The organism is Saccharopolyspora elongata (genome assembly GCF_004348985.1).
Lineage (GTDB): Bacteria > Actinomycetota > Actinomycetes > Mycobacteriales > Pseudonocardiaceae > Saccharopolyspora > Saccharopolyspora elongata.
The window spans coordinates 1-57458 of the sequence record NZ_SMKW01000058.1; the positions used below are offsets into that span (position 1 = coordinate 1).

Annotated in this window: 53 protein-coding genes (1 of these 53 running past the window's edge); 29 read left to right on the forward strand and 24 right to left on the reverse strand. The window is 70.4% G+C overall.

Going from position 1 to position 57458, the window contains the following annotated elements:
- Positions 1–28 precede the first annotated feature (28 nt).
- On the reverse strand, positions 29–1420 hold the full coding sequence (locus E1288_RS32415) for an IS1380 family transposase (protein ID WP_132492063.1): 1392 nt from the start codon (positions 1418–1420) through the stop codon (positions 29–31).
- A 163-nt stretch (positions 1421–1583) separates the two neighbouring features.
- Here E1288_RS32415 and E1288_RS32420 point away from each other — a divergent pair, with 163 nt between their 5' ends.
- The 4 genes from E1288_RS32420 to E1288_RS50165 are packed head-to-tail and all read left to right on the forward strand — an operon-like array spanning position 1584 to position 5262.
- Complete coding sequence (locus tag E1288_RS32420; RefSeq protein ID WP_132492065.1) at positions 1584–2021, forward strand: SRPBCC family protein; 438 nt, start codon at positions 1584–1586, stop codon at positions 2019–2021.
- Positions 2022–2071: 50 nt separating this feature from the next.
- A complete protein-coding gene (locus E1288_RS32425) occupies positions 2072–3025 on the forward strand; it encodes an NAD-dependent epimerase/dehydratase family protein (RefSeq protein ID WP_165968379.1) in 954 nt (317 codons plus the stop codon).
- The gene (locus E1288_RS50160; protein WP_328592515.1) at positions 3022–4443 is read left to right on the forward strand and encodes a phospholipid carrier-dependent glycosyltransferase; all 1422 of its coding nucleotides are present in this window, start codon (positions 3022–3024) and stop codon (positions 4441–4443) included. Before E1288_RS32425 ends, E1288_RS50160 begins: the two co-directional genes overlap by 4 nt.
- 3 nt (positions 4444–4446) lie before the next feature.
- Positions 4447–5262, forward strand: coding sequence for a glycosyltransferase family 2 protein (locus tag E1288_RS50165; protein ID WP_328592516.1), 816 nt, complete (start codon positions 4447–4449; stop codon positions 5260–5262).
- On the opposite strand, the gene E1288_RS32435 is transcribed toward E1288_RS50165, so the two are convergent.
- Positions 5169–5636 carry a GtrA family protein gene (locus E1288_RS32435; RefSeq protein ID WP_132492067.1) on the reverse strand — a complete coding sequence of 156 codons (468 nt, stop codon included), beginning with the start codon at positions 5634–5636 and terminating at the stop codon, positions 5169–5171. The genes E1288_RS50165 and E1288_RS32435 overlap by 94 nt on opposite strands.
- 165 nt (positions 5637–5801) lie before the next feature.
- Here E1288_RS32435 and E1288_RS32440 point away from each other — a divergent pair, with 165 nt between their 5' ends.
- Positions 5802–6971, forward strand: a complete 1170-nt coding sequence (locus E1288_RS32440; protein WP_132492069.1) for an NAD-dependent epimerase/dehydratase family protein — start codon at positions 5802–5804, stop codon at positions 6969–6971.
- Between the two features lie 275 nt (positions 6972–7246).
- On the opposite strand, the gene E1288_RS32445 is transcribed toward E1288_RS32440, so the two are convergent.
- Positions 7247–8152, reverse strand: coding sequence for a sulfite exporter TauE/SafE family protein (locus E1288_RS32445; RefSeq protein ID WP_132492071.1), 906 nt, complete (start codon positions 8150–8152; stop codon positions 7247–7249).
- A 759-nt stretch (positions 8153–8911) separates the two neighbouring features.
- Between E1288_RS32445 and E1288_RS32450 the strand changes: the two genes are divergently transcribed.
- Positions 8912–9676, forward strand: coding sequence for a M23 family metallopeptidase (locus E1288_RS32450; protein WP_132492073.1), 765 nt, complete (start codon positions 8912–8914; stop codon positions 9674–9676).
- 74 nt (positions 9677–9750) lie between these two features.
- On the opposite strand, the gene E1288_RS32455 is transcribed toward E1288_RS32450, so the two are convergent.
- The 4 genes from E1288_RS32455 to E1288_RS32470 form a co-directional block, all read right to left on the reverse strand.
- Positions 9751–10569: a SigB/SigF/SigG family RNA polymerase sigma factor gene (locus E1288_RS32455; protein WP_132492075.1), complete on the reverse strand. Its 819-nt coding sequence runs from the start codon at positions 10567–10569 to the stop codon at positions 9751–9753.
- A complete protein-coding gene (locus E1288_RS32460; RefSeq protein ID WP_132492077.1) occupies positions 10566–11006 on the reverse strand; it encodes an ATP-binding protein in 441 nt (146 codons plus the stop codon). The genes E1288_RS32455 and E1288_RS32460 overlap by 4 nt, the downstream gene beginning before the upstream one ends.
- A 94-nt stretch (positions 11007–11100) precedes the next feature.
- Positions 11101–11727 carry a vitamin K epoxide reductase family protein gene (locus tag E1288_RS32465; protein ID WP_132492079.1) on the reverse strand — a complete coding sequence of 209 codons (627 nt, stop codon included), beginning with the start codon at positions 11725–11727 and terminating at the stop codon, positions 11101–11103.
- Complete coding sequence (locus tag E1288_RS32470; protein WP_132492081.1) at positions 11724–12470, reverse strand: DsbA family protein; 747 nt, start codon at positions 12468–12470, stop codon at positions 11724–11726. Before E1288_RS32470 ends, E1288_RS32465 begins: the two co-directional genes overlap by 4 nt.
- 178 nt (positions 12471–12648) lie before the next feature.
- Between E1288_RS32470 and ligD the strand changes: the two genes are divergently transcribed.
- The gene (gene ligD / locus E1288_RS32475; RefSeq protein WP_132492083.1) at positions 12649–13644 is read left to right on the forward strand and encodes a non-homologous end-joining DNA ligase; all 996 of its coding nucleotides are present in this window, start codon (positions 12649–12651) and stop codon (positions 13642–13644) included.
- A gap of 247 nt (positions 13645–13891) precedes the next feature.
- Here the strand turns inward: ligD and E1288_RS32480 are convergent, their stop codons facing one another.
- Positions 13892–14611: a GntR family transcriptional regulator gene (locus E1288_RS32480; RefSeq protein ID WP_235883953.1), complete on the reverse strand. Its 720-nt coding sequence runs from the start codon at positions 14609–14611 to the stop codon at positions 13892–13894.
- A 98-nt stretch (positions 14612–14709) separates the two neighbouring features.
- Between E1288_RS32480 and E1288_RS32485 the strand changes: the two genes are divergently transcribed.
- Together E1288_RS32485 and E1288_RS32490 are read left to right on the forward strand one after the other, a co-directional pair.
- Positions 14710–15558: an acyl-CoA thioesterase gene (locus E1288_RS32485; RefSeq protein ID WP_132492087.1), complete on the forward strand. Its 849-nt coding sequence runs from the start codon at positions 14710–14712 to the stop codon at positions 15556–15558.
- Positions 15559–15593: 35 nt separating this feature from the next.
- On the forward strand, positions 15594–16802 hold the full coding sequence (locus E1288_RS32490) for a PucR family transcriptional regulator (RefSeq protein ID WP_132492089.1): 1209 nt from the start codon (positions 15594–15596) through the stop codon (positions 16800–16802).
- Here the strand turns inward: E1288_RS32490 and E1288_RS32495 are convergent.
- Entirely contained in the window at positions 16799–17833 is a 1035-nt protein-coding gene (locus E1288_RS32495; RefSeq protein WP_132492091.1) for an Lrp/AsnC family transcriptional regulator, read from the reverse strand. The genes E1288_RS32490 and E1288_RS32495 overlap by 4 nt on opposite strands.
- Before the next feature lie 115 nt (positions 17834–17948).
- Here E1288_RS32495 and E1288_RS32500 point away from each other — a divergent pair, with 115 nt between their 5' ends.
- The 6 genes from E1288_RS32500 to E1288_RS32525 all read left to right on the forward strand — a co-directional run bounded on the left by E1288_RS32500 (position 17949) and on the right by E1288_RS32525 (position 25667).
- A complete protein-coding gene (locus E1288_RS32500) occupies positions 17949–19238 on the forward strand; it encodes an MFS transporter (protein WP_132492159.1) in 1290 nt (429 codons plus the stop codon).
- Positions 19235–20458: a M20 metallopeptidase family protein gene (locus tag E1288_RS32505; protein ID WP_132492093.1), complete on the forward strand. Its 1224-nt coding sequence runs from the start codon at positions 19235–19237 to the stop codon at positions 20456–20458. Before E1288_RS32500 ends, E1288_RS32505 begins: the two co-directional genes overlap by 4 nt.
- Before the next feature lie 326 nt (positions 20459–20784).
- A complete protein-coding gene (gene lpdA / locus E1288_RS32510) occupies positions 20785–22245 on the forward strand; it encodes a dihydrolipoyl dehydrogenase (protein ID WP_132492095.1) in 1461 nt (486 codons plus the stop codon).
- Positions 22246–22267: 22 nt separating this feature from the next.
- The gene (gene pdhA, locus E1288_RS32515; protein ID WP_132492097.1) at positions 22268–23368 is read left to right on the forward strand and encodes a pyruvate dehydrogenase (acetyl-transferring) E1 component subunit alpha; all 1101 of its coding nucleotides are present in this window, start codon (positions 22268–22270) and stop codon (positions 23366–23368) included.
- Positions 23369–23479: 111 nt separating this feature from the next.
- Complete coding sequence (locus E1288_RS32520; protein WP_132492099.1) at positions 23480–24478, forward strand: alpha-ketoacid dehydrogenase subunit beta; 999 nt, start codon at positions 23480–23482, stop codon at positions 24476–24478.
- 25 nt (positions 24479–24503) lie between these two features.
- The gene (locus E1288_RS32525) at positions 24504–25667 is read left to right on the forward strand and encodes a dihydrolipoamide acetyltransferase family protein (RefSeq protein WP_235883954.1); all 1164 of its coding nucleotides are present in this window, start codon (positions 24504–24506) and stop codon (positions 25665–25667) included.
- A 117-nt stretch (positions 25668–25784) separates the two neighbouring features.
- Here the strand turns inward: E1288_RS32525 and E1288_RS32530 are convergent, their stop codons facing one another.
- Positions 25785–27176 carry an aspartate aminotransferase family protein gene (locus tag E1288_RS32530; RefSeq protein ID WP_132492101.1) on the reverse strand — a complete coding sequence of 464 codons (1392 nt, stop codon included), beginning with the start codon at positions 27174–27176 and terminating at the stop codon, positions 25785–25787.
- Between the two features lie 134 nt (positions 27177–27310).
- On the opposite strand from E1288_RS32530, the gene E1288_RS32535 reads away from it, so the two are divergent.
- A complete protein-coding gene (locus tag E1288_RS32535; RefSeq protein WP_132492103.1) occupies positions 27311–28741 on the forward strand; it encodes a gamma-aminobutyraldehyde dehydrogenase in 1431 nt (476 codons plus the stop codon).
- A 4-nt stretch (positions 28742–28745) separates the two neighbouring features.
- On the opposite strand, the gene E1288_RS32540 is transcribed toward E1288_RS32535, so the two are convergent.
- The gene (locus E1288_RS32540) at positions 28746–29240 is read right to left on the reverse strand and encodes an Lrp/AsnC family transcriptional regulator (protein ID WP_132492105.1); all 495 of its coding nucleotides are present in this window, start codon (positions 29238–29240) and stop codon (positions 28746–28748) included.
- 49 nt (positions 29241–29289) lie between these two features.
- Positions 29290–30318 (reverse strand): iron-siderophore ABC transporter substrate-binding protein, encoded by a 1029-nt coding sequence (locus E1288_RS32545; RefSeq protein ID WP_132492107.1) that lies wholly within the window; start codon positions 30316–30318, stop codon positions 29290–29292.
- Positions 30319–30523: 205 nt separating this feature from the next.
- Here E1288_RS32545 and E1288_RS32550 point away from each other — a divergent pair, with 205 nt between their 5' ends.
- From E1288_RS32550 to E1288_RS32575, 6 genes are all read left to right on the forward strand, one after another.
- Entirely contained in the window at positions 30524–30742 is a 219-nt protein-coding gene (locus E1288_RS32550) for a hypothetical protein (RefSeq protein WP_132492109.1), read from the forward strand.
- 79 nt (positions 30743–30821) lie between these two features.
- On the forward strand, positions 30822–31589 hold the full coding sequence (locus E1288_RS32555) for an EI24 domain-containing protein (RefSeq protein ID WP_132492111.1): 768 nt from the start codon (positions 30822–30824) through the stop codon (positions 31587–31589).
- A gap of 36 nt (positions 31590–31625) precedes the next feature.
- Positions 31626–32939, forward strand: coding sequence for a M20 family metallopeptidase (locus tag E1288_RS32560; protein ID WP_207954681.1), 1314 nt, complete (start codon positions 31626–31628; stop codon positions 32937–32939).
- A gap of 161 nt (positions 32940–33100) precedes the next feature.
- Positions 33101–34078, forward strand: a complete 978-nt coding sequence (locus tag E1288_RS32565) for a LacI family DNA-binding transcriptional regulator (RefSeq protein WP_132492113.1) — start codon at positions 33101–33103, stop codon at positions 34076–34078.
- Between the two features lie 49 nt (positions 34079–34127).
- Positions 34128–34835, forward strand: a complete 708-nt coding sequence (locus E1288_RS32570; RefSeq protein WP_132492115.1) for a M50 family metallopeptidase — start codon at positions 34128–34130, stop codon at positions 34833–34835.
- 90 nt (positions 34836–34925) lie between these two features.
- The gene (locus tag E1288_RS32575) at positions 34926–35828 is read left to right on the forward strand and encodes an oxidoreductase (protein WP_132492117.1); all 903 of its coding nucleotides are present in this window, start codon (positions 34926–34928) and stop codon (positions 35826–35828) included.
- A 3-nt stretch (positions 35829–35831) separates the two neighbouring features.
- On the opposite strand, the gene E1288_RS32580 is transcribed toward E1288_RS32575, so the two are convergent.
- Positions 35832–36785, reverse strand: coding sequence for a GlxA family transcriptional regulator (locus E1288_RS32580; RefSeq protein WP_132492119.1), 954 nt, complete (start codon positions 36783–36785; stop codon positions 35832–35834).
- A gap of 71 nt (positions 36786–36856) precedes the next feature.
- Here E1288_RS32580 and E1288_RS32585 point away from each other — a divergent pair, with 71 nt between their 5' ends.
- The 3 genes from E1288_RS32585 to E1288_RS32595 all read left to right on the forward strand — a co-directional run bounded on the left by E1288_RS32585 (position 36857) and on the right by E1288_RS32595 (position 40747).
- Complete coding sequence (locus tag E1288_RS32585; RefSeq protein WP_132492121.1) at positions 36857–37555, forward strand: DJ-1/PfpI family protein; 699 nt, start codon at positions 36857–36859, stop codon at positions 37553–37555.
- A 133-nt stretch (positions 37556–37688) separates the two neighbouring features.
- Positions 37689–38498, forward strand: a complete 810-nt coding sequence (locus E1288_RS32590; protein WP_132492123.1) for an SAM-dependent methyltransferase — start codon at positions 37689–37691, stop codon at positions 38496–38498.
- 89 nt (positions 38499–38587) lie between these two features.
- Positions 38588–40747: a putative bifunctional diguanylate cyclase/phosphodiesterase gene (locus tag E1288_RS32595; RefSeq protein WP_235883955.1), complete on the forward strand. Its 2160-nt coding sequence runs from the start codon at positions 38588–38590 to the stop codon at positions 40745–40747.
- Positions 40748–40907: 160 nt separating this feature from the next.
- Here the strand turns inward: E1288_RS32595 and E1288_RS32600 are convergent, their stop codons facing one another.
- The gene (locus tag E1288_RS32600) at positions 40908–42353 is read right to left on the reverse strand and encodes an LVIVD repeat-containing protein (protein WP_132492125.1); all 1446 of its coding nucleotides are present in this window, start codon (positions 42351–42353) and stop codon (positions 40908–40910) included.
- A gap of 143 nt (positions 42354–42496) precedes the next feature.
- On the opposite strand from E1288_RS32600, the gene E1288_RS32605 reads away from it, so the two are divergent.
- The 3 genes from E1288_RS32605 to E1288_RS32615 all read left to right on the forward strand — a co-directional run bounded on the left by E1288_RS32605 (position 42497) and on the right by E1288_RS32615 (position 46366).
- Positions 42497–43126 (forward strand): DUF305 domain-containing protein, encoded by a 630-nt coding sequence (locus E1288_RS32605; protein WP_132492127.1) that lies wholly within the window; start codon positions 42497–42499, stop codon positions 43124–43126.
- 189 nt (positions 43127–43315) lie between these two features.
- Positions 43316–45463 (forward strand): WD40 repeat domain-containing serine/threonine protein kinase, encoded by a 2148-nt coding sequence (locus tag E1288_RS32610; protein ID WP_132492129.1) that lies wholly within the window; start codon positions 43316–43318, stop codon positions 45461–45463.
- Between the two features lie 63 nt (positions 45464–45526).
- Complete coding sequence (locus tag E1288_RS32615) at positions 45527–46366, forward strand: maleylpyruvate isomerase family mycothiol-dependent enzyme (RefSeq protein ID WP_132492131.1); 840 nt, start codon at positions 45527–45529, stop codon at positions 46364–46366.
- A 44-nt stretch (positions 46367–46410) separates the two neighbouring features.
- Here E1288_RS32615 and E1288_RS32620 read toward each other — a convergent pair whose 3' ends face one another.
- The 10 genes from E1288_RS32620 to E1288_RS32665 all read right to left on the reverse strand — a co-directional run bounded on the left by E1288_RS32620 (position 46411) and on the right by E1288_RS32665 (position 55861).
- Entirely contained in the window at positions 46411–47613 is a 1203-nt protein-coding gene (locus E1288_RS32620; protein ID WP_132492133.1) for a cytochrome P450, read from the reverse strand.
- 244 nt (positions 47614–47857) lie between these two features.
- Positions 47858–49057 carry a cytochrome P450 gene (locus tag E1288_RS32625; RefSeq protein ID WP_235883956.1) on the reverse strand — a complete coding sequence of 400 codons (1200 nt, stop codon included), beginning with the start codon at positions 49055–49057 and terminating at the stop codon, positions 47858–47860.
- Between the two features lie 153 nt (positions 49058–49210).
- A complete protein-coding gene (locus tag E1288_RS32630; protein ID WP_132492135.1) occupies positions 49211–49567 on the reverse strand; it encodes a GntR family transcriptional regulator in 357 nt (118 codons plus the stop codon).
- Between the two features lie 54 nt (positions 49568–49621).
- Positions 49622–50623, reverse strand: a complete 1002-nt coding sequence (gene meaB / locus E1288_RS32635) for a methylmalonyl Co-A mutase-associated GTPase MeaB (protein WP_132492137.1) — start codon at positions 50621–50623, stop codon at positions 49622–49624.
- 2 nt (positions 50624–50625) lie between these two features.
- On the reverse strand, positions 50626–52830 hold the full coding sequence (gene scpA / locus E1288_RS32640; protein ID WP_132492139.1) for a methylmalonyl-CoA mutase: 2205 nt from the start codon (positions 52828–52830) through the stop codon (positions 50626–50628).
- Positions 52827–54692 (reverse strand): methylmalonyl-CoA mutase family protein, encoded by a 1866-nt coding sequence (locus E1288_RS32645; RefSeq protein WP_132492141.1) that lies wholly within the window; start codon positions 54690–54692, stop codon positions 52827–52829. Before E1288_RS32645 ends, scpA begins: the two co-directional genes overlap by 4 nt.
- A gap of 120 nt (positions 54693–54812) precedes the next feature.
- The gene (locus E1288_RS32650; protein WP_132492143.1) at positions 54813–55010 is read right to left on the reverse strand and encodes a hypothetical protein; all 198 of its coding nucleotides are present in this window, start codon (positions 55008–55010) and stop codon (positions 54813–54815) included.
- Positions 55011–55078: 68 nt separating this feature from the next.
- A complete protein-coding gene (locus tag E1288_RS32655; RefSeq protein ID WP_093261291.1) occupies positions 55079–55339 on the reverse strand; it encodes a type II toxin-antitoxin system RelE family toxin in 261 nt (86 codons plus the stop codon).
- Positions 55336–55617 (reverse strand): type II toxin-antitoxin system Phd/YefM family antitoxin, encoded by a 282-nt coding sequence (locus tag E1288_RS32660; protein WP_132492145.1) that lies wholly within the window; start codon positions 55615–55617, stop codon positions 55336–55338. The genes E1288_RS32655 and E1288_RS32660 overlap by 4 nt, the downstream gene beginning before the upstream one ends.
- Positions 55618–55663: 46 nt before the next feature.
- Positions 55664–55861, reverse strand: coding sequence for a hypothetical protein (locus tag E1288_RS32665; protein WP_132492169.1), 198 nt, complete (start codon positions 55859–55861; stop codon positions 55664–55666).
- A 145-nt stretch (positions 55862–56006) separates the two neighbouring features.
- Between E1288_RS32665 and E1288_RS32670 the strand changes: the two genes are divergently transcribed.
- Positions 56007–57458 carry the 5' portion of a DEAD/DEAH box helicase gene (locus tag E1288_RS32670; protein WP_132492147.1) on the forward strand. The gene runs 1062 nt beyond the window's last position, so only the first 1452 of its 2514 coding nucleotides appear in the window; the start codon lies at positions 56007–56009; the stop codon falls past the right edge of the window.

The window sequence follows — 57458 nt, forward strand, 5'->3', positions numbered from 1 at the left end:
GGGCCCGTGTGGGCGGTGTTGGTGCTGGTCAGGCTGCTGTTGGTGGTGATGAGGCGGCGGCGTGCAGGGTGGTGAAGTGCTGGGCCCAGGGCCAGTGGGCGGGCAGGTGTAGGACGGGTTTGCCTTGAGGGCGGGCCAGCCGGGCGGGAACTGTGATCAGGTGCCGGCGGAGGGTGGACCCTCGGGCTTTGGCGTGGAACCGGCTGGTCAGACAGCCTGCGGCACGGAGCAGGTTGTGGGTGATCGCAGCACAGATGGCCCAGGCGGCGTTGGCGTTGAAACACCCGGATGGCAGGTGGGCCAGGGGGCCGTCGATGAGGTCGGCGAAAGTGGTTTCGATGATCGCGTGCTGCCGGTGTGTCACATCGGCGTCCACTGTGGATAGTGTGGTGTTGGTGAGGAACGCGTGGTGCCGCCAGACCGGAAACAGTGCGTCAGCATGGTTTTTGTCCTTCACGCGCCGGACGATCAGTCGGGCGGTGATCTCGTGTTGGGTGCCGGCGAAGGCGGTGTAGGTGGTTTCGGCGACCTCGGCATCGGAGATCCATTCACCGGTGTCGGGATCCTGGACGGCATCGGGATACTCAACTGGGGTCCAGGCGTCGGCGTCGATGGTGGCGATCGCGGCCCGGATCGCCGCGTTGTTGACCACGGTGATGGAGAACCAGGCCCCGGCGGTGCACGCGGCGGTGACCACCGCACCGGCGTAGTAGGCCGAATCCGCCCGCACCCACAGCCTCCCCGTGGCCCCGGCCGCCTTCGCGGTGGTCAACGCTTGGGTCAGCAGGCTGGCCGCGCCCCGGCCCGAGCCCGCCGACCCGGACCGGAGCCGCATCCCGGCGATCACCGGCGCGGCGATCGGCGTGGACAGCGTGGCCACCAGCGGCGACAGTCCACGCAGTCGCACCGGGTAGCCACCGACCTTGGTGTGCCCGAACCGCGCACCCTGTTTCTTCTTGCCATACACCCGACGCAGCAGCGAATCAATGTCCACAAAGGTCAGCGCGTCCGCGCCATCCAGTATCGGTGTCCGCTCGGCGAGACTGACCAGCAAACGGCGTGCCGCCGAGGCCAACTGCAGGGCGTGACCGTGGGTGAACGCCCGCAGGAACGATCCCAGCGTCGACGGCGCATACACCCCGTCGAACAGGCGCTTCATCCCGCCGTGGCGGATCACGTCAAGATCGTCGATGCTGTCCGCGCCCGCGGCCATCCCCGCGATAACCGAGGCGATCTTGCCCGCAGGATTTACTCCGGTCGACGCGATCGGCGGGTCCGTGATCTTCACCGCGTCGCTGACCAGGTCCGATAACCCGGCCTGCTCGGCCAGCGCCATCACCGGCACCAGCCCCGAGCACGACACGAGATTCTCATCATCGAACCGGGCCGCCGCCCGCGACCACCTGTGCGACAATCTCACCGAAAGTGCCTCCCGATCCATGCGACATCAGTGCTTCAGCAACTCTGATCATCGCAGGTCAGGAGGCACCTTCACTCATTAAACGTTGCTATCCAAGAACAATTCCTCGGTGCATCCAGGCTAAGCGGCTGCGCCGCTTACAAACAAGGACTGGGAGGATCTGGTGGCGAAGTCCTACACGAGCGCGGTGGTCGAGGCGTCTGCCGAGCAGGTGTGGCAGGTGGTGCGCGACTTCGACGGCTTGCCGCAGTGGCACCCCGCGATCGAACGCAGCGAGATCGAGGGCGGCGGCGTCGCCGACGCGGTGGGTTGCGTCCGGCACCTGACGCTCCCCGACGGCGGCGTGGTCCGGGAACGGCTGGTGTCGCTGGACGACGTCGAGCGCAGCTACACCTACGACTTCGTGGAAAGCCCGTTCCCGGTGCGCAGCTACCGCTCCACGATCCGGGTCGCGCCGATCACCGACACCGGGCACAGCTTCGTCGAGTGGTATTCGCACTGGGACGCCGACGCCGCCGACGAGGAGCAGATGGACAAGACCTTCGCGCACGGCGTCTACCGGACCGGGCTGAACGGGCTCCGGGAATTCCTGGCCCAGTAGTGGGAAGGGTGTGAACCGGGGCGAATTCGGCGGCGGTTAGAGTCGGGCGCGTGCCAAGCAGCGCCACTACTCCCGAAGCAGACACTGCCCAGGCCGATCGCGTCGTCGTGACCGGTGGCACCGGTTTCGTCGGTAGAGCCGTGGTTCGTGCCTTCCTGGAGCGCGGCACGCCGGTCACCACCGTCGGCCTGCAGGACCCACCCGCCGAGTTGCGCAGCGAGCTGCTGACCCACGTCGACGGCGATCTGCGGGATCCGGCGGTGCGGGAGGCGGCGGTCCCGGCCGGCACGGCGGGGATCGTCCACCTGGCCGCGATCACCTCGGTGCTCCGCTCGGTGGACCAGCCCGCCGAGACCTACGCCAGCAACGTCGCGGTCACCCAGGAACTCCTGGAACTGGCGCGGATTCGCGGCATCGGGCGGTTCCTGCTCGCCTCCACCAACGCGGTGGTCGGCGACATCGGCCACGGCACCATCTCCGAGGCGCTGCCGCTGCGCCCGCTCACGCCCTACGGCGCCACCAAGGCGGCGTGCGAGATGCTCCTCTCCGGCTACGCCGGGGCGTACGGGCTGGCCACCTGCGCGCTGCGCTTCACCAACATCTACGGGCCGGGCATGGGGCACAAGGACAGCTTCATCCCACGGCTGATGCGCGCGGCCGCCGCCGGCAATGGCGTCGAGGTGTACGGCGACGGCTCGCAGTCGCGGGACTTCGTGCACGTCGACGACGTCGTGCAGGGCGTGCTCGCCGCGTGGGACAAGCAGTACACCGGCACCGTGGTGATCGGCTCGGGTCGCTCGATCTCGGTGCTGGAGCTCATCGACGCGGTCCGCACGGCCACCGGCGAGGACGTGCCGGTCACCCACGTGCCGGCCAAGAACGGCGAGATGCCCGCGGTGATCGTGGACGTGTCCAAGGCGCAGCGGGAGCTCGGCTACCGCCCGAGCGTCGAGCTCACCGAGGGTCTGCGCACGGTCTGGGCGGACTTCCGCGGGGCGCGATGAGCGCGGCGCTCGCGCGCGCCCTCCGCCGGCACTGGTTGCTGGCGCTGTTCCTGCTCGCCGGGCTGACCCTGCGCATCGTCGTGCAGCTGGCCTACCGGCCCGCGCTGCTCTACATCGACTCGTTCCGCTACCTCGACGACGTCGGGGCGTTCTTCCCGGGCGGCATCAACCCGATCGGTTACGAGCTGTTCCTCTGGCCGCTGCTGGCGATCGGCGGCCTGACCTGCGTGGTCGTGGTGCAGCACCTGCTCGGCCTCGGGCTCGGCCTCGGGATCTACGCGCTGCTGCGGCGTTTCGGGGCCCGGACGTGGCTCGCGGCGCTGGCCGCCGCGCCCGTGCTGCTGGACGCCTACCAGCTGCAGATCGAGCAGAACATCATGTCCGATCTGCTGTTCCAGGTGCTGCTGCTGGTCGCGATCTACGTGCTGACCTGGTGGGGCGCGCCCGGACCGAGGCTCGCAGCGCTGGCCGGGATCGTGCTCGCCGCGGCGGTGATGGTGCGCGTCGTGGGCGTGACGCTGGTGGTTCCCGCCGCGGTGTTCGTGCTGCTGGCCACCGGTCGGCGGCCGCGGGAGGGCTGGCCGCGGCGGCTGATCGCGGCTGGCGCGCTCGTCGGCGGGTTCGCGGCCGGCGTGTTCGGCTACTCGCTGTACCACCTGACGTGGACGGGTTCGCTGGGCCTCGGCGGCTCCGGGGGCGGTGCGCTGTACGGCCGTGCCGCGGCGGTCGCCGAGTGCGAGGACCTGGACCTGACGGTCGAGGAGAAGCTCGTCTGCCCGAACGAGCCGCTGGAACGCCGCGCCGCCAACGGGATCGACTTCTACATCCACTTCTGGAACGTCCCGGAGAACGTCGAGAAGTTCCTGCCTGCGGACATGGACGTCGCCGCCGCGCAGGGCTCGCTCACCCGCAAGGTCCTGCTGCACCAGCCGCTGGACGTGCTCGGCGGGATGGCCGGCGACTTCCTCAAGGGATTCGCCCCGACCCGCACCCAGACCCCCGGTGACGTGCCGCTGGACCGCTGGCAGTTCCAGCCGGTCTACCCGATGTACGCCCCCGACTGGTACGTCGCGGAGTGGACGGAGCTCTACGGCGACGGCACGTACTCGGTCGACCCGGCGCTGGCCGGATTCCTGCGCGCCTACCAGCTCGGCGGCGGTTACACGCCGGGCATCGTGCTGGGCGGCGCGCTGGTGGTCGCGGCGCTCGCGGTGCTCGGCGTCGGCCGGGCCCGCGGCTCCGGGCTGCGGGCGGTGTGCCTGCTGCCCGCCGGATTGGCGATCACCGTGCTGGGCACCGCCGCGGCGATGGAGTTCTCCTGGCGCTACCAGTTGCCCGGCTTGATCCTGATCCCGCTCGCGGGTGCGCTCGGCGTGACCGCCCTGATCGCGCGCCCCGAACCCCCGAAGGAGAGTTGACCAATGCCCACGACCTTCCCGAGCGAGGTGGACCGGGCGGCGCTGGAGGACTACGCCGCGCGCTACGGCGACCAGCCGTTAGCGCCGGTGGTCGTGCTGATCGCCGCCTACAACGAGGAGGAGTCCCTCGGCGAGGTGCTCGACGGGATCCCGGCCTACAGCTGCGACCTGGACGTGGACAAGCTGGTGGTGGTCGACGGCGCGACCGACGACACCGCCAAGATCGCGCTGAAGCACGGCGCGCAGACCTGCGTCGTCCCCACCAACCGCGGGCAGGGCGCCGCGCTGCGGCTCGGCTACCACCTGGCGGCCGAGCGCGGGGCGCGCTACATCGTCACCACCGACGCCGACGGCCAGTACGACATCGCGGAGCTGCCCAAGCTGCTGCGCCCGCTGATCGACGACCGCGCCGACTTCGTCACGGGATCCCGCCGGCTGGGCAGCAACGAGCGGCCGGCGCTGGTCCGCCGCGTCGGCACCTACGTGTTCGCCTGGCTGGTCACCGCGCTGACCGGGCAGCACATCACGGACACGTCGTTCGGGTTCCGCGGCATGCGGGCCGAGGTGCCCAACTCGGTGACCCTGGAGCAGCCGCAGTACCAGTCGTCCGAGCTGCTCGTCGGCGTGCTGAGCCGCGGCTACCGGGTGCTGGAGCAGCCGATGCGGATGTTGCCGCGCACGGCCGGAGTGAGCAAGAAGGGCGGCAGCTTCCGCTACGGCTACCGCTACGCGCGGGTCGTGCTCGGCACCTGGTGGCGGGAACGCCGGAACACCAACCGGTCGATCAGGAAGAACTTGACCACGAACATCACCGCGTAGGTCGCGACGAACGCGCCCCACACGACGGCGACCTGCCCGGCCCGAGCGTCCGGGAACAGCACGGTCGCCAGCGACTCGGCGTTGTGCGTGGCGAGCGCGGCCAGCAGCGCCGTGCCCACCGAGATCGCGCCGTAGCGCAGGATCTCGCCGCGCAGCGCGGCCCGCCCGCCGCCGCCCCAGGTCCGCCGGTTGAGCACGAAGTTCGGGATCGCGCCGGACAGCCAGGCCAGCACGGTCGACACCACCGGCGTGGCGCCGAGCGAGTAGGACAGCAGGAAGACCAGTTGGCTGATCCCGGTGGCCACCACCGACGCGGCCGCGAAGCGGCTGAGCAGCCGCCAGTACCGGCTCCTGGTGCTGGTCTGCTGCGCCATGCGGTCTCCGTTCCGGTGCGATTCGGCCAGGTCGCACCATACCGAGTCCGGTCGCAGCGGATTCTCAGTGCGGGGCAAGGAAAAGGGGAGTCGGTCATGGAATGGTCACGAGATGAGACCATGCCCGGTGTTTGTATCCAACGGGTGAACTGGAGGAGTTAAGGCGTGCGAATCCTCGTCCTCGGAGGGGACGGCTACCTCGGTTGGCCGACCGCTCTGCACTTGTCCGACCGCGGTCACGAGGTCGCGGTCGCGGACAACTACGCCCGCCGGGGCTACGACCACGAGCTGGGCGTGGACAGCCTCGTGCCGATCGAGCCCATGCAGGTCCGCCTCGATGCCTGGCGCGAGGTCTCCGGGAAGTCGATCAAGTCCTACTACGGGGACCTGGTCGACGGCGAGTTCACCGAGGCGATGATCGCGGACTTCCGGCCGGACGCCGTCGTGCACTTCGCCGAACAGCGGGCCGCGCCGTACTCGATGATCGACCGCAGGCACGCGGTCTACACCCAGCAGAACAACGTGATCGGCAACCTCAACGTGCTGTTCGCGATCCAGCAGGTCGACCCGGACATCCACCTGGTCAAGCTGGGCACGATGGGCGAGTACGGCACGCCGAACATCGACATCGAGGAAGGCTGGCTGGAGGTCACCCACAACGGGCGGACCGACCGGATGCTGTACCCGAAGAAGCCCGGCTCGTTCTACCACCTGAGCAAGGTGCACGACAGCCACAACATCGAGTTCGCGTGCCGGGTCTGGGGCCTGCGCGCCACCGATCTCAACCAGGGTGTCGTCTACGGCCAGGAGACGCCGCAGACCGCGCGCGACGCCCGGCTGGCGACCAGGTTCGACTACGACGCGATCTTCGGCACGGTGCTCAACCGGTTCGTCATCCAGGCCGTGCTCGGCCACCCGCTGACGGTGTACGGCACCGGCGGCCAGACCCGCGGCCTGATCGACATCCGCGACACCGTCGAATGCATCCGGCTGGCCGCGGAGAACCCGGCCGACCGCGGTGAGTTCCGGGTGTTCAACCAGATGACCGAGAAGTACTCGGTGGGGGAGATCGCCAAGATCGTGGCCAACGGCTACGAGGGGCCGGTCGAGATCGAGTACCTGGACAACCCGCGGGTCGAGCAGGGCGAGCACCACTACAACGTCCGGCACACCGGCCTGGTCGAGCTGGGGCTGGAGCCGCACCTGCTGTCGAACACGCTCATCGAGTCGCTGTTCCGGGTGGCGGACAAGCACAAGGAGCGGGTCGACGTCGCCGCCATGCGGCCGACCGTCAACTGGCGCCACGCCGCGAATCCGCTGCGTGCGGATCGCTGAACGAAGGGTGCTGCAACTGCGCCCACGACTGCGCCGCGTGGCGGCTGGAATATACCAACGGGGCCGGGCAGACTTGGGCACTAACGCCGCGGTCGCCGCCGTCGATCGCGGCCGGTAACGGGGAGCGGTGCCCCGGGCGCGGAGCGTGACTTCGCACCCGGGGCGCCTACCGTGTGTCGGGGGGCTTCCACACGGTCTACCGAACAGTAACTCGTTCGGTTGATCTCGGCGATACGGCACGTGGGTAAACCTTCACCGTCCGAAGGTGGATCGGGTCAGTGCCCGACCGGCTCGGCCGCCTGCTCGTCAACCTCGATCGTCGACCGCCGCTCCGCCCGGATCACGCGGACCGTGTACGCCAGCGCCGCGACCCAGGCCACGACGATCACCGCGTAGATGATGGTCGGCGACGGGGCGGGCAGCTCGAAGTTCTTGATCAGCGTCCGGGCGTTGGTCAGCACGATCAGCCCGCCGGCGCCGACCCCGATCAGCCGCATCGGCACGATGCGCACCAGGTAGGCCGCCAGCGGCGCGGCGAGCACGCCGCCCAGCAGCAGCGCGCCGACCGTGGTCCAGGACAGCTCCTGGTGCGACAGCGAGGTCAGGAAGCCCAGGCTCGCCGCGGCGGCGATGAGGAACTCGCTGGTGTCGACGGAACCGATCACCTTGCGCGGCTCGACCTTGCCGGTGCTCAGCAGCGTCGGCGTCGCCACCGGGCCCCAGCCGCCGCCACCGGTGGCGTCCACGAACCCGGCCACCAGGCCGAGCGGGGCCAGCAGCTTCGGGCTGACGCCGGTGAGCTGGCGGCGCCGCAGCGGGCGGATCGCGAACCGCAGCAGCACGTAGAGGCCGAGCGCGAGCAGGATCGTGGACATCCACGGCTCGGCGGCTTCGGTGGAGAGGTTGCTCAGCGCGGTGGCGCCGAGGAACGCGCCGATGGCTCCCGGCACGCCGAGGGTGAGCACCACCTTCCAGTCCACGTTGCCGAACTTCCAGTGCGCCAGGCCGGAGGCGACCGAGGTGCCGAGCTCGGCGAGGTGCACCGATGCCGACGCCAGGGCCGGCGTCAGGCCGGCGGTGAGCAAGATCGTCGTGGACGTCACCCCGTAGGCCATGCCGAGTGAGCCGTCGACCAGCTGCGCGACGAAACCGCCGATGGCGAAGATCAGGAATGCTTGCACGATGTCTCCGTAGGTGCGTGCGTGAGTACCGGGGTGGGCGCGCGACGGGCCGCGATGCGGCGCTGCGCAGCCGGGTGAGATCCGGTTCGGGGTGGGGCGATGAGGCGGCGGGCGGGTCTACCGCGCGCACCGACACCCTGCGGAGGTGACGCGGAGCAGGTCGACGTGGAGGCGCTGCACGAGCAGCCGCCACTGATCACCGGGCGTCATGCGGGACAGTGAAACAGATCCCGCGATCGAGCGGCACTGCTCTCAAACTGCGGGAAGGTTGCGGCGCGGTTTCGCGCTTCGTGTGCCGAAGGCCACTTTCGGGGCCGATTGATCTTGTCGATCGGGTGATCGCGGCAGTTCAGGTGCCGGCGCGGCACGGTGTCCTTTGTGGACTCGGTGGGGCGGGTGCCGGGGTGGTGTTGCGGTCAGCCGGGCATGATCGTTTCATTCTGGACCAGCGGAAACGATCGGCGTCTTGATCGTTTCGAGTGGAGCGCCCGGCGGACTCGGCCGAACTGGTGATCTCCGGGTCGGCCGTTATCGGATGGTCATCTTCATGAACCACTCAGAGTTACTGATCGGGTGGGGTTAGTGCCGGTATTTACCGCCAAAAGGGTCAACGGTTGCGCCTCTTGATAACCCTCAGCTACGTTCGCGGCTCGTACGTCACGGTTCGGTCACAGGGCATGCCTCATCCCCCGAAGAGGCGGCCACCCCGCAATCCCCCGGCGGGGCAGCGACCGGATCCCCCCGAGACGGAAGGTGAAGATGGGCAAGCACCGCAAGGAGGACGGCCATCCCCCGAAGGCCGCCCTCCCGGTTCGCAACAAGGTCGTCGCGGCCGTCGTCGCCGGCGGTGCCTTCGCCGCGGTGGGGCAGCCGCTGGCCGCCAACGCCGATTCCGAGGTCGACCAACCCGTGCAGCGGCTCGTCGGTTCGAAGAACCTGAGCCTCGCGGTCACCGGGACCACCGAGAGCCCCGCCGCGGTCCGGCTGCTCGCCGCCGAGTCCCCGATCGACTCGGCCGAGGAGGGCGAGAAGATCGACAAGAGCGAGGCGATCGAGCAGGAGCGCGAGGCCGCCCGCGCGGAGGCCGAGCGGGTCGCCGCCGAGGCCAAGCGAGCCGAGGAGGAGCGGCAGCGGAAGGCGCGCAGCTTCGTCAAGCCGGCCGAAGGCACCTTCACCTCCGGCTTCGGCGCCCGCTGGGGCACCAGCCACCGGGGCATCGACATCGCCAACAGCATCGGCACCCCGATCCGCTCGGTGGCCGCGGGCAAGGTCATCGAGGCCGGCCCGGCCAGCGGCTTCGGCCAGTGGATCCGGGTGCAGCACAACGACGGCACGATCACCGTCTACGGGCACATCAACACCATCGACGTCAGCGTCGGCGAGCAGGTCGATGCCGGTGACAAGATCGCCACGATGGGCAACCGCGGCCAGTCCACCGGCCCGCACCTGCACTTCGAGGTCCACGAGGACGGCACCAAGATCAACCCGCTGCCCTGGCTCAAAGAGCGCGGCATCTCGCTGTAAAGCGACCCTGAGCAGCCGCCCGGGACCCGAATCCCCCGACGGGTCCCGGGCGGCTTTCCCATTTCCGGGCCCGGCTACTGCTCGGCGGCGGTTTCGGCCGGTTGGTCTTCCTCCAGGCGTTGCCGGAGGAAGCCGAGCGTTCGCGCCAGCAGGCGGGAGACGTGCATCTGCGAGATGCCGATCTGCTCGGCGATCTGCGTCTGGGTCATGCCGCGGAAGAAGCGCATCACCAGGATGCGGCGCTCCCGGTCCGGTAGGTCCTGCAGGAGCGGCCGGACCATCTCGCGGTTCTCCACCTCGGCCAGTTCGGCGTCGTCGGAGCCGATGGCGTCGCCGAGCGGGATCTCGTCGGTGTCGGTCAGCAGCTCGTCGAGCGAGGCGCTGCGGTAGGCGTTGCCCGCCTCCAGGCCGCGGTAGACGTCGTCGGTGCCGATCCCGAGGTGCTTCGCCAGCTCGCTCGGCGTCGGCGCGCGGCCCAGCTCCTGCGACAGCCGGGCGATCGCCGCCGACACCGACAGGTGCAGCTCCTGCAGCCGGCGCGGCATCCGCACCGCCCAGCCGGTGTCCCGGAAGTGCCTGCGCACCTCGCCCATGATCGTCGGCACCGCGTAGGACAGGAAGTCCACGCCGCGCTCCGGGTCGAAGCGGTCCACCGCGTTGATCAGTCCCAGCGTGGCTACCTGGGTGAGGTCCTCCTGCGACTCGCCGCGATGACTGAAGCGGCGGGCGATGTGCTCGGCCACCGGCAGGTGCTCGGTCACCAGCGTTTCGCGGAGCGCGCTACGGCGCGGGTCCTCCTTGTCCAGCTTCGCGAGCTCGCGGAACAGCGGCGCCAGCCGGTCGTAGCGCTCGTTGCGCGAGTGTGCCGTCGGCTTGGAGTCCGCTCGTTTCACACGTGGGCCGTCCGTCCCTTGGTCAACTCGATCCGCACCAGGTGGCTGCCGTTGGCAGCCGGATCCGACTCGACCGAGGTTGACACAACGTCGGCCAACGCGCTCAGCACGCGCCAGCTGAAGGTGTCCTTGCGGGGCCCGAACGCATCGTCGCTGATGACCTCGGCGGTGACCGACAGCCGGTCGCCGGCGAGGCGGAACCGGCAGACGAGGGTCGCGGCCGGGGCGGCCAGCCGGACCAGCGACGAGCACGCTTCGTCCACGGCCAACCGCAGGTCGGCGATGGTGTCGACGTCGTAGTCGGCGCGCATCGCGAGATCACCGACGACGGCCCGCATGACCGCCAGCTGGGCGGGCTCGGCCGCGATGCGGACCTCGACCAGATTCGCCGCGGCTATCTCCGGCTCGACGTGCGCGAGCTCGCGTTCCACGCTCATCCCGGGCCACCTCGTCTCGGTCGGTGCGGCGCACACCTCACTCACAGTCACCTGGTACCCGAGGCCCGGACCGAACAAACGGACGGCCCGCCGGTTACACCAGGGTGGTCCAGTAGTCCCAGAACCGCTGCAGGATCAGGACCACGATGACCAGATACCACACCGCGAGCACCACGCTGTGGAACCGGCGCAGCGCCGCGCCGATGGATTTGCCGCCGAAGTTGCCCGCCTCGAGGTTGTGCAGCGTCGTGTACCAGAACAGCGGGATGGTCACGACCCACACGACCATGCAGTACGGGCACAGCGCGCCGATCTCGTAGAGGCTCTGCACCACCAGCCAGTGGATGAAGCCGAGCGCCAGCGTGGTGCCGAGCTGCATGCCCAGCCAGAACCAGCGCGGCGGCCGGAACCCGGCCAGCACCGCGACCCCGGCGGTGACCACCACCGGGAACGACGCCACCCCGATCAGCGGGTTCGGGAAGCCGAGCACCGCCGCCTGGGCGCTGTCCATCACCGAACCGCACGAGATGATCGGGTTGATGCTGCAGGTCGGCACGTAGCCGGGGTTCGCCAGCTTCTGCAGCTTCTCCAGGATCAGCGCGAACGATCCTACGAAGCCGGTGAGGCCGCCCACGACGTACAGCCAGCCCAGGCCGCTCGGCGCGCCGCCAGGCTGCGATCGCTCGGCGGGGGCCGGCGCGACGGCGTGGGCGGTGGTCACTTCGCGAGCTCCTTGTCGACCTCGCCGCGGAAGGCGTCGTTGAGCTGCTGGAAGGTCTGGACGTCGCCCGCGTCGAACTCCTTGCCGTTGATGAAGATCGTCGGCGTGCCCTGCACCCCGGCCTTCTCGCCGTCGGCGACGTCGGCGTCGATCTTGGCGTTGACCTGCGGCGAGTTCATGTCCTGGTGGAACTTGTTCAGGTCGAGGCCGAGCTGCTGGGCGTACTGGTCGAACAGCCCGCGCGCCTTGGCCTCGTCGGTGCTGATGTTCTGGCCGTCGGCCGCCACCGCCCACGCGTCGTAGTTGTCGTAGAGGGCGTGGTACATCTCCTTGTACTTGCCCTGCACCCCCGCGGCCTCGGCGGCCTGCGCGGCCGGCCTCGCCAGCGGGTGCATGCCGAGCGGGAAGTTGCGGGCGATGAAGGTGATCTTGCCCGCGTAGTCCTTCTCGACCTGCTTGGTCAGCCCCGAGTAGTACGAGCGGCAGCCCGGGCACTGGTAGTCGAGGAACTCGACCACGGTGACCTTGTTGTCCGGCGCGGAGGTCAGCACGTTGCTGTCGGGCTTGCGCAGGATCTCGGCCGCCACCGCGGGACCGCTGGACGCGTTGTCCTCCGAACCGCCGCGGCTGAACAGCAGCACGCCTCCGATCACCACGACGGCGACGACTACCACCACGATGGTGAGGATGACGTTCGTGGACAGCCCGCTCTTCGCGGTCACGGGATTCTTGTTCTTCGACATCTCGTGCTTTTCACCTTCGGCGGTCGGGCCCGCTGGTATTGCGGGTGAGGACGGCGCGTCCAGTTTCGCGCATTAACCCGATTGGGAACTCTCGCGGGGTCCAACTCACAGGTCGTTCACAGCTGCCTCTCAGCCGAACCGGTTTGCGCCGACGAATTCGGCGGGTATTCCGCAAACGATGAACGACCCACTGCGCCTCCTGGACGATGCCGAACGCGGCCTGCTGAGGTCCTGGCCCGGCGGGACCTGGCACGAGCCGACTCTGGCGACCCTGACCCACCACCGGTTCTCCGATCCGGACTGGATCTTCGAGCGCAAGCTCGACGGGGCGCGGGTGATCGCCGGATGCGACGGCGACCGGCCGGTGCTGTGGTCGCGCAACCACAAGCGCGTCGACGCCTCCTACCCGGAGATCATCGACGCGCTCACCGCGCAGGGCGCCGACCGGTTCGTGCTGGACGGCGAGATGGTCGCCTTCGAGGGCGACCGGACGAGCTTCGCGCGGCTGCAGAAGCGCCTCAACCTCACCGATCCGCGGGCGGCCCGCCGCACCGGCGTCGCGGTCCACTACTACGTGTTCGACCTGATCGCCTTCGGCGGCATCGACCTGACGAGGCTGTCGCTGCGCTCCCGGAAGCGGCTGCTGCGCGAGTGCTTCGACTTCGCCGACCCGTTGCGGTTCAGCGCGCACCGCGCGGGCGACGGCGAGGCGTTCTTCCGCGAAGCGTGCCGCCGCGGCTGGGAGGGCCTGATCGCCAAGCGCGCCGACCGGTCCTACCACGGCGGGCGCAGCCGCGACTGGCTGAAGTTCAAGTGCGTCGCCGACCAGGAATTCGTCATCGGCGGCTACACCGACCCCAAGGGATCCCGGTTCGGTTTCGGAGCGTTGCTGGTCGGCTACTACCAGGAATCGCGGCTGCGCTACGCGGGCAAGGTCGGCACCGGCTACGACGAGCGGACACTGCGGGACCTGCGCGGCAGGCTGGACGAACTGGCCCGCGAGCGCTCGCCGTTCGTCGACCCGGTGGCCGAGCCCGGCGCGCACTGGGTGGCGCCGGAGCTGGTCGCGCAGGTCGGGTTCACCGAGTGGACCGGCGACGGGAAGCTGCGGCACCCGCGCTTTTCGGGGCTGCGCAACGACAAGCGCCCGCGGGACGTGGTCCGGGAGACCTAGTGGTCCAGGACGATCGTGGCCTGGTTCGCCGCCGGATTTACCTGTGTTTCCGATTGCGGGGGGCTCCACGTAGCGAGCAGAACGGTCGTCACGACCATCATCACCGTTCCGACAACCGACACGATTGTGCGGCTGTTGCTCTGCATGGCTGGTGCCCCCGGATTCTCGCGTAGGAACAGAAAAGGCGATTGCGGCGAACGCCACGTTTGGCGTCTCACCTGGGGTGTCGCCACGAGGGGGTTTAACGTTAGCGACCTTCGCCATGTTCCAGGTGTGATGCGGAACTCCCTGGTGGGGGTGGGTTTTCGGGAGCCTCGGACCACAAGCCCAGTTGCTGCAGGTGATGGATCAGTAACTGTCCGGTATGGGTGATGTGCTGGTGCATCGCGGCGCGGGCGCCTGCGGGGTCCCGGTGGCGCAGCGTGGTGAGCAGGTTCTGGTGGTCGGCCACCGCGATCTCCCGCCAGCCCGGCACGTCGGCGGTGGTGTTGCGCGGCGTGTAGCGCACCGCGATGCCGAGGAACCAGGCCAGCTTCGGCGACTCGGCGGCCCGGCAGATCACGGCGTGGAAGCGGGCCACCGGATCGCCCATGTCGAGCAGTGCGAACTGGCTCGCCATCTGGATTTCCTCCAGCAGGGCACCGAGTTCGGCGAGCCGCTCGGCGTCGATCTGGCGCGCGGCGCGGGCCGCGAGCTCGCCCGCGATGGTGGCCTGCAGCCGGTGCGCGTCCTCGAAGTCCTGCCTGCTCAGCGGCGCCACCGTGAACCCGCGGCGCGGTTCGAGGTCGACGAAGCCCTCGCCGCGCAGGGCCAGCAGCGCCTCCCGGACCGGTGTGACGCTGACGCCGAGCTGTTCGGCGAGCCGCTCCAGGTGCAGGTGATCGCCCTGCCGCAGCCGGCCCGTCATGATCCCTTCCCGCAGCCGGCCGGCCAGCTCGTCGGGAAGCCGGGGGGAGCGTGCGCGCATCGCAGCCTCGATCACCGCTCGGCCGCCCCTGATCCGCCGGTTGTGTCGCCTGTCACGTGCAACTTGATACCACCAGTTGTGCGTAGTTGATTCGGGTCATGGACGTACCCCGCTTGCAGGACCTGCTCGACCTGGCCGAGCCGGACGCCGACCGGTTCCTCGGTCGCACCCAGCCGATGCCGAAGCTCCGCCTGTTCGGCGGGCTGCTGCTCGCCCAGTCGATCGCCGCGGCGGGGCGCACGGTCGCCGACGACCGGCCGGTGCACTCGATGCACGCGCTGTTCGTCCGGCCCGCGGACCCGACCGACCTCGTCGAGTACACAGTGGACAGAATCCGGGACGGCGGGGCCACCTCGGCGCGGCGGGTGATCGCCCGCCAGGGCGGGGTCGAGGTGTTCACCGCGCTGGTCTCCTTCCAGCGCGGCCGCGACGGGGTGCGGCACCAGGCGGAATTCCCGCGGGCCACCGAGCCCGAGGAGCTGCTGCCGCTGCACGAGCGCTTCGCCGACTCCGACGTGCCGGTCCCGGACTGGTGGCGCAAGCCCCGCGCGATCGAGCTCCGCCACGTCGACGACCCGCCGTACCCGCCGCCGGTCGAGCCGAGCGACGCCTCCCGGCACCTGGTGTGGATGCGCGCCCCGGAGAAGCTGCCGGACGATCCGCTGCTGCACGCCTGCGCGCTGGCCTACGCCTCGGACATGACCTTGCTGGAGCCGGTGTTCCTGCTGCACGGCGTCGACCGGCACGCCAAGGGGCTGCAGCTGGCCAGTCTGGATCACGCGATGTGGTTCCACGAAGACCTCCGCGCCGACGAGTGGCTGCTCTACGACCAGGACTGCCCGGTTGCGGCGGGCGGTCGGGTGCTTGGACGCGGCAACGTCTTCGACCGTTCCGGCCGCCACGTGGCGACGGTCGCCCAGGAAGGACTACTGCGAATCGAGCGGTGAAGTGGGCTGGCAGGTGGCCGGTATCGTTCCTGGGTGTGGTAGCAGATCCTGCCGACTCCGCCGCCGAAGTCACCCACGCGCTGGCCCGGGCCCGCCTCGCCGACGTGCCCGCTCTCACCGAGCGGTTGATGGCCGCGATCTTCACCGACAACCCGGAGTGGACCGACTACAGCCCCGTTCCCAAGGAGGACCTCTGGGAGGGCTGCCGGCAGTACCTCGAACGCATCCTGCAGATCCTCAGCGGCGAGGTGTCCGGGCCGGACGGTGACGACGTGGCGGCCGCGATCGGCCGCCGCCGCGCCGAGCAGGGCGTGCCACTGGAGGTGATGCTGCGGACGTTCCGGCTGGGCGGCCGGATCGCCTGGGAGGCGCTGGTCGACCAGGCGCACCAGGACGGCGCCGACCCCGACTCGGTGCTGGGCGTCGCGACGTCGATCTGGACGGTCATCGACGGCCTGTCCTCGACGCTGTCGACGTCCTACCGCAACACCGAGCTGGAGCGGCTGCGCCGCGACGACCAGCGGCGCCACGCCATGGTCGAGGACCTGCTCGCGGGTCGCGCGCGCGACATCGCCTTCGCGCAGCGCACCGCGAAGGAGCTCGACCTGCCCACCGGCGGGCGGTACCTGGCGATCGTCGCCGACCTGACCAGCGACGGCGGCTTCGCGCTGCGCGGGCACCAGGACGCCTTGAGCGCCCTGCACTTCCGCTCCGTGTGGCAGGTGCGCGCCGATTCGCTGGTGGGCCTGGTGGCGCTGGAGCAGCGGAGCAAGGACCTCGCGCTGGACGCGCTGCGGCCGCTGGCGCGCGGCCGGGTCGCGGTGTCGCCGCCGGTGCGCGGGCTCGCGGAGGTGGGGCTCGCCCACCAGCTCGCGCTCACCACGCTGGGCACCTCGTCGTACGGCGCCGCGGAGCTGGTGACCCTGGAGGAGCGGTATCCGGAGGCGCTGCTGGTGCAGTCGCCGGACCTGGCGCAGCGGATGCTGGAGTCCCAGCTGGGCCCGATCCTGGAGCTGCCGGTCAAGGAACGCGACATGCTGCTGGACACCCTGGCGGCGTGGCTGGAGGAGAACTGCTCGACGGCCAACGCGGCGGTCCGCCTCCACTGCCACCGCAACACGGTCCTCAACCGCCTGCACCGCATCACGTCGCTGATCGGCCAGCCCCTCTACGGGCGCTCGGCGTACGTGTCGCTGTCGCTGGCGCTGTCCGCGCTGCGCCTCCGCGACGGCCTCCGCGACTAGGCGGCAGGCAGGGACTTCGGCGGCAGCCAGGGGTCGATCGGGACGCAGCCCGCGGCGTGGCCGTCCTCGTCCAGGAGCCGGCCCATCAGCTTCACCATGCGCAGCGTCACCGCCCGGTCCACGAGGTGGAGCTGGGGCAGGCGGTCGGCCAGCAGCGCTTCCAGGCGCGCCAGGTCGGCCACGGACTTCAGCCACAGCGTGAACAGCAGGTTGTGCGGGCCGGTGACCGATGAGCACATCCGCAGTTCGGGCAGGGCGCTCAGGCCCTGCACGACCTTGTCGAGCTCGCCGGGCGGGACGCTGGCCCAGAGGGTGGCGGCGATCGGCCAGCCGGTGAGGTTGCGGGCGATCTCGCACCGCAGCACGGCGTCGCCGTGGTGCGCCAGCCCGGCGATGCGGCGGCGGACGTTCGGTGCGCTCAGCCCGGTCTCGCGGGCCAGTTCGACCGCGGGTGCGCGGGCATCCCGGGACAGGGCGGTGATCAGCCGGTGGTCGTGCTCGTCGAGGTCGGCGCGTGGCTGGTCGGCGGCCGGCCGGACGAGCCGGCGCTGCTGGGCGGCGGTGAGGCTGCGCAGTCGCCACCGGGAGCCTTCGGTGAACACCCGGGTGCCCAGCGCGGCGCGGGTGCGGGCGACCCCGGGCAGCGCCGAGATGCGCTCGGACACCAGCTCCGACAGCGCGCCGAGGTCCTGGACCAGCACCATGATCAGCAGGTCCCGCCCACCCGCGAGGTGTTCGACGGTGGCCACCTGCGGGTAGGTCGCCAGCGTTCGGGCCACCTCCATCGCCCGGCCGGACTGCACGTCGATCTCGACGTAGGCCGTGAAGATCGCGTCGATCAGCCGGACGCCCGGGTAGCAGGTCGTCCAGGCCCGGCCGGTGCTGCGCAGCCGGTCCCAGCGCCGGGCCGCGGTCACCGCGTCCACGTCGAGCACCCGGCCCACCTCGGTCCACGAGGCGCGGGGTGCGATCTGCAGCGCGTGCAGGATCGAGCGGTCCAGCTCGTCCAGCGCCTTCTCCTTTTCCTGCATGAGCTTCCAGTCATCGTGCTTTTTCCTGCATTCTCGCGCAGGTTCCTTTCGGTGAACTACACCGGATCGCACTCTGCTCGGCACGAACACACCTCGGAGGTGAGTGTTGGCGCAGGTGGATGGGGCCCTGGCAGCGCGGCCAGGGCGAGCGGCGGTTTCCCCGAAGGGACGTCGCGAACTGATCGCCGGCACGGTCGGCGGGATCGTCGAGTCGTTCGACTGGACGATCTACGCGGTGCTGGCGCCGTACTTCGCATCGCAGATGTTCGCCGGGGACGACGAGCTGACCAAGCTGCTCGCGGCCTATGCGGGTTTCGCGGTGGGCTTCGTGGTCCGCCCGATGGGCAGCTACCTGCTCGGCCGGATCGCCGACGTGCGCGGCCGCCGGTTCGCGCTGATCGTCAGCATGGCCACGATCTGCCTGGGCAGCCTGCTGATCGCGGCGCTGCCCACCGCGGCGACGATCGGGGTCGCGGCTCCGGTGGTCCTGGTGCTGCTGCGCGCCCTGCAGGGGATCGCGATGGGTGGGGAGAACCCGAGCGTCGCGGCCTACATCACCGAAACCGCGCCGCAGCACCGCAGGTTCCTCTACAGCGGCCTCTCCTACTGCGGCGCGTTCATCGGCAACATCCTCTGCTTCGCCGTCGTCGGCGCGCTGCTGCTCGTGCTGGGCGAGCAGGGGGTCGTCGAGGGCGGCTGGCGGATCGGCTTCGTCGTGGCGGCCCTCTTCGGCGTCCTGGCGTTCTGGGTGCGCAGCACGGCAGCCGAGAGCGAGGAGTTCGAGGCGGGCAGGCGCGCCGCGGCACCGCGGCCGAAGCCGCTCGATCACGCCCGGGGCATGCTCGCGGTGTTCCTGATGACCACCGGCACCACCGTCGGGGTCTACTTCGGGACCGTCTACCTCCCGGAGTACGCCGCGCAGGTCGGCGTCGCGCATTCCGCGGCGTCCAACCTGGAGATGATCCCGAGCCTGCTCGCGCTGATCGCCGCGATGGTCGTTTCCGGTTCGCTGGCCGATCGCTTCGGCGGCATGAGGGTGTTCCGGGTCGGGGCTCTGCTGCTGGCGTTGAGCACGGTTCCGCTGATGACCGCGCTCGCCCAGGGCTGGCTGCCGATGTGGGCGGTGGCGACCTGCTACCTCGTCCTCGGCGTCGCACCCACGACGGCCGTGGCGAACGTGCTCTACAGCGAGGTCTTCCCGGTGGCGGTGCGGGTGGTGGCCATGGGTGTGCCGTTCACCCTCGCGGTGGCGCTGTTCGGCGGCACCTTCCCGCTGCTGGCGGAGGGTCTCGCGGCGTTCGGGAACCTGCCCGCGGTTCCGTGGTTCGCCGCCGGCACCGCCGTCATCACGCTGCTGGGGACCGCGGTGCTCGGTGCGCGTTCCGGCGAGAAGGGACTGTCATGATCGCCCTGCCGGCGTTGGTGGACGACGCCCGCGCTCTGCATCCGGACCTGGTGCGGATTCGCCATGATCTGCACCGGGTTCCGGAGCTGGGGCTGCGGCTGCCGCGCACCCAGGAACGCGTGTTGTCCGAATTGGACGGACTGGGCCTGGACGTGTCGACGGGTACCGGGCTCAGCTCGGTCACCGCGGTCCTGCGCGGCTCGCGACCGGGCCCGACGGTGCTGCTGCGCGGGGACATGGACGCGCTGCCGGTGGTGGAGGCGACCGGGCTGGATTTCGCCGCGGACGCCGACCGGATGCACGCCTGCGGTCATGATCTGCACACGACGATGCTGCTGGGCGCGGCGAAACTCCTGGCGCCGCGCAGGGATCAGCTCGCCGGCGACGTGGTGTTCATGTTCCAGCCGGGCGAGGAGGGCTACGACGGCGCGGCGCGGATGCTCGAGGAGGGCCTCCTGTCCGCGTCCGGGCGCAAGCCCGACGCGGCCTACGCGCTGCACGTGATCTCCTCGCTGCGCCGCGGTCTCTTCACCACCCGAGGCGGGCCGATGCTCGCGGCGTCCAACCGGCTGGTGGTGACCGTCCGGGGGCGGGGCGGACACGGTTCGATGCCGTTCCGGGCGGTGGACCCGGTGCCGGTGGCGTGCGAGATGGTCCTGGCGCTGCAGGCCTTCGTGACCCGCCGGTTCGACATCTTCGACCCGGTGGTGCTGACGGTCGGCACGATCCACGGCGGCACCCAGGAGAACGTCATCCCCGACGAGGTCACCTTCGCCGCGACGGTCCGGTCCTTCTCCCGGCACGCCCAGTCGGTGGTCAAGGACGGCTCGGTCCAGGTCTGCGCGGGCATCGCCGCGGCGCACGGGGCGGAGGTGCGAGCGGAATTCGTCGAGCAGTACCCGGTCACGGTCAACGACGAGGCGGAGGCGGAGTTCGTCGCGGACGCCCTGCGGGAGCTGCACGGCGAGAACCGCTTCGCCCCGGCCCCCCAACCGCTCGGCGCTTCGGAGGACTTCTCCCGGGTGCTCGACGAGATCCCCGGAGCGATGATCTCCCTGGGCGCCTGCCCGGAAGACCTCGACCCGGAGAAGGCGCCGAACAACCACTCGCCGAGAGCCCGGTTCGACGACGCGGTGCTCGGCGACGGCGCGGCCGCGTACGCCGCGCTGGCCGCCCGGCGGCAACAGGACGGCCGAGATACCACCGGGTCGGGCGCTTGACTGTGCAAGCGTGACATTCGGTCAAAGAGCAAATTTCGGGCTGCTGGCGGCGGCGTCGACTTCGAGTCGGCGCCGTCGCTTGCTTTTTCGCGCCTGGGTGTGTCTCGCGTCATGTGATCGGCGTCTCGAATACTGTCGGTGATGATCGCGTTACATGTTGTGTGTGTCACGCGTGGGAATGTGCGGTTTGCACATCCGTTGTCCGAGAAGTCTGGGCGAGCGGGCATAGCGCGGAAGTGGTCGTGCTCACGACACTCACAGTGAGAATTGCCCGCTCGATCCGGGCTTTCCGTAACCGGCGCGTGCAGTCAAAGGAGCACAGCGAAGTGCAGGAGTTCGACCTTCTCGTGGTGGGCGGTGGCCCCGGCGGATACGTCGCCGCGATCCGGGCCGCGCAGCGCGGCCTCGCGGTCGCCGTGGTGGAAAAGGAGCGGCCCGGCGGGGTCTGCCTGAACTGGGGCTGCATCCCCACCAAGGCGATGCTGCGCTCGGCCGAGGTGTACGAAACCGTGCTGCACGCGGCCGATTTCGGGGTGAACGTCGAGAACGTCACCGTCGACTACGACGCGATCACACGTCGCAAGAGCGCGGTCGTCAAGGGCCTCACCGACGGCGTCGCCGGCCTGCTCAAGAGCAACGGCGTCACCGTGATCAACGGCCACGCCCGGTTCACCGGCCCGACCACCGTGGACGTCTACGCCACCGGTGAGTCGCCGCTGGGCGCCGACGGCCCGCGCTACGCCGCCGAACCGGCCGGAGTGCAGCCCATCGAGCAGGTCAAGGCCCGCGACGTCATCATCGCCACCGGCTCGGTCCCCGTGCAGCTGCCGCTGCCCGGCGCGGACCTGCCCGGCGTGATCACCTCCGACGGCGCCTTCGGGCTCACCGAGGTGCCGAAGCGCATCGCGATCATCGGCGGCAGCGCGGTCGGCGCCGAGTGGGCGACCCTGTTCGCCACCCTCGGCAGCGAGGTCAGCATCATCGAGATGCAGAAGACCCTGGTGCCCGCCGAGGACGTCGAGGTCGGCAAGGCGCTGGGCCGCTCGTTCACCAAGCGCGGCATCAAGGTGCTCACCGAGGCGACCGTGTCCCGCGTCGACCAGGCCGCCGACGGCCTGAAGGTCACCGTGGACGGCGCCAAGCCGCAGCAGATCGACGCGGACGTGGTGCTGGTCGGCGTCGGCCGCAAGCCCAACACCGCCAACCTGGACCTGGCGAAGACCGGCGTCGCCACCAGCGAGCGCGGCTTCATCACCGTCGACGACAAGCTGCGCACCAACGTCGAGCACGTCTACGCGATCGGCGACGTCACCGGCAAGGCGCTGCTCGCGCACGTCGCGTCGCACCAGGGCGTGGTCGCCGCCGAGACGATCGCCGGGCACCACGCCGCGATCGACTACAACGTCATCCCGGCCGCCACCTTCACCCACCCGGAGATCGCCAGCGTCGGGCTCACCGAGGCCAAGGCGGTCGAGGCCGGTCACGAGGTGGTCGCCGCCAAGTTCCCGTTCGCCGCGCTCGGTCGCGCGCAGAGCTACGGCGACACCGAGGGCTTCATGAAGATCGTCGCCGGCAAGAAGTACGGCGAGGTGCTGGGCGTGCACATCATCGGGCACTCCGCCAGCGACCTGATCACCGAGGGCGCCCTCGCCATGGCCCTGGAGGCCACCCTCGACGAACTCGCCGAGACCATCCACGCGCACCCGACCCTGGGCGAGATCGGCATGGAGGCGGCGATGTCCGCCCTCGGCCTGCCGGTCCACGTCGCGCCGCCGAAGAAGCGCTGAGCGAACGAGAAGGGGATCTGTGATGGCACAGACTGCTACCCGCACCAAGCCTGCCACTCGCGCCGCCAAGTCGCGCCGCGCCGGTTCGGTACGCGGCTCCGGCGGCGGACGGTTCGCCGGTGAGTCGCCGGAGCTCCTGAAGGACTACTTCTACGAGATGACCCTGATCCGCCGCTTCGAGGAGCGCGCGGCCCAGGGCTACACCCAGGCCAAGATCGGCGGCTACTGCCACCTCAACCTCGGTGAGGAAGCCACCGTCGTCGGCCTGATGCGGGCGCTGCGCAAGAGCGACCTGCTGTTCACCAACTACCGCGAGCACGGCTACGCGATCGCCAAGGGCATCGAGCCCGGCCGCGTCATGGCCGAGCTGTACGGCCGCACCACCGGCACCTCCAAGGGCTGGGGCGGTTCGATGCACATGTTCGACGTCGAGGCCGGGCTGCTGGGCGGTTACGGCATCGTCGGCGGGCAGGTCCCGCTGGCCACCGGCGCGGCGATGGCCATCGACTACCGCGGCAGCGACCAGGTCGTGATGTGCCAGATGGGCGACGGCACCACCAACATCGGCGCCTTCCACGAGGCGCTGAACATCGCCGCGCTGTGGAACCTGCCGGTGGTGTTCGTGGTGATCAACAACCAGCTCGGGATGGGCACCACGGTCGACAAGTCCTCCGCCGAGCCGGACCTGTTCAAGCGCGCCGCCGCCTACCGGATGCACGGCGAGCGGGTGGACGGCAACGACGTGCTGGCCGTCCGCGACGCGGCGACCCGCCTGGTCGAGCAGGCCCGCGAGAACGGCCGCCCGGCGCTGCTGGAGGCCGTCAGCGAGCGGCTGAAGGGCCACTCGGTGGTCGACCCGGCCAAGTACCGCAGCGAGGACTCGGTCGAGAAGGCCAAGCAGGCCGACCCGGTGGCGAACTTCCGGGCCGAGCTGATCGAGGCGGGCATCCTCGACGAGGACGCCGCCGTGGAGATCGAGCGCAAGGCGCAGGCCGAGGCCGACGCGGCGGTCGCGTTCGCCGACGACAGCCCGCACCCGGACCCCTCGACGCTGTTCGACTACACCTACGCCACCCCGGTGGCCAACGACTCGCGGCGCCTGCCGGCCGACCCGGTCTTCTGAGGCTTCTGCCCCGCGAATTCGCGACACCCCGCCACAGATCCCGTGGATCTCTCCGACGCCAATGGAGAGATCCGCGGGGTTCACCAATGCTTTTGTGCAGGAGAAAAACCCTTGGCCGTCATCTCTTATCGCCAAGCGTTGCACGACACGCTTCGCGAAGAAATGCTGTGCGATGAGGACGTCTTCCTCATCGGCGAGGAAATCGGGGTCTTCGAAGGCTCCTACAAGATCACCGCCGGTCTGCTGAAGGAATTCGGCGAGAAGCGCGTGCGCGACACCCCGATCGCCGAAGAGGGCTTCGTCGGCGCCGCGGTCGGCGCCGCCATGCTCGGCCTGCGGCCGGTCGTCGAACTGATGACGATCAACTTCTCGTTGATCGCGCTGGACCAGATCGTCAACCACGCGGCCAAGATCTACGGCATGTTCGGCGGGCAGACCAGCGTGCCGATGGTGTTGCGCACGCCGGGCGGCGGCGGCCAGCAGCTGGGCGCCACCCACTCGCAGAACATCGAGCTGTACTACGCGTTCGTGCCGGGTCTGAAGGTCGTCGCGCCGAGCACCCCGGCCGACGCCAAGGCGCTGCTGCTGGCGTCCATCCGGGACAACGACCCGGTGCTGTTCCTGGAGAACCTCGCGCTGTACAACACCAAGGGCGAGGTCCCGGACGTCGTCGAGCCCGCCGAGATCGGCAAGGCGAAGGTGACCAAGCAGGGCACCGACATCACCATCATCGGCTACTCGCGGATGGCCATGGTCGCCCAGCAGGTCGCCGAGAAGCTGCAGGCCGAAGAGGGCATCAACGCCGAGGTCGTCGACCTGCGCAGCCTTCGGCCGCTGGACCGCGACACCGTCGTGGAGTCGGTGCGCAAGACCGGCTGCGCCGTGATCGCCGAGGACGACTGGCTGACCTACGGCATCGGCGCGGAGGTCGCGGCGTCCATTTCGGACGGTGCGTTCGACTACCTGGACGCCCCGGTGCGCCGTGTCGCTGCGGCGGAGGTACCGCTGCCCTACGCCAAGCCGCTGGAGCGGGCCGCACTGCCGTCCGCCGAGTCCCTCACGACCGCTGTCCACCAAACGCTGGACGCCGTCGGCCGCCGTCGCCGCTGAGGCCTGTGCTCACCCGAGGAAGACCATGACTGAGATTCAGATGCCGAGGCTCTCCGACACGATGGAGGAGGGCGTGATCTCGACCTGGCGCAAGAACGTCGGCGACCAGGTCAGCCGCGGCGAAGTGATGGCCGAGATCGAGACCGACAAGGCCATCATGGAGCTGGAGGCCTACGACGACGGGGTGCTGGAGAAGATCCTCGTCGAGGCGGGAGCGACGGTGCCGATCGGCACCCCGATCGCGATCCTCGGCGACGGCTCCGGTGCCGCGGCGGAAGCCGCCCCGGCCGAGCCCGCCGAGCAGGGTGCGAAGCCGAAGGCGTCGCCGCTGGCGAAGGCGGTCGCCAAGGAGAAGGGCGTGGACCTGTCCACGGTGCAGGGCTCCGGCCCCGGCGGGCGGATCATCCGCGCCGACATCGAGGCCGCCGCCTCGGCCGCCCCGGCCGCTGCTCCGGCTGCCGCCGCCGCTCCGGCCGCCGCTCCGGTGGTGTCCAATGAGGACGTCGAGGAGATCCCGCTCAGCAACATCCGCAAGGTGACTGCGAAGCGCCTGACGGAGAGCAAGCAGCAGGCCCCGCACTTCTACCTGACCAGCGCCATCGACGTCACCGACCTGATGGCGTTCCGGGCGACCCTCAACGAGCGCCTGCAGGCCGCGGGCGGCCCGAAGGTCAGCGTCAACGACCTGATCGTCAAGGCGGTGGCGACGGCCCTGCGCGCGAACCCGGCGGTGAACGTCTCGTTCGCCGGCGACAAGATGCTGCAGCACAAGCGCATCAACCTGGGTGTCGCGGTGGCCATCGACAACGGCCTGGTCGTGCCGGTGGTCAAGGACGCCGACCGCAAGAGCGTCTCGGAGATCGCCGCGGAGAGCCGGGAGCTGGCCGGGCGGGCCCGCGAGGGCAAGCTGAAGCTGGACGAGATGTCCGGCGGCACCTTCTCGATCTCCAACCTGGGCATGTTCGGCATCGAGCAGTTCAGCGCGGTGATCAACCCGCCGGAGGCGGCGATCCTGGCGGTCGGCGCGGCCCGCGACGAGGTGCAGGTGCGCGACGGCGAGTTCGTGGCCCGCAAGATCCTGCGGGCGACGCTGTCGGCGGACCACCGGGCGGTGGACGGCGCGGTCGGCGCGGCGTTCCTGCAGCTGCTGACCGGGCTCCTGGAGGACCCGATCCGCATCATCGCCTGACGATCGGCGACTTGGGCCCCTTCCGCGACGACACGGCTCTCGCGGAAGGGGCCTTTTCACGCCCGCATGAGCCGACAGGAAAGGGTGCCTTCCGGTGTGGAAGGCGCCCCTTCGCCGTCAGAGCTCGGCCTGGGCTTCGGTGAGGACCGCGCGGAGGATCTGCTCCACCTCGTCGAAGTGCTCCTGGGTGGAGATCAGCGGCGGGGCCAGCTGGATCACCGGCTCCGCCCGGTCGTCCGCGCGGCAGTACAGCCCGGCTTCGAACAGGGCGGGGGAGACGTGGCCGCGCAGGACGCGTTCCGCGTCTTCCGCGGTGAAGGTCGCCTTGGTCGCCTTGTCCTTCACCAGCTCGATGCCGTAGAAGTACCCCGCGCCGCGGACGTCGCCGACGATCGGCAGGTCCAGCAGCTTCTCCAGGGTGGCGCGGAAGTTCGCCTCGTTGGCCTGGACCCGGCCGTAGAGGTCCTCCGACTCGATGAGGTCCAGGTTGGCCATGGCGACCGCGCAGGCCACCGGGTGCCCGCCGTAGGTCGAGCCGTGCGTGAAGCTGCTGCCGTCGACCAGGAACGGCTCCATCAGCCGCTCGTCGGCGATCATCGCGCCCAACGGCGCGTACCCGGAGGTCAGACCCTTGGCGACGGTGATGATGTCCGGCTGGTACCCGTAGCGGTTGGCGCCGAAGTCGTGCCCGAGCCGGCCGAAGGCGCAGATCACCTCGTCGGAGACCAGCAGCACGTCGTGCTCGGTGCAGATCTCCCGCACCCGCTGCCAGTAGCCGGGCGGCGGCGGGAAGCAGCCGCCGGTGTTCTGCAGCGGCTCCAGGAACACCGCGGCGACGGTCTCCGGGCCTTCCCGCTCGATCGCGCGGGCGATCTCGTCGGCCGCCCAGGCGCCGAACGCCTCGTAGTCGTCGGCGTGCACCGGCGCGCGGTAGAAGTTGGTGTTGGGCACCTTGATCGCGCTGGGCACCAGCGGCTCGAAGTCCTGCTTGGCGCCCGGGATGCCGGTGATGGACAGCGCGCCCTGCGAGGTGCCGTGGTATGCAAGCGAGCGGCTGATCACCTTGTGCTTGTTGGGTTTTCCGGTCTTCTTGAAGTACTGCTTGGCGAGCTTCCAGGCGCTCTCCACGGCTTCGCCGCCGCCGCCGGTGAAGAACACCCGGTTGAGGTCGCCGGGTGCTTGGGCGGCGACCCGCTCGGCGAGTTCCACCGCGGCGGGATGCGCGTGCGACCACAGCGGAAAGTACGCGAGCTGCTTGGTCTGCCGCGCCACCGCCTCGGCCAGTTCGTCGCGGCCGTGCCCGACCTGGACGGCGAACAGGCCGGCCAGGCCGTCGAAGTAGCGCTTGCCGTGCTCGTCGTAGACGTAGGGGCCGTCGCCGCGCACGATCACCGGGATCTCGGTGTCGGCGTAGCCGCTGTGGTCGGCGAAGTGCAGCCACAGGTGGTCGCGGGCTCGGTCGCCGAAGGTGCGGGCGCCGGTTGCGGCGGGCTTGTCCGTCGCGCTCATGATCAACCTCACGCTAATCGGTGTATGCGGAATCCATTGTAATGACTGCCATAGACAACGGAAAGCGTTGTAAATACCATCTACGACGATTGATCTAGTGGTCAAGTGCAGTCGATCAACGGAAGAGGTGTCGCGTGGCAGGGCAAGCGTTCGACAACTTCATCGACGGCCGCCGGGTGCCGGCCGTCGACGGCCGGACCCTGGACGTCGTCGACCCGGCGACCGGCGAGGTCTACGCCGCCCAGGCGCTCTCCGGGAAGTCCGATGTGGACAATGCGATGACCGCCGCAGCTAGGGCTTTCCGGGACTGGCGGCGCACCACCCCGGCGCAGCGGCAGACCGCGCTGCTGCGCATCGCCGACGCCATCGAGGCGCGCGCGGAAGAGGTGGTGCGCGTCGAGTGCGAGAACACCGGCAAGCCGGTCGCGCTCACGCACTCCGAAGAGATGACGATGGTGCTGGACCACCTGCGGTTCTTCGCCGGTGCGGCCCGGGTGCTGGAGGGGCGTGCCGCGGCCGAGTACCTGGCCGGGCACACCTCGATGATCCGCCGCGAGCCGCTCGGCGTGTGCGCCCAGGTCACGCCCTGGAACTACCCGCTGCTGATGGCGATCTGGAAGATCGCGCCCGCGCTGGCGGCCGGGAACACCGTCGTGCTCAAGCCGTCCGAGACCACTCCCGCGAGCACGCTGCTGCTCGCCGAGATCGCCGGGAAGCACCTGCCCGCCGGCGTGCTCAACGTGGTCACCGGCGACCGGGGCACCGGGCGCCTGCTGGTCGAACACCCGGTGCCGCAGATGGCTTCCATCACCGGCTCCGTGCGCGCCGGTGTCGAGGTCGCCGGATCGGCGGCGCAGGACCTCAAGCGCGTGCACCTGGAGCTCGGCGGCAAGGCGCCGGTCGTGGTCTTCGCGGACGCCGACGTCGCGGCGGCCGCGGAGGGCATCGCCGCCGCCGGTTTCTTCAACGCCGGGCAGGACTGCACGGCGGCGACCCGCGTGCTGGTGCAGGAAGGGCTGCACGACGAGTTCGTCGCGGCGCTGACCGAGCAGGCGCGCGGCACCCGGACCGGTCCACCCGGCGACACCGATGCGGACTACGGCCCGCTGAACAGCGCCGACCAGCTCGCGAAGGTGGCCGGGTTCATCGACCGGCTGCCCGACCACGCCGTCGTCCACTGCGGCGGATCACGGGTCGGTGAGCGCGGTTTCTTCTACGCGCCCACCGTGGTCTCCGGGCTGCGCCAGGACGACGAGATCGTGCAGGACGAGGTGTTCGGCCCGGTGATCACGGTACAGAGCTTCACCGATGAGGAGGACGCCTACGCCAAGGCCAACGGCGTCCGCTACGGCCTCGCGTCGTCGGTGTGGACCGCCGACCACGCGCGGGCGATGCGGGCGAGCATCGAGCTGGACTTCGGCACGGTGTGGCTCAACACGCACATCCCGCTGGTCGCGGAGATGCCGCACGGCGGCTTCAAGCACTCCGGCTACGGCAAGGACCTGTCCATGTACGGCCTGGAGGACTACACCCGGATCAAGCACGTCATGTCCAGCTTGGGGTGAGGCCCTACCGGGTGCCCCAGGCGTAGGTCTGCTTGCGGAGCTTGAGGTAGACGAAGGTCTCGGTGCCGGTGACGGCCTCCAGGCTGCGGATGCGGCGGTTGATCACCTCCAGCAGCTGGTCGTCGTCCCGGCACACCACCTCGACGAGCAGGTCGAACGAGCCCGCCGTGATCACGACGTACTCGATCTCCGGCAGCTCCGCGAGCCGGTCCGCGACCTCCTGCACGTCGCCGGACACGGTCACGCCGATCATCGCCTGCCGCAGGAAGCCGAGCTGCAGCGGATCGGTGACCGCGACGATCTGCACCATCCCCGAGTCCAGCAACCGCTGGACGCGCTGGCGTACCGCTGCCTCGGACAGGCCGACGGCCTTGCCGATCGCGGCGTAGGACCGTCGGCCGTCCTGCTGCAGCTGTTCGATGATCCGCTTGGACAACTCGTCCACGTGGACGGGCGATTTCGCGTCCGGCGAGTCCTGCTCGTGGGGCTTGCGTGTCACAGCGACGTATCGTTGTCGCCGCGCGGGCCGGGTGCAAACCCGGGGTCCGTCAGCTCAGCGCGTCGACCAGCTTCGGCGTCAACCGCTCCAGGGCGAACGGGATGCTGGAGACGGTGGCCGAGCCCAGCGCCATGGTCAGGTCGTAGTCGTCCAGCAGCACCAGGGATCCGCGCTTGGCCGCAGGCAGGTTGTTCAGCAGCGGGTCCTTGCGGACCGCGTCGACGTCGGCGGCCTTGGCGGTCGTCACGATCACGACGTCCGCGTCCAGCAGCCTCACCTGCTCCTTGCTGACCTTGACGTTGAACTTGCCGCCGCTGTCGAGGTTCTCGACGGCCGGCGACAGCCGCAGCCCGAGCTGCTCCAGCAGCGCGGTGCGGGCGTCCTGCTTGGTGTAGGCGGCGTAGGTGCCCGCCGAGTCGGTGCGGACCGTCACGTGGGTCTTGCCCTCGAACAGCGGGTTCGCCCGGCGGGTCTGCTCGATGCGTTCCTGGGTGTCGGCGAGCAGCTTGGCGACCTCGGCCTGCTTGCCCAGCGCCTGGCCGATCGTCTCGGCCTGCACCCGCCAGTTCACCCCGTAGTCGATGGAGTTCGGCGGCTGCGCGACCACCGGGTTGAAGGTGCTGAGCCGGTTGTACTGCTCCTGCGTCAGGGCGCTCTGCAGCGCGATCATGACGTCCGGGGCGAGCGCGATGACGCCTTCCACGTCGACCTCGCTGCCGAACACCTTGGGGCGCTGGCCGCCCAGGAACGGCTCCGCCCACGGGCCGACGCCGCTGTCCCACGGGCCCCACTTGGTCAGCCCGGCCGGGATCACGCCCAGCGGCAGCAGCACGTCGTGGTCGGTGATGCCCAGCGTGACGACGCGCTGCGGTGCGGCCTTGATCTCCGCCGCGCCGTACCGGTTCGGGATGTTCGCCGGGAATCCGGGCCCGGCCTGGGCGTTGCCGGTCCCGTCCGGTCCGCCGGAGCCGCCGCAGGCCGTCAGCCCGGCGGCCAGTCCGGCGGCGAGCACGCCGGTCGTGCCGATCAGGAAGCCCCGACGGCCGAACCGGGCACCAGCTGCTGGGGGAGGCGTCATCACCGAAGTCCTTCGTCGTCCGGTTCGGGCCGACAGCCCGAAGTCCTGGCAAGAAAGGCTAACCTAAGTTGACCTCTTCCGGTCGGGCAACCGCGGACCGCGGCCCGGTGAGACGGATCACCGAAGGTCGTTGGCGGGGTATGGTGTACGGGGAGAGATCGCACGTGCACCATGCGTGAACAGCCGCGGGGATGCTGGAGCCGCCATGAGTGACGATGATGTTTTCGGCCGTCGCTGGGTGCTCGCCGAGGACGAGCTGCTGAGGATGCTCTGGCGCAGCCACGCCGGGGAGAACCCGGACGTCCTGCTGGTGGAGCTGCACGCGAACCACCAGGAGGACCGCCGCAATCCCGGGCCGGCCGACGGCCGGCGGCCCCGGTCGGTGCCGCACCCGCGGCGCAACCGGCACCGCGTGGCGCGCTGATCCGCCGTTTCCCTCCCGGCCGCCGAGCCGCGGCCGATACGGTGGGCGTCGATCGCCACCGCACGGGAGACCAATCCTGATGAGTTCGTTCCTCTCCGGTATCCGCACGCTCGGCACCGGTTTCGGCATCATCCTGCGCAATCCGAAGCTGCTGTTCCTCGGCGCGCTGCCGGCGCTGATCAGCGCCCTGCTGCTGCTGGGCGGCCTCGGCACGCTCATCTACTTCAGCCCCGATCTGGTCACCTGGATGACGCCGTTCGCCGACAGCTGGGGCGATGCCGCCCGCCAGGCGCTGCGCGTCCTGGTCGGCGCGGCGCTGGTCGGCGCCGCCGGGCTGCTGGCGTCGGTGTCGTTCATCGCCGTCACGCTGCTCATCGGCGGACCGTTCTACGAGCACATCGCCGAGCAGGCGGAGCAGAAGCTCGGGCTGGACGCCTCCGACGACGGCGCCGGTTTCGCGCGGCAACTCGGCCGTGGCGTGCGGGATTCGCTGAAGCTGGTGGGCGTGGCGCTGGTCGGCGCGATCGTGCTGTTCGGCATCGGGTTCATCCCGGTGGTCGGGCAGATCGCGGCGCTGGTGCTGGGCGCGTTCTTCGGGGCGTGGCTGGTCACGCTGGAGATGGTCGGCCTGGTGTTCCAGCGTCGCGGCCTGACCTTCCGCGACCGGCGCCGGGCCCTGCGGCAGTACCGGGCGGTGGTCTTCGGCTTCGGGCTGCCGACCTACCTGCTGTGCCTGATCCCGGTCGCGCAGCTCTTGGTGATCCCGTCGGCCGTCGTCGGCGGCACGCTCCTGGCGCACCGGGTGCTCGGACCGGTTCCCCGGCAGGAAGGCGCCGCGCGGCGGTGATTCGCCACGCAACGCGTTCGGCCTAAAGTTCGGGGTGTGATACAGCCTACGCAGCCCGATGACTCCTACCTCCGCGCCGTTTCCGCTGCTACCGAGCGGGCCGTGGCCGCTGCCGAGCCGATCCGCTCCGAGTTCGCGGGCGCCGACGAGGCATTGCGCGCCGACGTCGAGCGGTGGGTGGACGACAACGCCGAGGATCTCGTCGCGCTGAGCCGGGACCTGCACGCGCACCCGGAGGAGGCGTTCGCCGAGCACCGGTCCGCCGCCCGGGCCGCCGAACTGCTGCGGCGCCACGGGCACGACGCCGAAGTGGGCGTCGGCGGGCTAGACACCGCGCTGCGCGTCGAGGCCGGCGGCGACGGCCCGCATGTCGCGGTGCTGGCGGAGTACGACGCGCTGCCGGGCATCGGGCACGGCTGCGGTCACAACATCATCTGCTCGGCGGCCGTCGGCGGGTTCCTCGCCGCCGCCACCGCGGTGTCGGCGACCGGCGGCCGGGTGAGCCTGGTCGGCACGCCGGCCGAGGAGGGCGGCGGCGGCAAGGAACACCTAGCCAGGGCAGGGCTTTTCGACGACGTCGACGCGGTCGTGATGCTGCACCCGTTCTCCCACGACATCGCCGCGCACCCGTTCCTCGGGCGGCGCCAGCTGGAGGTGGTGTTCCACGGCGTCGCCGCGCACGCCGCCGCGCAGCCGTTCATGGGCCGCAACGCGCTCGACGCGGTCGTGGCGACGTACCAGGGCGTCGCGGCGATGCGGCAGCACATGCCGTCGACGGACCGGGTGCACGGGATCATCACCGACGGCGGCAAGCGGCCCAACGTCGTGCCCGACCGCGCCGCGGCGGTGTTCTACGTCCGGTCCGCCGAGCCGGGCTCGCTGCAGGACCTCGCCGCCCGGATCGAGGCGATCGCGCACGGTGCGGCCTCGATGACGGGCTGCGGCGTCGAGCTGAACTGGGACAACAACCCCGCTTACCTGCCCATCCGGCACAACGACGCGCTGGCGGCCCGCTGGGCGCAGCACCAGGCCCGGCGCGGCCGGACGTCCCTGCCGCGCGGCGTCGTCCCGGAGTACCTCACCGGCTCGACGGATCTCGGAAACATCAGCTACCGGCTCCCGGCGATCCACCCGATGATCGGCCTCGGCGACCCGAACCTCGCCCTGCACACCGAGGAATTCGCCGCCGCGGCGGCGACTCCGGCTGGCGACCGGGCGGTCCTCGACGGCGCGATCGGCCTCGCTCTGACCACAGTGGACTACCTGGCCGACGCGGACCTCCGGCGGGCGGCCCGGGCCGAGTTCGAGGCCGCGGGAGGCGTCTTGGACGTCGCCACCTACTTCGGCTGACCGGTTTTCGCCGGATGGCGACGGGTTGCGCTGCGCTGGGGAAACACCTGTGGAATCGGTTTCCGCGAATCGTCGGAATCGAGTTCGGGAATCCCTGATTCTATGGAGAAAGCAGCGCGAAATCGATTACGCTTCTGGCGGTACGAGACCGAGGAGGTGGCGTGGGCGTCACGATCCACGACGTGGCGGCGCGGGCCGGGGTGTCGGTCGCGACCGCGTCGCGCGCCCTGTCCGGGCAGCGCGGCGTGCGAGCGGAGAACCGGGAGAAGGTCCTCGCGGCCGCGCGCGAGCTCGACTACGAGCCCAACGTCGTCGCCGCGTCACTGCGCAGCCGCACCACGCACACCATAGGCATGGTCGTGCCGCGCATCGGCAACCCTTTCTTCGCCACGCTCGTCGAATCCGTGGAGAAGCAGTTGCAGGACGGGCAGCGCAGCCTGCTGCTCGCGAACTCGCACTACGAGCCGGAAACCGAACAGCGCCAGGTCCGCGCGCTGCTGGATCGCCGGGTCGATGCGCTGATCATGATCCCGTGCCACCGCGAACGCAGCGGCGAGGCGCTGGCGGCGGCCGCCGCGCGGGTTCCCGTCATCCAGCTCGACCTGCGGGTGGACGGCTTCGCGGGCAGCTGGGTCGGGGTCGACAACGAGGCCGGGATGAGCCAGGTCGTGCGCCACCTGCTGGGGCTCGGCGCGAACCGCCTGGTGTTCGTCGGATCGCGGCCGACCGACTCGTCGGCGCAGGCCCGGCTGGACGGTTTCCGGCGCGCAGTGGGCGACGGCGCCGACGTGCTGCTCGGCGACTTCAGCAAGGAATGGGGCCAGCAGGCCGGGGAGCGCCTGCTGGCGCAGGGGTCGCTGCCGGACGGCATCGTGTGCGGCAACGACACGATCGCCTTGGGCGTGCTGAGCGAGCTGGCGCGGCGGGGCGTCCGGGTGCCCGAGGACGTCCGGGTCACCGGCTTCGACGACATCCCGTACGCCGAACTCGCCCAGCCCGCGCTGACCACGGTGCGGCAGCCGCAGGAGCAGATCGCGGCGGAGGCGGTCCGGATGCTGGGGGCGCACCTCACCGGCGCCGAGGGCGCGTCCCGCAGCGTCGCCATCGCCCCGGAGCTGGTCGTCCGCGCCTCCGGCTGAGCGGCGGCTACGCTGGGCCGCGGTCTGTCGCCGACCTTGGGTGTCTACTGTGGACGATTTAGTGCGGGAGTGGTCCGCGCAACTGCTGGATTCGGGCAACGTCGCCGCGCTGGTCGCGGGCGTGCTCTCGCTGCTCCTGGTGCTCAGCCGCAACACCTGGCTGCTGCTGCGCAACGTGGTGACGATCGCCCACGAGGGCGGGCACGCGGTGGTCGCGCTGCTCAGCGGGCGCAAGCTGAACGGCATCCGGCTGCACTCCGACACCTCGGGGCTGACCGTGTCGACCGGCAAGCCGACCGGGCCGGGCATGGTGTTCACGCTGCTGGCCGGATACCCGGCGGTGTCGCTGCTCGGGCTCGGCGGCGCGTGGCTGGTCACCGTCGACCTCGCGCACGTGATGCTGTGGGCGTGCATCGCGCTGCTCGCCGCGATGCTGCTGGCCATCCGCAACGCCTACGGCGTGCTGTCGATCGTGCTCACCGGCGGCGTGATCTTCGGGGTGTCCTGGTTCGCGACGCCGGCCTGGCAGGCGCTGTGCTGCGCGTTGTTCAGCTGGTTCCTGCTCTTCGGCGGCCTGCGGCCGATCGCCGAGCTGCGCCGCAAGCGCTCCGGCGGCCGCGCCCCGAACTCCGACGCCGACCAGCTCGCCCGGCTCACCGGGCTGCCCGCCGGGATCTGGCTGGCGCTCTGGTTCCTCATCGGGCTCGCCGCCATCCTGACCGGCGGGACCTGGCTGCTCCTGATGCCGCAGGTGTGAATTCTGGGCTAAGCGGCTGCGCCGCTTCAAAGACAAGGATGTGAGCAACGGCTTGTTGCCGAGGCCGTGGTTTTCTAGCAGCATCGCGGCGTGACGAGTGCTTCGACCGCCCTGGGTGGAAAGTTCCCGCTGACCGCGGAGTTGACCGTGAGCCGGCTTGGTTTCGGCGCGATGCAGCTGGCCGGGCCCGGCGTGTTCGGCCCGCCCGCCGATCGCGAGCAGGCGATCCGGGTGCTGCGCCGCGCCGTGGAGCTGGGCATCGACCACATCGACACCAGCGACTTCTACGGGCCGTGGGTGGTCAACGAGCTGATCGCGGAGGCGCTGCGGCCCTACCGCGACGGGCTCGTGCTGGCCACCAAGATCGGCGCCTACCGCGACCACGAAGCGGCGTGGCTGCCGCTGAACCACCCCGACGCGCTGCGCGCGCAGGTGCACGACAACCTGCGCCGCCTGCGGCTGGAGACCCTGGACCTGGTCTACCTGCGGCACACCGTCGACCGGGGCATCGCGCTGACCGACCAGCTCGGCGCGCTGGCCGAGCTCCGCGAGCAGGGCCTGCTGCGCGCCATCGGACTGTCCAATGTGTCCGCCGCGCAGTTCGAGGAGGCGCGGCGGCACACCGAGATCGCGTCCGTGCAGAACCTCTACAACGTGGTGAACCGGACCTCGGCCGACCTGGTCGAGCAGACCGCGGCGGCCGGTACTGCGTTCGTCCCGTTCTTCCCGTTGGGCTCCGGTTTCGCCGACAGCCGCGCTCGTCAGGACGACGTCCTGCGCGCGGTCGCCGAGCGCCGCGGCGCGACCCAGGCCCAGGTGTCCCTGGCCTGGCTGCTGCAGCGCTCGCCGAACATCCTGCTGATCCCGGGCACCTCCTCCCTCGGCCACCTCGAGGAGAACACCGCGGCCGCCGGCGTGGCGCTCACCGCCGAGGACGTCGCCGAGTTGGACGCCCTGGTCGCCGACGGGGAAACCCTCGAAGAGGCGCACTGACGCTCACCGAAGCTGCCTGCGCCGGAACTCGGTGCGGTACGCGAGCGGGCTGCTGCCGACGCGCTCGCCGAAGTGCCGGCGCAGCACCGCGGCCGAACCGAAGCCGGCGTGGTCGGCGATCACCTCGACCGGCAGGTCGGTGGTTTCGAGGAGCTCCTGAGCCCGGTGCACGCGCGCCAGCACCAGCCAGCGCAGCGGCGTCGTCCCGGTCTGGGCGCGGAACCGGCGGTTGAGCGTGCGGACGCTCACCCTCGCCCGCTCCGCGATCTCGTCCAGGGCGAGGTCGCGGTGCAGGTTGTCACGCATCCAGTCCATCGTGGGCTGCAAGCTGCCGCCGGGCCGCTCGTACTCGATGAACTGCGCCTGGCCGCCGTCCCGGTACGGCGGCATCACGATCCGCCGAGCCGCGCGCGCGGCCAGCGCCGCGCCGTGATCCCGGCGGATCAGGTGCAGGCACAGGTCGATGCCGGCGCACACCCCGGCCGAGGTGAGCACCTGCCCGTTGTCGATGAACAGCACCGACGGATCCACCTGCACCCGCGGATAGGTCTCGGCGAGCAGCGCGGCGGCGTCCCAGTGCGTCGTCGCCCGTGCTCCGTCTAGCAATCCCGCGGCGGCGAGCAGGAACGCGCCGGTGCAGATCGACGCGATGCGCGTGCCCCGCGCCGCGGCGCCGGTAAGCAGGTCCAGCACCCCCGGTGCCGGCGGCTGCCGGCAGTCCTGCAGCCCCGGCACGACGATCGTGTCCGCTTCGGCGAGATCGGCGAGGGTGAACGGCGCGGACAGCCGGAAGCTGCCGGTGCCCACGGCGGTGACGAGCACGTCCCCGGCGCCGCAGACCCGCACCTCGTAAGGGCTTTCCTCGCCGGGCGACCAGGCCGAGGCGAAGATCTGGCACACCGTGGTCAGGTCGAAGCCGACCACGCCTTCCACGGCCAGCACACCGACAACGTGCATGACCAGAATCTAGCGGAAAGCGGCATTCCAGCTGCTGGTCCCGGGCGGCGGGCAAGATCAGGATCAACGGCATGGACCGACGATCTCTGTTCCGTACCGGCGCGGCCGTGGCAGTCGCGGGCGCCGGTGCCGCGATGACAACTCCCGCACACGCCCAGCAGCGCGACCGGCTGCGCGTGCACGTGCTCGTGTTCGATGGTGCCGACGATCTGGACTTCGTCGCACCCAACGAGGTTTTCCAGCACGCCGGACACTTCGGCGCGCGCATCGAGTCGACGTTCGTGACCGGCGGCGAGCCCGGCACCGTCGCGTCCGCCTTCGGCACCAGGGTCGAGGCCGCCGGCTGGTCGCCGCGCGACACCGACCTGATCGTGGTGGCCGGCGGCGGCTACGGCAAGCCCGCCGATCAGCCCGGGGTGCCCGCCGAGATCCGGCGCGGCCACCTCCCGGCCGTCCTGCGCGATGCCCGGCGCCCCGGCCTGACGCTGGCTTCGGTGTGTACCGGCGCGATGCTGCTGTCGGCGGCCGGGATCACCCGGAACCGGCCGTGCACCACCCACCACCAGGCCATCGCCGACCTGGAGGCGCAGGGCGGTCGGATCACGCGCGGACGCGTCGTCGACGACGGCGACCTGGTGACCGCCGGCGGTGTCACCTCGGGGCTCGACCTGGCGCTTTGGCTGGTGGAGCGGCACTTCGGCGCCGACGTGGCGCTGGGCGTCGAGTCCGTCTTGGAGTACGAGCGACGGGGCACGATCTGGCACCGATAGGCCTGGCCGCCCTACCGCGACCATCCGTCTCTCGATCGATACGGATAGTCGCGGCATGGTCACGCCCGTCAAGCCGTTTGGTGTCACCCAGTAGTCTGGCCGACACGCAACGGCGCGAGAAGTGAGGCGAACCGTGACCGAACAGGCGACGTGGGTACCCCAAGATGTCGACGAGGAGATCCCGAGCGCGGCGCGGCTCTACGACTACTTGCTGGGCGGCGCGCACAACTTCGCCGCCGACCGGGCGTTGGCCGAGAAGTTCCTGTCCGCACTGCCCAGCGCGCGCGACGTGGCGCGGCTCAACCGGGCCTTCCTGCGGCGCGCCGTGGTCCACATGGCACAGCAGGGCGTGCGGCAGTTCCTCGACGTCGGCTCCGGCATCCCGACCGTGGGCAACGTGCACGAGATCGCCCAGGCCGCCGACCCGCACGCGCGCGTGGTGTACGTGGACTACGAGTCGGTCGCCGTCGCGCACAGCCAGCTGCTGCTGGAGGGCAACGACAACGCCACCATCATCCAGGCCGACCTGGTCGAGCCGGGCGTGATCCTGGAGCACCCGGAGACCCGGCGGCTGCTCGACTTCGACGAGCCCATCGGCCTGATCATGGCCGGGGTGTTCCACTTCGTGTCGCACGAGCTGGACGCCCCGGCGATCATCGCCCGCTACCGGGACGAGCTGGCGACCGGCAGCTACCTGGCGCTATCGCACTTCACCGCCGACATCAGCCCGGACGAGATGGCCGGTGTGGTGGAGGTCATGCGTCGCAGCTCGGACCCGATCCACACCCGCACGCACGCGGAGATCATCGAGCTTTTCACCGGATTCGACCTGGTGGAGCCGGGTGTCGTCGGCACCGCGCTGTGGCGGCCGGACCGGCCCGAACGAGCCGCCGACGAGCCCGGCGGCTCGCAGATCTACGCGGGGGTGGGACGCAGGCTATGACAGGTCACGGGGGGCGTGGCGCTGATATCCGATGATGCTAGGAAGGTGTGCGACCAGGGCGATTCGCCGAACGTTGACGGACGGGTGAGATGAGCGACGGAACTCCGGACGCCGCGCGCGGGATGCCGGACGTGCTGGACCCGAAGCGGTACGACGCCGGCTGGCGGGCCGAGGTGGCGCGCCGCTGGGCGGCGGAGCTCAGCACGGCGTCCTACATTCCGCTGGCCCGCGAGACCGTCGAGGAGACGCTGCAGGAACTCGTCGACCGCGTCGTCGGCGCCCTGGACGATCCGGCCGCGGTGGACGAGGTGGGTCGCACCGTCGGCAGCAGGCTGGTCGAGATGCACGCCACCGGCGAGGACAGCTTGCCGCTGAGCCTGAACCTGCTGCGCGACGAGCTGGTCCAGCTGCCCGGGAACGACGCGGTGCGCCGGATCCTCGGGCTGGTCACCGCGGTCGCGGCCGGCTACGCCGCGGCCGACCGGGAGAGCACCTTCGTGCAGCAGGAGACGCTGAAGAAGGCGCTGCTGCGCTCGAAGCTGAAGGCCGACCGGGAGCTCGCGGCCAGCGAGGCGCGGTTCGGCGAGGTGTTCACGACGACGCCCATCGGGGTCGCGATCTGCGACCTGGAGGGCAAGTTCGTCCAGGTGAACCCGGCGTTCGAGAACACCCTGGGCTACCAGGCGCACGACCTGGCTGCGATGACGATCCACGACCTGTTCCACCCCGACGACGCCGAATACCTGGCGGCCGCCTACCGCGAGCTCGCCGAGGGCGGCAGTTCGAAGCGGCTCGGCGACCGCAAGCGCCTGCAGCACGCCACCGGTGAAGAGGCGTGGGTCTACCTGGCGGTGTCGGTGCTGCGGGGCTCCGACGGCGCGCCGCGGCACTTCGTCACGATGGTCGAGGACATCACCGAGCTGCACCTGCTGCAGGACCGCTTCCAGTACCAGGCCCTGCACGACGCGCTGACCGGGCTGCCGAACCGGCAGTTCTTCCACACCCGCCTGGAGACGGCGCTGGCGAACCTGCCGCGCGACGCCCGGCTGGCGCTCTACCAGCTGGGCCTGGACGGCTTCGAGCTGATCAACGACGGCCTCGGCTACGAGGTCGGCGACCGGGTGATCAAGGCCGTGGCCCGGCGCCTGGAGCAGCTGGTCGAGAACGAGGAGGCGATCGTCGCGCGGTTCGGCGGCACCGAGTTCGCGATCCTGCTCTGGCAGCAGGAGAAGACGCCGCCGGTGACGACGTTGACCCAGCAGATCAACGACCTGCTCGCGGAGCCGGTCTACGTCGGCGACGACCAGGGCATCGCGGCGTCGGCAGGGATCGGCGTGGTGGAGCGGATGGTGGCAGATGCCGACGCGGCGAACATGCTGTGGGCGGCGGACGTCGCGCTGCGCCGCGCGGAGGCCGCGGGCAAGCGGCAGTGGGCGCTGTTCGACCCGGACACGGCGCCGGAGGAGCGCATCGAGTCGAAGCTGGCCGCGGTGATGCCCGGCGGCCTGGAGCTCGGCGAGTTCGAGGTCCTCTACCGGCCGCTGGCCCGCATGGACAACGGTGCGCTGGTCGCGCTGGAGGCCGAACTCCGCTGGGAGACGAGCGAATACGGCACCCTGGAGCACTCCGAGTGCCAGCGCCTCGCGGAGCGCTCCGGCGTCACCCTGTCGCTGCGGGACTGGATGCTGGAAACCGCGTGGCGGCAGCTGTGCGAGTGGCACACGGCCGGGTACCCGGTGCAGCTGAAGCTGTCGCTGAGCCCGAACCAGGGCCAGGACCCGGACCTGGCGGCGGTGATCCACCGGGTGCTGGCCTCCTGCGACATCGACGCGACCTGGATGCGGCTGTGCATGCCGATGGCCGCGATCAGCGGCGACCACGAGGAAGCCAGGGACAACGTCCGCTACCTCAGCAGCCGCGGCATCAAGACCTCGCTGCACAGCTTCCGCGGCTCCGCGGACGAACTGCGCCTGCTGCGCGACCTCCCGGTCGACTCGGTGCGCCTGTGCGACGACCTCGTCGACCTGGTGCACGCGGCGGAGTCCGCGGACGTGCCGGAGGTGCAGGCGATCCGGGCCCTGGTGCCGCTGGTCGACGCCTGCGGAGCCCGCCTGTGGGTGGGCGGGATCGACACGGCGGAGCAGGCGGCCACTTGGCGCGAGATGGGCTGCGAGGTAGCCGCGGGAGCCCACTTCGGAGACCCGCTGTTCGCCTTCGACGTCCCCGACTTCCTCGGCGCGAAGGACTAGCCCGGGCCCCGGGAAGAGCTCCCAATTTTGCCTAAAATTGGAAAACTCTGAGCCGGGCCCAGCGCCCGCCCGATCGGGGGTTTCCAATTTTGCCTAAAATTGGGAACAGAACGGCCCCCGCCGGAGGTTCCGGCGGGGGCCGCATCACGTTGCTACCTGCTCAGTTCTGGTACACCGGCTGGGTTTGCGGGTTGAACTCCTCGAAGCGGACCTTCTTCGCCGGGTCCGTCCGCTTGTCCTTGATGTCCAGCACGTCCAGGCCTTCCTGGATGCCGCTGGAGTAGATGTAGCCGTTGTAGTAGTACGCCGACCACGAACCGGCCGTCTGCAGCTTCGCCGGGTCGAACGCGCTGCGGTCGAAGAAGCCGATCTCCTCCGGCTTGGTGGAGTCGGTGAAGTCCCACACCGACACGCCGCCCTGGTACCAGGCCTGCACCATGATGTCGCGGCCGTCGACCGGGATCAGCGAACCGTTGTGCGCCACGCAGTTCTCGGTGTCGGCCTGGTGGCGCGGGATCTTGAAGTAGTTGCGGAACTCCAGCTTCGAGTCCGCGCCGGAGCCGACGATGTCGTAGACGCCGTTGGCGCCGCGGGTCGGGCCGGTCGCCTCGTTGCAGGTGGCCGCGCTGCCGCCGCCGAGCTCGTCGGTGAAGACGACCTTGGTGCCCTCGTTGTTGAACGTCGCCGGGTGCCAGAACGCGAAGTTCTCCTCGTCGCGGACCTGGTTGATCACCCGCGGCTGCTCCCGGTCGGAGATGTCCAGCAGCACGCCGTCACCCATGCAGGCGCCGGCGGCGAGGTCCTTCTCCGGGAACGCCGTGATGTCGTGGCAACCGGTGGTCGCGCTGGTGTCCGGCGTGCCCGGGTTGCCGCCGTCCGGGAACAGCACGGGCGCGTCCACGATCACCGGTTCCGCCGGGTTGTCCAGCGGCACCTTGATGATGGAGATCTTGTCGTGCGGCGGCTGGCACTTCGGGAATTCCGCCCGCGGGCCGTACGACGAGATGTACAGGTACACCGCCTCGCCGGCCTTGTCCGGCACCAGGGTGTGCGTGTGCGAGCCGCAGTCGGTGGCGATCGCCGACACGTAGCGCGGCTTGGCCGGGTCGCTGATGTCGAAGACCTTCATGCCCTCCCAGCCGTTGGGGTCCTTGGCGTCGGTCTTCTCGCTGGTGCACGTGTTGTTCGTGCGCGGGTAGTCGGTGGAGACGAACAGCAGGTCGCCGGAGACGGAAACGTCGCCCTGTCCGCCGGGGCAGAGCACCTGCGTGACGATCTGCGGCTTCTTCGGGTTCTTGATGTCGTAGACGACGAAACCGTCGTAGTTGCCGACGTACGCGTAGTCCTGCTTGAAGGCGATGTCGGTGCCGAAGGCTTCGAGCGTGTTGAACGGCGCCTGCTTCGGCAGGTTCGTGACGTGCTCGATGTTCTCGCTCTTGCTGACGTCGCCGGCCGGCGCGGCGACGGTCTGCGCGGAGAGTTCCTCGGGGCCGTTGTTCGGGGGCGTCGCCGCGGATGCCGGGGCGAGCGCTAAGCCGAGAGTCAACACTCCGAGCGCGGCGCCCAGCACGCGCAACCTTCCCCTGGGGCTCGGTTTCAAGACCATCCACTCCCATGCTCGTCGCTGCCCTGAGTCCGGGCAGTCGAAATGGGCGGTACCGAGTACCGCTGGAGATCAGTATTGTTATGTCCGGATCGTGGCCCTATCGGCCAACTGGCCGCAATTGCCTGCAACACAAGGAGGAATCGATGCGCCGGTTAACAGCCGCGTTGCTTCTGGCGGTGGGCGCGCTGACCGGTTGCGCGACGGAGCAGGCGTCGCCGCCGGTGGTACTGCCGGGTGCGCCGGGCGACCAGCCGCAGGTGGTGGCGAGCGTGGCGCCGGAGCGGAGCACGCCGGTCGAGGTCGAGGCGGACTACGTGCGCATGATGATCGCGCACCACCAGCAGGCGGTGGAGATGACGTCGCTGGCCCCGGAACGCGTGCAGAATCCCAAGGTTCGCGCGCTGTCGGAGCGCATCGGCGGCGCGCAGGGCCCGGAGATCGGCGCGATGCAGGGCTGGCTGGTCACCCGCGGCCTCGACGAGCAGACCGGCCACAGTGGACACGGCGGCCACGGCGGCGGGCGCGATCACGCGAGCATGCCGGGCATGGCGACCCCGGAACAGCTGGCGCAGCTCGGGAACTCCAAGGGCGCGGACTTCGACCGGCTGTTCCTGCGGCTGATGATCGCCCACCATGAAGGCGCCCTGACGATGGCCACCGACGTCATGGCAGACGGCCTGGACGAGCAGGTCCACGCGATGGCCCAGGACGTCCTGGTGACCCAGCAGGACGAGATCAACACCATGCGAGCCCTGCAGGCCGAAGTGGGCTGAGCCGTCCCGGCTTGTCCTAATTGGGCGGACGGGGTCGCGCAATGCGCCGTTCCGCTTCCCCGCAGGGGGCCTTCCTGGGAAGATCCATGATCTGGATCCGCGCGATCCTGGAGAGGGGATCATGGCAGGCGATGCGATGTCCGGCGGTGTTCCGGCCGCCATTTCGGCACTGACTGGAATGGGGTCGTCGTGCGGCCGTTAGGTCTGTCGGGCCCGCGAGAGGTCGGGCAGTACCGGGTGCTCGCGGAGCTGGGCCGGGGCGGGATGGGGCGGGTGCTGCTGGGAAGCGGCCCGGATGGCCGGCTGGTCGCGCTGAAGCTGGTGCACGAGCAGTTCGCCGAGGACGACGGGTTCCGGGAGCGGTTCCGCCGCGAGGTGGAGGCATCTCGCGCGGTGTCCGGCGCGTACACCGCCGCGGTCATCGATGCCGACCCGGACGCGCCCACGCCGTGGCTGGCATCGGTTTTCGTGCCCGGTCCCTCGCTGCACGAGACGGCCGCGGCCATCGGTGCGCTGCCGGAGGATTCGGTGCTGCGCTTGGCCGCCGGGCTGACCACCGCGCTGGTCCAGATCCACCGGGCCGGGCTGGTGCACCGGGACCTGAAACCGTCCAACGTGCTGCTCGCCGACGACGGTCCCCGGGTCATCGACTTCGGCATCGTCCGGGCCGTCAACGGCGACCGGGCCGGCGACCTGACCCGGGCCGGCTGGCTGGTCGGCTCGCCGGCGTACATGTCCCCCGAGCAGGCCAAGGGCGAGCCGGTGACCTCGGCCAGCGACGTGTTCTCCCTCGGCTCGGTCGTCGTCGCGGCCTGCACGGGTGGCAGCCCGTTCACCGACACGGCGACCCTGCAAACCCTGAACAACGTCGTGCAGGTCGACCCGGACCTCTCCGGGGTTCCCGGCGCGGTCCGGCGCATCGCCGAGCCGTGCCTGGCCAAGGACCCCGCCGAGCGGCCGACCCCGGTCGAGCTGCTGGAATCGATCGGCCAGATCGCGCCGTCCGCGCGGCCGTGGCCCGCCGGGGTGCACCGGTTGATCGCGCAGCGGAACGCCGACATCGCCCGGCTCCTCGACGCGTCGCAGGTACCGACGGCGATCACCGGCACGCCGACGGTGGTGTCCACCCGGGTGGACACCGGTCCGGCCCGCGAGGCCACCGCGGAGGAAACCCCGCCCCCGCGCACCGAGCCGACTGCCGACCGGCGCGACGGGAGTGCCCGGCGGCGCGTGCTGGGGCTCGGCATCGCCGCCGTCGCGCTGGCGCTGGTCGGCGTCCTGATCTGGGCGCTGCAGCCGCCGCCGCAGGTCGCCGCGCCGCCGCCGCAGGTTCCCCAGGTCGGTTCGATGGCCGCTGCCGTCCCGGCCCGGCGTCTGTTGTTCAGCCCGGACGGCCGCACCCTGGCGACCGTCCACCAGGACAGCACCGTGCAGCTGTGGAACGTTGCCGAACAGCGTCAGGTCGGCCAGATCATCGGCCCGCTCGACGGTCTGAACGACCTCGTGTTCAGCCCGGACGGCCGCACCCTGATCGCCGCGATCTACGGCGACTCCAACGGTTCGGTGCGCCAGTGGGACGTGGCCAGCGGTGCCCAGGTCGGCCAGCACCCGATCGCCGGGGTCGGCGAACTGGCCGAGCGGTCCGAGTGGCTGGTGTTCAGCCCGGATGCCCGCTACCTGGCCGTCAGCTACGCCCAGAACGAGGACGGGGACGAGGACGTGGACCTCGTGCGGCTGTGGGACGTGGCCAGCGGTCAGCAGATCGGCGATCCCACCTTCCGGAACGAGGGGTACAGCGCTCCTGGGATCACCTTCAGCCCGGACGGCCGCACCATCGCGATCAGCGTGCAGTGGTCCGACAAGTCCGGGTCCGAGGACGACGTCAGCGCCGTGATCCTGTGGGACCTGGCCGGCCGTCAGCAGATCGGCGACCCGATCAGCCTGCCCCGGGCCGAGAGCCTCAGCACCGCCGCGTTCGGCCCCGACGGCCGCGTCCTGCTGACCGTGGGCACGGCCACCGCGACCACGTCCGACGACGAGACCGACAGCGCGTCCACCGAGACCACCTGGCTGCGGTTGTGGGACCTGTCCAGCCGCAACCAGATCCGCCAGCCCAGCACCATTCCGGACGGCTCCTGGCAAGTGCCCAACCCGGACGGAAGTGTGCTCGCCATCGTGGACAACAGCACCGTGCGGCTGTGGAACGTGCCCGGCAACGAGCAGATCGGTTCCTCGATCGAGCGCATCACCACCATGTCGTTCAGCCCGGACGGCCGCACCCTGGCAACTGCGGGCGAGGACGGCGCAGTGCGACTGTGGAGCGTCCCCGGCAGCTGATCTGGGCCTCGGGTGGGACAAATTCGATGGCTGCGGTGTGCGAGCGATGAGAGCATTCCCGGCATGACGATCCTCGGGCCCGTGCTGGACGTTCGCCCCCTGTTCAGCCAGGAGCGGAGGGAGCTGCTCGCGCTGCTCCGGTCGCTGAGCGCTGCGGACTGGTCGAGGGAAACGGTGTGCCCGGGTTGGGACGTGCACGACGTGGTCGGGCACGTCCTGAACGACTACCTGCGGCGGATCTCGGGGAGCCGGGACGGCTTCGCCGGGGCGACCTTCGCCAACGACGAGACCCTGCCCGGCTATTTGGCCCGCACCAACGACGAATTCGTCCGAGCCGCACGGCAGTGCAGCCCCGAGCTGATGATCGAGCTGCTGGCGCACCTCGGTCCGGAGCTGGATCGGCTCTGGGGGACCTTCGACCTCACCGCCCCGGCCGCGTTGGACGTGTCCTGGGCCGGCCCCGGTCCGAGCCCGGCCTGGTTGGACATCGCTCGGGACTACACCGAATTCTGGGTGCACCAGCAGCAGATCCGGGACGCGGTGGGGCGGCCTGGTGCCGACCGACCCGAACTGGCGCACCCGGTGCTGGACACGTTCTTGCGCGCGCTGCCCCACGCGCTGCGCGAAGTCGCCCGCCCGCACGGCACCGCGGTCCGCGTCGTCGTCCCCGGTCCGTCCGGCGGCACCTGGCACGCGATGTCAGAGGACGGCCGCTGGCGGATGGCCGACGACGAGACGGACCCCGTCGGTGAACCAGCAGCGACGATCACCATGCGACCGGACGACCTCTGGCGGCTCGCCACCCGGGGGATTACCGTCACCGAAGCCCGCCGACGAGTAGCCGCGCAAGGCGACCCCGCCCTGATCGACGCGGCGACGGCCCTGCTCGCGGTAGTCGCCTGAAAGTTGCGTCTCCACCTCGAAGAACTCAGTGCTGCTCGGCGGGCTCACCACTCGACCCGGAGCTGGTGCAGGCCCCGGACGAGACCGCCGGTCTTCCAGGACAGTTCGGCGTCGGTCAGGCGCAGTTGCGGGAAGTGCCGGGCGAGTCCGCCGAGCCCGATCTCCAGCTCGATCCTGGCCAGCTGCGCGCCGAGGCAGCGGTGGATGCCGTTGCCGAAGGCCAGGTGGCGGTTGGGCAGGCGGGCGGGATCGAAGTCGTCGGGAGCATCGAACACCGCGGCATCGTGGTTCGCCGAGCTCAGCGAGACAAGCACGGTGTCACCCTCGGCGATGGTCACCCCGCCCAGCTCGACCGTCGCGGTGGCGACCCTGGGGAAGGCCACCTCGTAGCTGAACAGCGGGAGGTAGCGCAGCAGCTCGTCCACCGCGGGCCCCATGAGCTCGGGGCGCTCGATCAGCCGGCGCCACTGGTCGGGGTGGTCGGCGAGCAGCATGGCCACCGAATTCGCCAGCTGGTTCTTGGTGGTCTCGTGCCCGCCGATCAGCAGTGTGAATCCGAGCGTCACGAGTTCGTCCTCGGTGAGCCGGTCGTCCTCGTCGCGCGCCGCGATGAGCAGGCTGAGCAGGTCGTCGGTGGGGGTGCGGCGCTTGTCGGCGACGAGTCCGGCGATGTAGCCGCCCATCCGCGCATACCCCGCCTGGACCTCCTCGGGCGGCAGCCCGGTCACGGTGAGGATGCGCTCGGTCCAGTCCTGGAAGTCGTCCCGGTCCTGGTGGGGCACGCCGAGCATCTCGCAGATGATCTCGATGGGCAGCGAGGCGGTGAAGTGCTCGATCAGGTCGACCGGGGGTGTCAGCTCGGCGAGCCGGTCCAGCAGCCGGTCGGTCACTTCCTGCACGCGCGGCCGGAGCTGTTCGATCTGCCGGGAGGTGAACACCTTCGCGACCAGCTTGCGCAGCCGGGTGTGCTCCGGTGGGTCGGTGGCGAGGATCTGCTCCGGCGGCAGCTCGAAGTTGCCCACTCGGGGGATGCCCGGGTCGATGGCGCGGGCCAGGCTGAACCGCGTGTCGAGCAGCACGGCGTTGACCTCGGCGTAGCGGGTGACGAGCCAGACCGGCCGGCCGGACAGCAGGACCCTGGTGATCGGCTGCTCGTCGCTCAGCCGGACCAATCGTTCGTGGTGGTCGCTGCTGCCGTCCGCGGTGGTGAACGGGAAAACCGGGAGTTCGCTCTCGGTCGCGCGCACAACGCCTCCTGGGGAGGGATCTGACCGGCCCGGTCGCGCGCGGACATGGTGGAGCCGTCCGGGGAGAACCGCTCCGGCGGAACCTTGCCGGTGGCTGAACTCTGGGGACCTCGGTGGTTTCCGCTCGGTGCGGCACCCACCACCAGCAGGCTAACGCGCTGCTGAGCCGTCGTCGATCAATTTAGAATGGCCAGAATCGTTGCCCGACAGGACGAACCTGCCGGCGCGCTCCCCGGCGTACCGGTCACCAGGTGACCGGCAGCGCGTCGAGGCTTCGGATGAACGCGCCGGTCTTCCACGTGACTTCGCCGGTGGCGAGGCGGAGATCGGGGAAGCGCTGCAGCAGGCCCGTGAGGCCGATCTCCAGCTCGATCTTGGCCAGTTGCGCGCCGAGGCAGCGGTGGACGCCGCTGCCGAAGGCGAGGTGGCGGTTGTCGGCGCGTTCCAGGTCGAAGGAGTCCGGGGCGTCGAACACGGCTGCGTCGCGGTTGGCCGAGGTCAGCGCCACCAGCACGGTGTCCCCTTCGCCGATGGCCGCGCCGCTGAGCTCGACGGCTGCGGTGGCCACCCGCGGGAAGATCACGCTGAAGCCGAACAGCGGCACGTAGCGCAGCAGCTCGTCGACGGCGGAAGGCACCAGTTCGGGGTGCTCGACGAGGCGTCGCCACTGGTCGGGATGCTCGTCGAGCAGCGCCAGCACCGAATTGGCCAGCTGGTTCTTGGTCGTCTCGTACCCGGAGGTGAGCAGCGTGAGTCCGAAGAGGACGAGTTCGTCCTCGTTGAGCCGGTCGCCCTCGTCGCGGGCCGAGATCAGCAGGCTGAGCAGGTCGTCGGTCGGGCGGTCGCGCTTCTCGGCGACGAGCGCGGCGATGTATTCGCACAGGCGCACCCACGCCGCCTGGACCTCGTCGCCGGAGCGGCCGGTCACGGACAGGATGAATTCGGTCGCTTCCTGGAAGTCGGCGCGGTCGGATTCGGGCACGCCGAGCATCTCGCAGATGATCTCGATCGGCAGCGCCGCGGCGAAGTGCTCGATCAGGTCGATCGGCGGTGGCGCTTCCGGCAGCCGGTCGAGCAGCCGGTCGACCACCTCCTGCACGCGGGGCCGCAGCTGCTCCACGCCCCGCGCGGTGAACACCTTCGCCACCAGCTTGCGCAACCGGGTGTGCTGCGGCGGGTCGGTGGTGATCAGCAGCCACGGTGGCATTTCGAGGATGCCGAGCCGCGGGATGTCCGGCTCGATGGCCCGGGCCAGGCTGAACCGCGGATCCTGCAGCACAGCCTGCACATTGGCGTACCGGGTGACCAGCCACACCGGCTGGCCGGACAGCAGCACGCGCGAGATCGGCTGCTCGTCGCGCAACCTGAGGATGCGCTCGACATCCCCGCTGCCGTTCGCGGTGGCGAACGGGAAAGTCGGAAGTTCGCTCGCGGCTGCGCGCACAGCGCCTCCTCGCTCCGGAGTTGACGAATCGCTTTTGGACGGACGAAATCCCGAAAATTCGGGCACTTCTCGCCGTCTCGCGTTCGTCGGACGCTAGCACCGGCCGAGCGCCTCCGAGGCGGAACGAAAAGATTGCTCAGCGGGAAGAATCGATCACGCCTTGAGCGCTGCTTTCACGATGGCCAGGGCTTCGTCCCTGGAGATTCCCAGGGCGTGGGTGATCTGGGCGTAGGTCGCTGCTGCTTCGGCTGCGCGGGCCGCTGCTTGGTCGCCCGCATCGCTGACGAAAGTGCCTGCGCGGCCACGGGTTTCGAGCAGTCCCGCCTGTTCCAGTTCCCGGTAGGCCTTCGCCGCAGTGTTCGCCGCGATGCCCAGGTCTGCCGCCAGGGCGCGGACCGTCGGCAGCTTGGTGCCCACCGGGAGTTCGCCGCTGTTGATCTGCTCCGCGATCGCCGACCGCACTTGCTCGAAGGGCGCGACGCCCGAGGTGTTGTCAACGCTGATCCGCATGGCTCACCGGTTCCGGGTCGGGACTGCTGGACGGGGACAGTATCCGCCCTCGTCCTACGTTGACTCCCGGCCGGATTTCCGGAAGGCGTCGAGCAGCTGTTCCGCCGCCAGGCTCGCGGTGAGTTCTCCCGCCCGCACCCGGGTTTCCACGTCGCCGACGATCGCGCGGACCGCCGGGTGGTGGGTGAGTTCCGACATCAGCTGGTCGCGCACCAGGGCCCAGGTCCACTCGACCTGCTGGCGGCTGCGCTTGTCGGCCAGCTCGCCGGCCTCGTCCAGCGCCGCCCGGTGCTGCTCGATCTGCTCCCACACCGTGTCCAGCCCGAGCTCCTGCAGGCCGCTGCAGGTCAGCACCGGCGGCGTCCACGCGGCGCTGACCGGGGTGAGCAGGCGCAGCGCGCCGCGGAGCTCGCGGGCCGCCTTGCGGGCCTCGGCCGCGTGGTCGCCGTCGGCCTTGTTGACCGCGATGACGTCCGCCAGCTCCAGCACGCCCTTCTTGATGCCCTGCAGCTGGTCGCCGGTGCGGGCCAGGGTGAGCAGCAGGAAGCAGTCCACCATGCCCGCGACCGTCACCTCGGACTGGCCGACGCCGACGGTTTCCACCAGCACGACGTCGAATCCGGCCGCCTCCATCAGCACGATCGTCTCGCGCGTCGCGCGCGCGACGCCGCCGAGCGTGCCCGCCGACGGCGACGGCCGCACGAACGCCGCGGGGTCGCTGGCCAGCCGGCCCATCCGCGTCTTGTCGCCGAGGATGCTGCCGCCGCTGCGGGTCGACGACGGGTCGACCGCGAGCACCGCGACGCGATGCCCCGCCGCGGTCAGCATCGAGCCCAGCGCCTCGATGAACGTCGACTTGCCCACCCCGGGCACGCCCGTGATGCCGACACGGTGCGCGCCGCCGCTGTGCGGGAGCAGCTCGACGAGCAGCTCCTGGGCCAGCGCGCGGTGGTCGGCGCGGGTGGATTCGACGAGCGTGATCGCCTGCGCCAGCTTGGTGCGGGAACCGGCGAGCACACCCTTGGCGTAGTCCTGGACGTCGATCTGTCGCGGCATGATCAGTGGTCGAGTCGGGTGCGGAGTTCTTCGAGCAGGCCCAGCGCGGCCTCGGCGATCACGGTGCCGGGCGGGAAGATCGCGCTGGCCCCGGACTGCCGGAGGGCGTCGAAGTCGGCCGGCGGGATGACCCCGCCGACGACGACCATGATGTCCTCCCGGCCCAGCCCGGCGAGCTCGTCGCGCAGCGCGGGCACCAGGGTCAGGTGCCCGGCCGCGAGGCTGGATACGCCGACGATGTGCACGTCCGACTCGGCTGCCTGGCGGGCCACCTCGGACGGGGTCTGGAACAGCGGGCCCACGTCGACGTCGAAGCCGAGGTCGGCGAACGCGGTCGCGATCACCTTCTGGCCGCGGTCGTGGCCGTCCTGCCCCATCTTGGCGACCAGGATGCGCGGCCGGCGGCCTTCGGCCTCGGCGAAGTCCACCACCTGCTGGCGGGCCGCCTCCAGCTGCTCCGACGGCCCCGACTCGTCCCGGTACACGCCGGTGATCGTACGGATCTGCCCGGAGTGGCGGCCGAAGACCTTCTCCAGCGCATCGGAGATCTCGCCGACGGTCGCCTTCTCCCGCGCCGCGTCCACGGCCAGCGTCAGCAGGTTGTGCGCCATGTCGTTGGGGCGCTGGTCGGACATCGACGCCTCGGCAGCCGCGGTGAGCCGGCGCAGCGCGTCCTCGCAGGCTTGGCTGTCGCGCTCCTCGCGCAGGCGCCGCAGCTTCTCCAGCTGCTGCGCGCGGACCCCGGCGTTGTCCACTTTGAGCACGTCGATCTGCTCGTCGCCGTCGTAGCGGTACTTGTTGACGCCGATCAGCGGCTGCCGCCCGGAGTCGATGCGGGCCTGGGTGCGGGCCGCGGCTTCCTCGATGCGCAGCTTGGGGATGCCGGCGTCGATGGCCTGCGCCATGCCGCCCGCGTCCTCGACCTCGGCGATGTGCGCCCAGGCGCGCTCGGCGAGGTCCTTGGTGAGGCGCTCCAGGTAGTAGCTGCCGCCCCACGGGTCGATCACCCGCGTGGTCCCGGATTCCTGCTGCAGCAGCAGCTGCGTGTTGCGGGCGATGCGCGCGGAGAAGTCGGTGGGCAGCGCCAGCGCCTCGTCGAGCGCGTTGGTGTGCAGCGACTGGGTGTGGCCCTGGGTGGCGGCCATCGCCTCGACGCAGGTGCGCGCCACGTTGTTGTAGACGTCCTGGGCGGTCAGCGACCAGCCGGAGGTCTGCGAGTGGGTGCGCAGCGACAGCGATTTCGGGTTCTGCGGCTCGAAGGCCTGCACCAGCTTCGACCACAGCAGCCGCGCCGCGCGCAGCTTCGCGACCTCCATCGCGAAGTTCATCCCGATGCCCCAGAAGAACGACAGCCGGGGCGCGAAGGCGTCGATGTCCAGCCCGGCCTGCCGCCCGGCGCGCAGGTATTCGACGCCGTCCGCGAGGGTGTAGGCCAGCTCCAGGTCGGCGGTCGCCCCGGCCTCCTGGATGTGGTAGCCGGAGATGGAGATCGAGTTGAACTTCGGCATCCGCTGCGAGGTGAAGGCGAAGATGTCCGAGATGATCCGCATCGACGGTTGCGGCGGGTAGATGTAGGTGTTGCGGACCATGAACTCCTTGAGGATGTCGTTCTGGATGGTCCCGGCCAGCTTCTCCGGCGCGACGCCCTGCTCCTCGGCGGCGACGATGTAGAGCGCCATCACCGGCAGCACCGCGCCGTTCATGGTCATCGACACGCTCATCCGGTCCAGCGGGATGCCGTCGAAGAGCTGGCGCATGTCGAAGATCGAGTCGATCGCCACCCCGGCCATGCCGACGTCGCCCGCGACGCGCGGGTGGTCGGAGTCGTAGCCGCGGTGGGTGGCGAGGTCGAACGCCACCGACAGGCCCTTCTGGCCGGCGGCCAGGTTGCGGCGGTAGAAGGCGTTGGACTCCTCGGCGGTGGAGAACCCGGCGTACTGCCGCACCGTCCACGGCTGGTTGACGTACATCGTCGGGTACGGCCCGCGCAGGAACGGCGCCAAACCTGGGTAGGTGTGCGGGAATTCGAGCCCCTCGACGTCGGCCGAGGTGTAGAGCGGCTTGATGCCGATGCCCTCCGGCGCCTCCCAGACCAGGGCGTCGGCCTCCTTGCCGGTGGCGGCGAGGATCTCGGCCTGCCACCGGGGCGGGTCGGCGGCGGGGGTGGCATCCAGCGGGATGTCGGCGAAGTTCGGGATCTGCGTCATCGGCCCACTCCCAGCTTCTCGTGGACGTCGGTGAGGACGGCCAGCGCGTCGCACCCGGCGAAGACGAACCCGTCGACGCCCTCCGGTGGCGGATCGCCCGGTTTTCCGGCCAGCAGCACGTGCTTCGCCCCGGCCTGCTTGAGCGCCGCGGCGGTTTCCGCGGCGCGCTCGGCGTAAACCTTGTCGCTGGAGCACAGGCAGACCACCGGCGCGCCGGCGTACGCCGCCAGAACGTCCTCTGTGGACTCCGTCGCTCCGGCGTCGGTGCTTTCGATGCCGCCTGCGGCGAGCAGGTTCCGCGCGAACGAGGCGCGCGCGTTGTGCGCCGCGAGCGAGCCGAGCGTCGCGAGGAACACCGTGGGGCGGTTGCCCGTCTCGGCGAGCCGCGCGTCGGCGGCGTCGCGCAGCCGCTCGAAGTCCTCGGCGTAGCGGTGCACCGGGAGGCCGCCCGAAGGCTGCTGCGGTGCGGGCTCGCGCTCCAGCGGCGCCTCGTCCAGGTTCGGGAACTCGCTGACGCCGGTGATCGCGTCCGCGCGGTGCGCGATCGCCGCCCGGCGCTCCTCCCACGTGGCCGAGAGCCGCTCGGCGACGAGGCCGGATTCCAGCGCGGCGGGCAGCCCGCCCGCGGCCTCGATCTCCTGGAACCACCGCCAGGCGGCCTGCGCCAGCTCGTCGGTCAGCGACTCGACGTACCAGGAGCCGCCCGCCGGGTCGATCACCTGCGCCAGGTGCGATTCCTCCAGCAGCAGGGCCTGCGTGTTGCGGGCGATGCGGCGGGAGAAGCCGTCCGGCAGGCCGATCGCGGCGTCGAACGGCAGCGCGGTGACCGCCTGCGCGCCGCCCATCCCGGCGGCGAAGGTCGCGATCGTGGTGCGCAGCATGTTCACCCACGGGTCGCGCCTGGTCAGCATGGCCGCCGACGTCACGGCGTGCTGGGCCTGCGCTCGCGCGGCCTCCGACGCGCTGCAGGCGCGGGTGACCTGCTCCCACAGCCGCCGCGCGGCGCGCAGCTTGGCGATGCCGAGGAACTGGTCGGCGTTGGTCGCGTAGCGGAACTCCAGCAGCCCGGCGGCGGTGTCGACGTCCAGCCCGGCTTCGGTCAGCCACCGCAGGTAGGTCGTGCCCGCGGCCAGCGAGCAACCGAGCTCCTGCGCGTCCGAGCCGCCCGCGTCGTGGTACGGCAACCCGTCCACGACCAGCGCCTTCAGCTCCGGGAACTCCGCCGCGCAGCGGCGCGCCAACCGCACCGCGCCGTCCCGGTCGCCGGGGCGGCCGGTCCGGGCCTGCACGCCCAGCGGGTCCGCGCCGAGGTTGCCGCTGAGCGCGCTGCCGCGAACGCCCTGCTCGGCGGCCACCGCTAGGAACGCCTCGGCTGCCGCGACGAAGTCCTCGCCCGCGTCCAGGGCCACGCCGATCATGTCCAGGTGGACGCCTTCGAGAGCGTCCGCGAGGTCGTCGACGGCCAGCCCACCGGAACCGAGCCGGAGCCACAGCGACGAAACGCCGTTGTAGAGGTCGGCCAGGACCTCCCGGTTGGTTTCGGCGGCATCCGGGTTCTCGTGCCGCTGCCGCACGTCCCAGCCCTCGGCAACGCTGCCCTGCGGGCGGCTGCCGCGCACGAACGGCGCCAGCCCGGGCGAGCCGGCCTCGGGCGGCCCCTCGGAGTAGAGGGGGTGCACGACTATGCCGTCGTAGGTCGTCGAGGCGAGCACGTCCTCCACCGGACCGGCCGGGGACTGCTCGCCGATCAGCCCGGATCGCTGCAGCACCTTCTTGACCTGAGCCCGCCACTGCTCGCGGTCCACGGGTGTGGCGGAGGAGAGGTCCGGCCCGCCGCCGCTCGACATCGAGTGCGCCACCATGGAGGTGAGGTTAGCCGAGTGCCCGGTTCTGGGAATACCCCTGATCTGTGAATCAGGTCGCAAGACGACCTAGCGGCGATTCACTTAGCGGCGATGTGCGGTAGTCCGGCGGCGGCCCGGTCAGTCCCATTCGATGGCGCGCAGCGCGCGCAGTGAGTCGGCGCGTTCCGGACGGCTGCGGCCCTGCTGCCAGTAGCTGAGACTGGCCAGGCTGACCTTGATGCCGCGGCGGGCGAGCCTGCCGCGCAATCCCTCCAGCGCAACGGCACCCAGGTCGCCCCGGGAGGCCGGGTCACCAACTACGGCCAGGCCTGACAACGATCCCGCCCCGGGCGCGTCACTTCCCCGCGCGCCCGGGACGGTTGTGGGCTTCGTCGGTACAGCTGTCAGCGCTCGTAGATCTCGCGACGGTGGCCGACCGCGACCACCACGACAACGAGGCGTCCATCTTCGACGCGGTAGATCACCCGGAAATCCGAGACCCGGATCCGCAGGTAACCGGAAACGCCCTTGAGCGCGATGGCCCCGGCGGGGCGCGGATTCGCGGCGAGCTGATCGATCGCGACCTGCAGCCGTCGCCGAATCGGCTTGTCCAGCTTGGCCAGGGTCTTCAGGGCGTCGCGGGTGATCTCGATCTGGTAGGTCACTGATCCCGCTCCAAGGCGACGATCGCCGCTTCCCAGGAAACCGTGCCCGACTCTTCCGCCTCAGCGACGCGGCGCGCCCAGTGCGCGTCTTCCTCTGCTTCCCAATGCTCGGCGACGTCCGCTGCCACCAGTGCGGCAACCCGCTTGCCCCGGTGAGTCAGGTAGACGTACTGGCCCTCGCTCGCCAGCTCGATGTAGTTCGGCAGCTGGGCGCGGGCAGACGAGACGTTGACTTCGATGGCGGCGCTGTCGTCCATGTGTACAGCGTCGACGCTCATGCGCGAATTGTACAGTCAGTACAAGTAGTTGATCGATCACCCTGGGTTACGGGCGGCGGCCGCAGAGGTGGTAGACCCAGCCGGTTTCCGGGGTGTAGTGCAGCTCGTAGTGGGTCTCGATCTTCGGGCCGTCGTGCAGGTGGACGTGCCGCAGCAGCCGCCCCGCGACCGCCTCCGAGTCGCGCAGGTCCTGGATCCGGCCGTCCAGCGGCCCACCGACGAAGCGCACGTTCCGGTTCACGATGACACCCCTCCTCCCGCGCGTGCCCCAATGGTCTCCGATCGCAGGTCCCGAGCACCAGCACGCGAACCGGCGTGGCTCCCGGGACCTCGGGTTCGGCCACCCCGGGTCACCCCGGCCCGAGCTGACCAGGGACGATGGGGGACTGATGAAGCTCACCGATCAGCTCCCGGCCCTGACGACCGACACCCCGGACCCCGACGCGCTGCTCGACGCGTTCGTGTCCTGGACCACCGACCAGGGCATCGAGCTCTACCCGGCGCAGGAAGAAGCGCTGATGGAGGTCGTGACCGGAGCGAACCTGATCCTGAGCACGCCGACCGGCTCCGGCAAGAGCCTGGTCGCCACCGGGGCGCACTTCACCGCGCTGGCCGCCGGCAAGCGCAGCTTCTACACCGCGCCGATCAAGGCGCTCGTGTCGGAGAAGTTCTTCTCGCTGGTGGACGTCTTCGGCGCCGAGAACGTCGGCATGATGACCGGCGACAGCAGCGTCAACGCCGACGCCCCGATCATCTGCTGCACCGCGGAAATCCTGGCCAACATCGCGCTGCGCGACGGCGACCGCGCCGACGTGGACCAGGTCGTGATGGACGAGTTCCACTTCTACTCCGAGCCCGACCGGGGCTGGGCGTGGCAGGTGCCGCTGCTGGAGCTGCCGCGCACCCAGTTCGTGCTGATGTCCGCCACGCTCGGCGACGTCACGTTCTTCCAGGAGGACCTGACCCGGCGCACCGGCCGGGAGACCGCGGTGGTCACCTCGGCGGAGCGGCCGATCCCGCTGACCTTCCGCTACGCCAAGACGCCGCTGCACGAGACGATCGAGGAGCTGCTGGCCGGTCAGCAGGCACCGGTTTACGTCGTGTACTTCAACCAGGCCTCCGCGCTGGAGCAGGCGCAGGCGCTGATGAGCGTCAAGGTCGCCACCCGCGAGCAGCGCGACCAGATCGCCGAGGCGATCGGCGACTTCCGGTTCACCGCCGGGTTCGGCAAGACCCTCTCCCGGCTGGTGCGGCACGGCATCGGCGTGCACCACGCCGGGATGCTGCCGAAGTACCGGCGGCTGGTCGAGCAGCTCGCGCAGGCCGGACTGCTCAAGGTCATCTGCGGTACCGACACCCTCGGGGTGGGCATCAACGTGCCGATCCGCACCGTGCTGATCACCGGGCTGACCAAGTACGACGGGGTCCGCACCCGGCACCTGAAGGCGCGCGAGTTCCACCAGATCGCCGGTCGCGCCGGCCGCGCCGGGTACGACACCGCCGGCTACGTGGTGGTGCAGGCGCCCGAGCACGAGATCGAGAACGAGCGGGCGATCGCCAAGGCCGGCGACGACCCGAAGAAGAAGCGCAAGCTGGTGCGCAAGAAGGCGCCCGAGGGCTTCGTGTCCTGGAGCGAGAAGACCTTCGAGAAGCTGGTGGCCGCGGAGCCGGAGCCGCTGCGGTCCAGCTTCAACGTCAACCACGCGATGCTGCTCAACGTCATCAACCGGTCCGGCGATGCCTTTTCCGCGATGCGCCACCTGTTGACCGACAACCACGAGGACCGGCCGACGCAGCGCCGCCACATCCTGCGGGCCATCGCGATCTACCGCGCGCTGCTG

Coding starts and splice junctions, on each gene's coding strand:
- E1288_RS50160 (WP_328592515.1), top strand. CDS start 3,022: ATGAGCGCGGCGCTCGCGCGCGCCCTCCGCCGGCACTGGTTGCTGGCG.
- E1288_RS50165 (WP_328592516.1), top strand. CDS start 4,447: ATGCCCACGACCTTCCCGAGCGAGGTGGACCGGGCGGCGCTGGAGGAC.
- E1288_RS32435 (WP_132492067.1), bottom strand. CDS start 5,636: ATGGCGCAGCAGACCAGCACCAGGAGCCGGTACTGGCGGCTGCTCAGC.
- E1288_RS32450 (WP_132492073.1), top strand. CDS start 8,912: ATGGGCAAGCACCGCAAGGAGGACGGCCATCCCCCGAAGGCCGCCCTC.
- E1288_RS32460 (WP_132492077.1), bottom strand. CDS start 11,006: ATGAGCGTGGAACGCGAGCTCGCGCACGTCGAGCCGGAGATAGCCGCG.
- E1288_RS32470 (WP_132492081.1), bottom strand. CDS start 12,470: ATGTCGAAGAACAAGAATCCCGTGACCGCGAAGAGCGGGCTGTCCACG.
- ligD (WP_132492083.1), top strand. CDS start 12,649: ATGAACGACCCACTGCGCCTCCTGGACGATGCCGAACGCGGCCTGCTG.
- E1288_RS32480 (WP_235883953.1), bottom strand. CDS start 14,611: ATGCGCGCACGCTCCCCCCGGCTTCCCGACGAGCTGGCCGGCCGGCTG.
- E1288_RS32485 (WP_132492087.1), top strand. CDS start 14,710: ATGGACGTACCCCGCTTGCAGGACCTGCTCGACCTGGCCGAGCCGGAC.
- E1288_RS32495 (WP_132492091.1), bottom strand. CDS start 17,833: ATGCAGGAAAAGGAGAAGGCGCTGGACGAGCTGGACCGCTCGATCCTG.
- E1288_RS32505 (WP_132492093.1), top strand. CDS start 19,235: ATGATCGCCCTGCCGGCGTTGGTGGACGACGCCCGCGCTCTGCATCCG.
- pdhA (WP_132492097.1), top strand. CDS start 22,268: ATGGCACAGACTGCTACCCGCACCAAGCCTGCCACTCGCGCCGCCAAG.
- E1288_RS32525 (WP_235883954.1), top strand. CDS start 24,504: ATGACTGAGATTCAGATGCCGAGGCTCTCCGACACGATGGAGGAGGGC.
- E1288_RS32530 (WP_132492101.1), bottom strand. CDS start 27,176: ATGAGCGCGACGGACAAGCCCGCCGCAACCGGCGCCCGCACCTTCGGC.
- E1288_RS32545 (WP_132492107.1), bottom strand. CDS start 30,318: ATGACGCCTCCCCCAGCAGCTGGTGCCCGGTTCGGCCGTCGGGGCTTC.
- E1288_RS32550 (WP_132492109.1), top strand. CDS start 30,524: ATGAGTGACGATGATGTTTTCGGCCGTCGCTGGGTGCTCGCCGAGGAC.
- E1288_RS32555 (WP_132492111.1), top strand. CDS start 30,822: ATGAGTTCGTTCCTCTCCGGTATCCGCACGCTCGGCACCGGTTTCGGC.
- E1288_RS32580 (WP_132492119.1), bottom strand. CDS start 36,785: ATGCACGTTGTCGGTGTGCTGGCCGTGGAAGGCGTGGTCGGCTTCGAC.
- E1288_RS32585 (WP_132492121.1), top strand. CDS start 36,857: ATGGACCGACGATCTCTGTTCCGTACCGGCGCGGCCGTGGCAGTCGCG.
- E1288_RS32595 (WP_235883955.1), top strand. CDS start 38,588: ATGAGCGACGGAACTCCGGACGCCGCGCGCGGGATGCCGGACGTGCTG.
- E1288_RS32600 (WP_132492125.1), bottom strand. CDS start 42,353: ATGGTCTTGAAACCGAGCCCCAGGGGAAGGTTGCGCGTGCTGGGCGCC.
- E1288_RS32605 (WP_132492127.1), top strand. CDS start 42,497: ATGCGCCGGTTAACAGCCGCGTTGCTTCTGGCGGTGGGCGCGCTGACC.
- E1288_RS32615 (WP_132492131.1), top strand. CDS start 45,527: ATGACGATCCTCGGGCCCGTGCTGGACGTTCGCCCCCTGTTCAGCCAG.
- E1288_RS32630 (WP_132492135.1), bottom strand. CDS start 49,567: ATGCGGATCAGCGTTGACAACACCTCGGGCGTCGCGCCCTTCGAGCAA.
- meaB (WP_132492137.1), bottom strand. CDS start 50,623: ATGCCGCGACAGATCGACGTCCAGGACTACGCCAAGGGTGTGCTCGCC.
- scpA (WP_132492139.1), bottom strand. CDS start 52,830: ATGACGCAGATCCCGAACTTCGCCGACATCCCGCTGGATGCCACCCCC.
- E1288_RS32645 (WP_132492141.1), bottom strand. CDS start 54,692: ATGGTGGCGCACTCGATGTCGAGCGGCGGCGGGCCGGACCTCTCCTCC.
- E1288_RS32660 (WP_132492145.1), bottom strand. CDS start 55,617: ATGAGCGTCGACGCTGTACACATGGACGACAGCGCCGCCATCGAAGTC.